Genomic DNA, 51,145 nt, shown 5'->3' with positions numbered 1-51,145 from the left:
GACGTCATCGACTACGACGAACGTCCCGCCAACGGTTTCGACCTGCGCGCCGAAGCCTGGCTGCCGGCCATGCCCAGTCTGGGCGGCAAGCTGATGTATGAGCAGTATTTCGGCAGCGATGTCGGCCTGGCCGGCATCACCAACCGTCAGAGCAATCCGAAAGCCTGGACCCTGGGCGTGAACTACACGCCGATCCCGATGCTGACCCTCGGTCTTGATCACAAGCGCGGCGGCGGCGCCGGCGATACCCGGGTCGGCCTACAGCTCAACTATGCGCTGGGCCAGTCCTGGTCCAGCCAGACCGACGCTTCCAAGGTTGCGCAGCGCCGCAGCGTCGCCGGCAGCCGTTACGACCTGGTGGAGCGCAACAACAATATCGTTTTGGAATACCGCAAACAGCAGATGGTGAAATTGGAATTGCCGAAAGAAATCGTCGGCAAGAGCAACAAGACTCTCGCGCTGGCTTACACGGTTGAGGCCAAGCACGGCATACAACGCATGGACTGGCAGCATGCCGATCTGAGCGCCGCCGGCGGCAGCGTCAACCATATGGGCAACAATCAGTTCCAGATCACCCTGCCGGCTTACCAGACAGACGGCAGCAACGTCTATCCGATCAGCGCCACCGCCACTGACACCAAGGGCAATTCCGGCTCGGCATCGAGCATCGTCCGGGTCAATGCGCCTGACGTCAGCGCCAGCAACAGCGTCGTCACGGCGACGCCGACGGCCATCCCGGCGGATGGCAAGAGTAACGCCGTGGTCAAGATCGAGCTGCGCGATGAAGACAATAACGCCATTGCCGGCATGACAGCCGACCTGCTTGCCCCCTTGACCGAAACCTTGCAAAACAGCCAGGTGCTCGCGCCAAACCTGCCGATGCAGCCGGCAACCATCTCCGCGCTGCAGGAAACCTCCGCCGGCATCTATGAAGCCGTGGTGATCGCCGGTACCCGCGTCGGCAGCATCGTGGTCGCCCCGGTCTTTCGGGAAGTCGCCCTGACGCCAGTCACTATCACTACAGGCGCCGACGCCGCCAGCGCCCACATCGCCGACGATGCGATGACCGTCACCGTGGACAACAGTATTGCCAACCAGACGGCCGCCAACCAGGTCCGCGCCATCGTCACCGATGCCGGCGGCAATCCTCTGGCGGGCTTGCCGGTGACTTTTACCCTTGGCGGTTCGGCGCAGGTCGCGGCCGGCTCCTCATTGACGCCGGTCACCGATGGCAACGGCGCCGTTGTTATCCGCTTTACCGATGCCGTGGCGGAAGCTGTGACAGTCAACGCCACGTTAGCCAATGGCAGCAGCGCTCAGGCTGCAGCCCAATTCGTGGCCGACACCGGTACCGCCCAGATCGGCAGCGGCGACCTGACGGTGGATAAAACCACGGTCGTGGCCAACAATACCGATGCAGCGACCTTCGCAGCCATCGTCAAGGACGCCAACGGCAACATCGTGCCGAACATCAGCGTCAGCTGGGCCACCGATCGCGGCAACCTGTCCGCAGCCAGCAGCCCTACCGACGCCAACGGTCGCGCCACGATCAGCCTCACCGGCACCATTGTTGGCGTTGCTCAGGTCACGACCGCTGTGAATGCCGGCGCGGCAGTGAATGCGCCCGTTGTCAATTTCATCGCTGACGGCAGCAGCGGCCGCATCGGCGGCGGCGACCTGACGGTGGATAAAACCACGGTCATTACCAACAACACCGATGCGGCCACCTACAGTGTCATCGTCAAGGATGCCAATGACAACGTCGTACCGAACATCAGTGTCAGCTGGGCCACCGACCGCGGCAACCTGTCCGCGGCCAGCAGCACCAGCGATGCGAACGGTCTGGCCACGATCCGTTTGACCGGCACCATTGTTGGCGTTGCTCAGGTGACGGCTGCTGTAAATGCGGGCGCGGCAGTGAATGCGCCCGTTGTCAATTTCATCGCTGACAGCAGCAGCGGCGGCATCGGCAGCGGCGACCTGACGGTCGATAAAACCACGGTCGTTGCCAACAATACCGATGCAGCGATCTTCACGGCTATCGTCAAGGACGCCAATGGCAACATCGTGCCGAACATCAGTGTCAGCTGGGCCACCGATCGCGGCAACTTGTCCGCAGCCAGCAGCTCTACCGACGCCAACGGCCGCGCCACGATCAGCCTCACCGGCGCCATTGCCGGTATCGCGCAAGTCACGGCCAAGGTAGGCGCGTCGGCGCCGGTCAATGCACCGGCCGTGACGTTCACGGCAGACGGCAGCAGCGGCAGCATCGGCAGCGGCGACCTGACGGTCGATAAAACCACGGTCGTGGCCAACAATACCGATGCAGCGACCTTCACAGCCGTCGTCAAGGACGCCAACGGCAACGTCGTGCCGAACATCAGCGTCAGCTGGGCCACCGATCGCGGCAATCTGTCCGCAGCCAGCAGCTCTACCGACGCCAACGGCCGCGCCACGATCAGCCTCACCGGCACCATTGTTGGCGTTGCTCAGGTGACGGCCAAGGTAGGCGCATCGGCGCCGGTCAATGCACCGGCCGTGACGTTCACGGCAGACAGCAGCAGCGGCGGTATCGGCAGCGGCGACCTGACGGTCGATAAAACCACGGTCGTTGCCAACAATACCGATGCAGCGACCTTCACGGCCATCGTCAAGGATGCCAACGGCAACCTGGTGCCCAATATCAGCGTGACCTGGTCCACCAATCTCGGCACCCTGTCGAGCGTAAGCAGCAACACTGACGCCAACGGTAGCGCCACGGTCATCCTCAGAGGCGCGGCAGTGGGTACGTCGCAAGTGACGGCTGCCGTCAATGCCAATGCAGCAAAAAATGCCCCAGCGGTGAACTTTGTGGCGGATGCAGCGACTGCCGCCATCACGGCGATTGCCTCCTCGAAAACCAAGATCACGGGAACTGGCGAGGAAATCAATACGGTGAATGCCACGGTGGCCGATGCCTTAGGCAATCCGATTGGCGGTGCTACAGTCAACTGGTCAAGCAATCTGGGTAACTTGAGCGGCGCGACGTCCGTCACAGATGCTAACGGTAAGGCCACTATCGACCTGACCGCCATCTTGACGGCGACATCCAATGCCACTGCCAACGTAACAGCCACAATCAACGGCAGTAGCCAAAGCAGTCCAACGCAAGTTCGTGCGGTGATTCAAGCCGGCACCAGGTATTACTGGACCATGCTCAGCGACCACGGCACCACGGCGGAAGCAACCGCCAATACCAACTGCAGCATCTACGGCGGTGGTGCGGTCGCCAACTTGGCAGATCTGGCTGCATTTAAGACGGCAAATGGAGATTTCGCAAGCATGTCAGTTAGCGCTGAGTATTTAAACTACTGGTATTACCTTGGCGGCACATGGGGAACGACGTCGGGTGACTTCCATTCTAGCGGTGGTACTGGTCCCGGTGATACGCAAGCGGGCGGAGGCAGTGGCGGTGCATATGTGTGCACTAGATAAGCAGCCGGCCGCAGAGGGTTTGAAACGCACTGAACTAAAAATCTGACACGAATGTGCCCGATGCTTAGGCATGTATGCGATAAATAGCAATCATTGATAGCATGACTAGCTAGCGCAAAATCCCCCTCGCCAATAACATTAGCGAGGGGGATTTTTTATGAGTTATGGATTCTAGCAATGCGATATGAAAAAAATGCCGTCTTTTTTAAACGGCATTTTTTGACGATATAGCGGTTGTTTGTTTATTTGTTCACACCACCCTAAGCCGGCACCAGCAGGGCCAGGTGCTCCGGCTCCAGGTAGCACCATTCTCCCAATTCCAGCTTCAGCGCGTCGAGCGTCAGGCCGCCGATGGCGGTGCGGCGCAAGGCGGTGCAATGGTTGCCGGCGGCGACCAGCATGCGCTTGACCTGATGGTATTTACCCTGTTCCAGCACGATCTCGATTTCATGCGTACCCAGCATGCGGCAGCTGACGGCCGCCAGGGCTTGCGGCTCATCATGCAGCTTGACGCCGGCCAGCAGGCTTTGCACCAGCTCCTCGGTCACAGGTTCATGCGTGGTGGCGACATACAGCTTGGGCACGTGGCGCTTGGGCGAGGACTGGGCGTGGATGAAGCTGCCGTCGTCCGACATCAGCAGCAGGCCGGTGGTGTCGTGGTCGAGACGGCCGACCGGCTGCACGTCGCGCCAGCTGAATTGCTCCGGCAGGATGCTCAGCACGCCGGGATGGTGGCTGGGTTTGCGCGAGCACTCGATATCGCTGGGTTTGTTGAGCACGATATAGACGTGCTCGCGGTAGGTCCATTCTTCTTCGAACAGGGTGAACACCAGGCCGTCGGTGTCGGGCGTGGATTTATAGTCGGTCACGACTGTGCCGTTGATGGCGACTTCGCCATCTTCAATTAACTCGCGGCAATATTTTCGGCTGCCGAAACCCTGCGATTGCAGGATCCGGTCTAAGGTCAGTTTAGGCATGGCGGCAATGTAGCAGAACGACGCCGGGACGGGAAGCGGGAGCGGCCTTGATTTTTTATGTTCCTTACTATAATGTAAGGAATGATGAAACGGAAAGGAGCAATATGGCTACCGCTACCATGACCTCCAAAGGTCAAATTACGATACCTGCCGCGGTGCGGCTTGCGCTCGGCCTGGATACCGGGAGCCGGGTCGAGTTTGTCGAAATCGAGAATGGCCAGTATGCATTGGTCGCCGCCACCGAAACGGTGCAATCCCTGAAAGGAATGCTGCGCAAACCTGCCGCGGCGGTCAGCATCGAACAGATGAATCAGGCTATCGCCCAGCGCGGGGCCGGTAAACGATGATAGGACTGGATACCAATGTACTGGTGCGCTATATCGCGCAAGACGATCCTAAGCAGTCGCCCAAGGCGACGGCGCTGATCGAATCGCTGTCCGATGCGGATCCGGGATTCGTCAGCCTGGTCGCGCTGGTGGAGCTGGTGTGGGTGATGCAAGGATGCTATCAGGCCAGCAAGGATGAAACCGTGTCGATACTGGAGAAGCTATTGCGAGTAAGGAGTTTCAAAGTCGAGAATGCAGAAATTGTCCTGCGGGCGCTGCATGTCTATGCACACTCGAATGCCGACTTTGCAGACTGCCTCATTGAGCGTTCGGCGGCTTATGCTAGCTGCAGGCAGACCATGACTTTTGACAGCAAGGCGGCAAAAAGCGCCGGTATGCAGCTTATCGGATGACTGGCAGAATAATGCAACCTCCGGCAACCAGATCCTGGCCGCCGGAGGTTCGTTAGTTATGCCTGTTGCTTGGCGGCGTTCAGCTTGGCATAAGCAGCCAGCAAGCGCTGATGCATTTCACAGCCTTCCAGGTTGAGGCCAGGCGCATTCAGGCCGAAGAAGCGTTGTTCACGGCTCAGCAGAGCTTTAGCCTGTTGCAGCGTCGCCGCGCCATACAGATGTTGCAACGACTCTGCATAAGCAGCGGCATCGCCCAGGCCGATCAGGCTTTCGATGCAGCGATACACCAGCTGGCGTTCAACGCTGATCTGGTTGAAATGGCGGATCCAGTCGCAGCCTTCGCGCACTGCGTCGAGATCGCCGATGGCCAGCGCCAGCAGGGTTTTCAGTTCACCGACACGCAATTCCTTCCAGAGCGAGCCGGCATCGGCGGCGAGGCCGATCAGGGCAGCCACCGGACGCTGGTCGGCCAGGCCCAGTTCATTCAATCTCTCCAGCAGGTCGGCGCATTCGTCATCGTCCAGATCGGTCAGGTACAGGATCGGTTCGCGGATATCGTTGCCGACGCCGCTGTTGTCCCATTCCAGGTCTTCCACCGGATAGATGTCGGACATGCCGGGCACCAGGATGCGGCAGGCGTATACGCCCAGGTGGCTGAAATCGGCGACATAGATATCGTGGCCGGTGGCGTGGATGGCGGCTACCGACCAGGCGTAGTCTTCGGCGGTGGTGTGGCTGAAGTTCCAGTCGCTGAATGCGAAGTCCGGCGTGGCGCGCAGGAAGCTCCAGCTGATGATGCCGCTGGAATCGACGAAATGGATTTCCAGGTTTTCCGGCTGGGCGATGTCTTCCAGGTCGAAACTCGGCTCAGGAAAGCCGTCCAGCGAGGCGTCTTTCACCAGGATGCCGAAACCGGCGGCGCGCAATTCGCGGATGCCGGCGGCGATGCACGGATAGCGGGCGAGCACTTCTTCCGGCACGTCCGGCAGGCACAGGCCTTCCTTGATGATGCGGAACTTGACGTCGCGTTCGAAGATTTCCGAGAGGGCCTGGGTGCGTGCTTCGGCAGCGGTGTTGCCGGCCGACATGCCATTGCTCAGGTACAGGTTGCCGATGATGTTGGCCGGGAACCAGACCGTGGCGCCGTCGCGCTCGCGCAGGTAGGGAAGCGCGCAGATGCCGCGTTCTTCGTTGCCTGAGTTGTAATCGACCAGGGTAGTCGCGTCGACCGTGCCTTCCGGGTTGTAGAACTTTTGCAGCTCCGGCGTCAGCAAGCCTGCCGGCCAGTTTTCATCGTCGTCGTTGATTGTGTGATTGCCCGCAACCACCTCAGCGCACAATTACTCCCTTACCTCATGGTGGCGGAAGCACTCGACGCAATGGTCGTTGACCATGCCGATCGCTTGCATGTAGGCGTAAATGATGGTGGAACCGACGAATTTGAAGCCGCGCTTGGCCAGATCCTTGGAAATCCGGTCTGACAACGGGGTTTTGGCGGGATTGCCGCCCAGTAGTGTCCACTGGTTCTGGATCGGTGCGCCATCGACGAAGGCCCACAGATAGGGATCGAGCCCGCCCAGTTCCGCCTGCAGGCGCAGATAGGCCTGGGCGTTGCTGATGGCGGCGGCCACCTTGAGGCGGTTGCGGACGATGCCGGCGTCGGCCAGCAGCGCGGCGACCTTGTCCTGGTCGTAGCGGGCGATCTTCTTGGCGTTCCAGCCGTCGAATGCGCGCCAGTAGTTCTCGCGCTTGTTGAGGATGGTTTCCCAGCTGAGGCCTGCCTGCGCCCCTTCCAGGTTCAGCATTTCGAACAGGCGCACTTCGTCGTGGCAGGGCTGGCCCCATTCTTCGTCGTGGTAGGCCAGATAGCGTGGATTGGCGGGATTGGCCCAGGCGCAGCGGGTAATCGACTTGGACTTGGTCATGGCGGGCTGGCAGGAGAAACGCCTGGCGTTCCCCGAAGTTGAATTACGCACATGCTACCGCACAAAATCATCTGTTGCGGCGAAGGCGGATGCCGGCGGTTCCTGCGCACCCCGCATACTTTTTTTGCATACCCTGCGGCTCGTCGCTGTGCCAGAATGGATTTCTCTACTTTTTCAGGAATCCGATCATGCAAGATCCGCTGGTCTATCTCAATGGCAGCATGACCCCGCTGTCCGAAGCGCGCATCCCGGTGCTGGACCGCGGCTTCATTTTCGGCGACGGCGTGTATGAGGTGGTTCCTATCTACGGCCGCAAATTATTCCGTTCTGAACATCACCTGGCGCGCCTGTTTCGCAGCCTGGCCAAGATCAGTATTCCAAATCCGCATGACAAAGCGCAGTGGATGGCGCTGATCAACAGCGTGATCGCGGCCCATCCGGCGGACGACCAGATGGTCTACATCCACGTCACCCGCGGCGTCGCCAAGCGCGGCCACGCTTTTCCCAAGGAACCGCTGACGCCGACCGTGTTCATCATGACCAATCCGCTGGTGCTGCCGAGCGCCGCCTTGCGCGCCAGCGGCGTGCCTTGCGTGGCGATGGAAGACCAGCGCTGGCTGCATTGCGAGATCAAGTCGATCTCGCTGCTGGGCAACGTATTGGCGGCGCAGAACGCGGCTGAACACGGCGTGGTGGAAGCGATCCAGTTCCGCGACGGCTGGCTGACCGAGGCTTCTTCTTCCAATGTGTGGATCGTCAAGCATGGCAAGCTGATGGCGCCGCCCAAGGACAACCTGATCCTGGAAGGCATCCGCTATCGCCTGATCGAGGAGCTGTGCGCCGCCGGCGGCATTCCTTTCGAGGCGCGCCGGATTGCGCGGGAAGAGGTGTTCGGCGCGGACGAGGTGCTGCTGTCGTCGGCCACCAAGGAAGTGTTGCCGGTGGTGTCGATTGACGGCAAGACTATTGGAAACGGCGTTCCCGGCCCCATATACAAGCAGTTATACGAGGCTTATCAGCAGGCCAAGGCCGCCGCCTGAACGCAGCAGGTTTCTTTCGGGCAGTTGGAAAAATGGTTGCAGGGTGGAGATTTCCACCCTGTTTTCATTTGCACAAGCCATTCTTGCAGAATCCCGCGCCGTTGATAAGTTAGTGTAGTGTTTCGCAGGTAATGACACTTCATAAACAGCGTTTTTTCGCGCCATGCGTCGTTGCAAATCCTCGCGATAGATCCGCTATCGCTCCGGTTTGCGCCTAGCCTGGCACGAAAATACACCATTTCTGAAGCGCCATTACCTACGAAACACTGCACTAGGAGTAAACTACCTGTCTGCAACATCACTGAAGAGCAAAGACCATGACCGACCTGACCAAGCCCATCGCTCCGGAAGAAAGCCTGATCGAATATCCCAGCGTGTTTCCCATCAAGATCATGGGACCGACGCACGATGCTTTCGTCGAGACCATCGTCGGCGTGGTGCTGCAGCACGATCCTACTTTCCATATCGACAAGCTGGAAGTGCGGCCATCCTCCAAGGGCAACTACACCGGCCTGACGGCCAACGTGTATGCCATCCACCGTGAGCAGCTGGATAATCTGTATCGCGCCCTGTCTTCCCATCCGATGGTCAAGATGGTGCTGTAAATCCAACTGGAATCAGGGCTCGGGCTCCCCGGGCCATTCGCTTTGCGCCTTGAAAGCACGGACCTCGGCTGTCAGCCAGCGATGAAAAGCCTGCACCTGCGGCTTGTCCATCGCTTCCTTGGTGCAGGCGAAATAATAGGATAAGGGGCAGCGCGCCACGACGTCGAACAGGCGCACCAGCTCGCCCGAAGCAATTTCCTGCAGCGCAATCGCGTGCCGTGTCAGCGCTATCCCCAAGCCGTCCGAAGCCGAACGCAGCAGCATCGAAGCGTCTTCGATCAGCAGCCCGCCGCTCGGCTCCACCAGGTCCACTCCCGCCGCCTCGAACCAGGGCAGCCAGGAAGATTCGGTGTCCATGCGCAGCAAACTGCACTGCTCCAGTTCCTGCGGCGTTTTCGGCAGCTTGCCGCCGCGGTAGTGCGGACTGGCCACCGGATAATAAAAATCGTCCATCAGTTTTTCCACCACCAGGCCGGGATAGTTGCCGAGGCCGTAGCGCAGGCCGACGTCGATCGGTTCCCGCTCCAGGTCATTGAGGTGGTTGCTCGATTGCAGCACGACTTCGGTATCGGGATGCAGGTCGATGAATTTCCACAGCCGCGGCGCCAGCCAGCGCGCCGCAAACGAGGGCAGGGCTGAGACCGTCAGGCGCTTTTGCTTGGCGTCGAATTTCAGCGTTTCGGCAGCAATCGCGATTTCACCCAGGGATTTGCGGATGGTGGCGGCGAAGCGCTGGCCCTGCTCAGTGATGGTGATGCGCTTGCCGTGGCGCAGGAACAACTGCACGCCCAATTCCTGCTCCAGGGCGCGGATCTGATGGCTGATCGCCCCCGGCGTCACATAGATTTCCTCGGCGGCCCGCGAAAAGCTGTCGTTGCGGGCAGCGGCTTCAAAGGCGCGCAGGGCGGAGAGATTCGGCAGTTTTCTGAGATCGGCCATGACGGACCCGGGTTTGTGTGAGAAAAACTAGCAAGGATGAGGAAAATTACTCGTTTTGTTAACACTCTTCGCTTGATTAAAATAACCCTGTAGAAACAAGGAATGGCTATATCAAGCGCTTGAAGAGGATATGGCGATCAATATACCAGCAGTTTCAAGGAGCAGCATCATGAGAAAATTATTAGCTAACGAGTCTTTGACTATCAGCGCCGGACAAGCCCTGTCGGTGATCGCGCCAGTGGCGCAAACCTTGCAAATCACGCAAGGCCGGGTGTGGGTGACGGTATCCGGCCAGGGCGACGACTACTGGTTGTCGGCCGGGCAATTCCTGCATGTCGCCGCCGACAGCCATGTCGTGATCGAAGCCCACAAGGGCAACAGCGTGGTGCAAGTACAACAGCTGGCTGGCCGCCTGCCGGCAGTCAGCGCCCGCGCCGGCTTCAGCAAGCCGCTGACGCCGCGCGGCACGCCGGCGGCCTGCTGATCCGATGGCGGCTATGCAGGATCAGATCACGTTCTACGGCAACGCCGATTCGGGACACGCTTACAAGGTCGGCCTGATGCTGGCGGTCAGCGGTCTTGCCCATACTTACCAGTCTATCGATATCGGCCAGCCGCGCCATTTGCGGCCTGAGCCGTTCCGCAGCCTCGCCAAGTTCGGCGAGGTGCCGTTGCTGGTGCACAACGGGGTGCCGTATATCCAGTCCGACGCTATTTTGATGCACCTGGCCGAGCTGAGCGGCGGCTTCGGCGCGGAATCGCCGCTGCGCATGGCGCGCGTGCGCGAATGGCTGTTCTGGGAAGCCAACCGGCTCGGCATGTGTTTGCCGCAGCTGCGCTGGGCGCGCAGCTTCGCCCCGCAGGATTACCCGGCCGGCGCCATCGGCTGGCTGCAGAGCCGTTTTGATGTCGATATCGCCAAGCTGGAGACAGAACTGGCCGACGGCCGTGCTTTCATCATCGATGATCAGCCGACCATCGCCGATTTTTCCCTGTGCGGCTACCTGTTCTGGGCGGATGCCGCCGAAGTCGTGCCGCCGCCGCGTGTTGCGGCCTGGCTGCAGCGCATCAGCCGATTGCCAAACTGGCAATCTCCCGAGGACTTATTGGCTCCCTTACTGGCCCCCTGAGGACCTGGCGGCGCGTTGGCGTGCAGCCGCTTTTGCACGCCGGCCGCCTTTTTTCGTTACACTTGCGCCTATGTCCAGTGCGCAGCAACTCCGTTCCCCCGATTACCCGCCCAGTCCTCAGATCATCCGGCGCGGCGTCGAATCCTACCCCGTCAGCTTTGAAGCGATGCGTGCGTTCACTGCCGCCCGCACCACCGATACCCCCGACCAGCTGTGGATAGTCGAGCATCCGCCGGTGTATACACTGGGTTTGGGCGCGGATCCCAGCCATGTGCTGGCGCCGCACGAAATCCCGGTGATCCAGAGCGACCGCGGCGGCGAAGTGACCTATCACGGCCCCGGCCAGGTGGTGATCTACCTGCTGCTGGACTTGCGCCGCCGCCGTCCCGCCGCCCGCGTCTTCGTGCGCGAATTCGTGCGAAGTATCGAGCAGGCGGTCATCGACACGCTGGCAGCGTATAATCTGGCCGGTGAACGCAAGCCCGGCGCGCCCGGGATATATGTCGCCGACGGCGCCTGGCAGGGTGCGAAGATCGCCGCGCTTGGCTTGAAAATAAAGGCCAGCGGCTGCACCTACCACGGTGTATCGCTCAATGTCGCCATGGACCTGACGCCATTTTCCTGGATCAATCCGTGCGGCTACGAAGGCCTGCAGACCGTCGATATGAAAACGCTGGGCGTTGATATAGCGCTCTCTGAGATGCAGTTAGCGCTTGCTGACCACTTGATAGAATCACTTAACTGTGTGACTTAACTGCGTGACTTAGTTACGTCACTTAACTGCGCGATTTAACCGAGCGCCCCCGGGACTCCACCAGACCATGACCACAGAAACCACGCCGTCGCTGCCAACCGAAGCCGCTGTTGCTACCGCCAGCTACAATCCATCCGAAAAGCAGAAGGGCGCCAGCAAGACCGCGCGCATCCCGATCAAGATCATCCCGATCGAGCGCCTGAAAAAGCCGGACTGGATCCGCGTCAAGGCGGCCTCGCCTTCCTCGCGCTTCTACGAAATCAAGGACATCCTGCGCGCCAACAGCCTGGTGACGGTGTGCGAAGAAGCCAGCTGCCCGAATATCGGCGAATGCTTCGGCAAGGGCACTGCCACTTTCATGATCATGGGCGACAAGTGCACCCGCCGCTGCCCGTTCTGCGATGTCGGCCACGGCCGTCCCGATCCGCTCGACGTCAACGAGCCGGAAAACCTGGCCAAGACCATCGCCGCGCTGAAACTGAACTACGTGGTCATCACCAGCGTCGACCGCGACGATCTGCGCGACGGCGGCGCCGGCCACTTTGCCGAATGCATCCGCTACGTGCGCGCGCTGTCGCCCAGCACCCGCATCGAAATCCTGGTGCCGGACTTCCGCGGCCGCATGGACCGCGCCCTGGAAATCCTCAACCTGGCGCCGCCGGACGTCATGAACCACAACCTGGAAACCGCGCCGCGCCTGTACAAGGAAGCGCGTCCCGGCTCCGATTACGAATACTCGCTGAACCTGCTGAAACGCTTCAAGGCGCTGCATCCGAACACCCCGACCAAGTCCGGCATCATGGTCGGCCTCGGCGAAACCGACGAAGAAGTGCTGCAAGTGATGCGCGACATGCGCGCCCACGACGTCGACATGCTGACCATCGGCCAGTACCTGATGCCAAGCGGCAATCACCTGCCGGTGCGCCGCTATGTGCATCCTGACGTGTTCAAGATGTATGAAGAAGAAGCCTACAAGATGGGCTTTGCGCACGCGGCGGTGGGCGCGATGGTGCGCAGTTCCTACCATGCCGACCAGCAGGCGCATGACGCCGGCATGGTGGTCAGCAAGTAATTCGTTTTCCCCGAGCTGCAGGGCAGGGCGGCTTGCCTTGATCCGGCAACCAACGCTGAAAAGCCATATCTCTCTTTGAGTGATATGGCTTTTTTCTTTTACAGCGAGGATCTGGCCCGGCCAGCGGCGATCAGCGATTGATCAGGTCCAGCCCAGGTGCGTCATAACGCTGGCCGACCACCAGGTCTTCATCCAGCACCGCGCGGATGGCGGCCAGTTCGTCGGCGCGCAGCACGATGTCGGCGGCTGCGGCATTTTCTTCCAGGTGTTTGATCTGCCGCGCGCCCGGAATCGGCACGATGTGTTCGCCTTGCGCCAGCAGCCATGCCAGCGCCAGCTGCGCCGGCGTGCAGCCGCGTGCGTTGGACAGCGGCGTCAGCGCTTGCAGGAGGATGCGGTTGCTCTGCAGCGCGCCCTCCTGGAAACGCGGCAGCATGCGGCGGAAGTCGTCGGCGGCAAGTTGATCATTGCTGCTGATTTTGCCGGTCAGGAAACCGCGGCCCAGCGGGCTGTACGGCACGAATCCTATGCCCAGTTCGGCGCACAGCGGCAGGATTTCCTGTTCCTGGTCGCGGCTCCACAAGGAGTATTCCGACTGCACCGCGGCGATCGGATGCACCGCATGGGCGCGGCGCAAGGTGGCGGCCGACATTTCCGACAAGCCCAGATGGCGCACCTTGCCGGCGCGCACCAGGTCGGCCATGGCGCCGACCACGTCTTCGATCGGCACTTGTGGATCGACCCGGTGCTGGTACAGCAGGTCGATGGTTTCCACGCCAAGGCGCCGCAGCGACGCTTCGGCTACCTCGCGTATATGCTGCGGCCGGCTGTCGACGCCGGCCAGGCGCGCCATACCCTGCACGTCCTTGCTTTCCGGCAGGATCTTGAAGCCGAACTTGGTGGCGATGGTGACCTTGCCGCGCACTGCCTTGAGGGCGCGCCCGACCAGTTCTTCGTTGATATAGGGACCGTAGAGTTCGGCGGTGTCGAAATGGGTGACGCCGAGATCGACTGCATGCTGCAAGGTCTTGATGGAGCTGGCGTCGTCGCTGGCGCCGTAGCCGAAACTCATGCCCATGCAGCCCAGGCCGATGGCGGAAACTTCAAGGCCGTGGCGGCCAAGTGTGCGGGTTTTCATTGATTTGTTCCTTGGTTGGTGATGACGGGATCAGTATCCTCCGAGCCATTACTGGCGATAAGCCATGTTATATTTGATGTAATACTGAAAGAAATTCATCAATGGACAAGCCCGACCTGAATGAACTGGATGCCTTCGCCAGCGTTGCCCGCCATCGCAGCTTTAGCAAGGCGGCGCCGGAATGCGGGGTTTCCGCTTCCGCCCTGAGCCATGCCATGCGTACGCTGGAAAGCCGGCTGGGAGTGCGCCTGCTCAACCGCACCACCCGCAGCGTGACGCCGACCGAGGCCGGCGAACAGCTGCTGGCGCGGCTGGCGCCGGCACTGCGTGAAATCGGCGAGGCGCTGGATCAGGTCAACCAGTTCCGCGATACGCCGCGCGGCAGCCTGCGCCTGAATGTCCCGCGCATGGCGGCGCGCTGGCTGCTGGCGCCGATCTTTGCGCGCTTCCTGGCGGCTTATCCGCAGATCCGGCTGGAAGTGGTGACCGACGACAGCCTGGTCGATATCGTCGCCCAGGGTTTCGATGCCGGCATCCGCTTCGGCGAAAGCCTGGCGCGCGATATGATCGCGCTGCCGCTGGGGCCGCCGCTGCGCCTGATCGTGGTGGCTGCGCCCATGTATGCGGCCCGGCGCGGCTTGCCGCGGCAGCCGCAGGATTTGAAGCAGCACGCCTGCATCGGCCGCCGTTTTCCCAGCGGCGCGCTGTATGCCTGGGAATTCGCCAAGGATGGCGAGACGCTGGCGGTGGCGGTCGACGGCCCCTTGCTGCTGAACGATGATGAGCTGATGCTGCGGGCGGCGCTGGACGGCATCGGCCTCAGCTATCTGTACGAAGAACAGGCCAGGGAGTGGATCGCGCAAGGCCGCCTGCTGCGGGTGCTGGACGACTGGTGTCCGCCGATGCCGGGATTTTTCCTGTACTACCCGAGCCGGCGCCAGCTGCCTACCGGACTGCGCCTGTTTATCGAAATGTTGCGTGGCAGCCTGGCAGGTTCAGAATAGGATCGGCTTGGGAAATACACATTTTTATTGTTGTGACGCAAGTTTTTAAGGGTATCCTTGAAAACGCTTGAACAAGACGCCGCTATCGATTGCCGTACCTTCAGGAGCCCGCCCATGATCCGCAGCCATCTGATTTCCCTGATTGCCGTCGCCTGCCTTGCTGCTCCGCTGGCCGCCACGGCTCAGCAGGCCTTCACCAGCAAACCCGTCAATCTGCGCGCCGGCCCGGCGCGCGATTATCCGCTGGTGGCCCAGCTGGGGCCGGGCACGCCGGTGCAGGTGGCGGGTTGCGTGAACGGCTATAGCTGGTGCGACGTCACTTTGCAGGATGGCAATCGCGGCTGGGTCTACGCCCGCAACCTGAATTATCCCTACCAGGGCAACCAGGTGCCGCTGATCACTTACGGCAGTGCGATCGGACTGCCGATTATCGCGTTTTCCATCGGCAGCTATTGGGGCCAGTATTATCGCGGTCGTCCGTGGTACGGCCAGCAGTCGCACTGGGCGCACCGGCCGCATCGTCCGCGGCCACCCGTGGTGCGACCGCCGCCGCCAAGGCCGAAGCCGCCAGGCGTCTTTCCGCAGCGGCCGCATCGGCCGGCATTCGGGAATGGCCAGCGTCCGCCGCCGGGCGGCGCCAAGCCGCCAGGTAACGGGGCACGGCCGCCAGGCGGCAGGCCTCCGGGTGGTGGCGGACGGCCGGGCCAGGACAGGCCGCAGCCGCGCTGACGATCGCGACGAGGCGTGCGGCTTAAGCCAGCCGCTTCGGCCGATTTATTTTCCGCGCCGCATTTGCGCCAGCGTCGCCAGCTGGGCAGTCGCCTGCGCCAGCTCGGCTTGCGCCAGCGCATAATCGATATCCGAATGCAGGTTTTGCAGACGCTCCTCGGCTTGTTGCCGCGCCTGCATGGCCTTGGCTTCGTCCAGGTCTTTGCCGCGGATCGCGGTATCGGCCAGGATGGTGACGGAATGCGGCTGGATTTCTGCGTAGCCGCCGGCGACATAGATGAAATCGTCTTCGCCCGACGGCCGTGTGATGTGGACTGCGCCCGGCTTCAGGCGCGTCAGCAACGGCGTGTGGCCGGGCAGGATGCCGAGCGAGCCTTCGATGCCCGGCAAGGTGACCAGTCCGGCGCTGCCAGCGTACAGCTCGCCTTCCGGACTGACGACGACGACTTGAGTTTCCGACATACGGGTTCCTGTAGCAAGACTCGATCATCGGGGCGCATCAGCGCTACCCCGGTTGCGCCTATGATACAAGATCGGCCCGGCCAGGATTCAGGAAATTCGCCGGGCCTGCCTGGCTGCCATTCAATGCAGCTGGCCGCCGCCCTCAAGCACATCCTGCTGCAAGCTCATGGCGCTCTGGAGAGCCGCGCGCAAGCCGTCGATCACGGTGTCCAGCGCCAGGCTCGGCTGGCCCGGATGACGCGCCGCCTGCGACGGGATGTACGGGATATGGAGGAAGCCGCCGCGCACTGCCGGCGCCCGCTGCGCCAGGCGATGCATCAAGCCGTAGAACACATGGTTGCAGACGAAGGTGCCGGCGGTTTGCGATACTTCGGCCGGGGCGCCGGCGGCGCGCATCGCCTTCACCATGCCCTTGATCGGCAAGGTCGAGAAATAGGCGGCCGGGCCGTCGCCGTAGATCGGCTGGTCGATCGGCTGGCGGCCGGCGTTGTCGGCAATCCGCGCATCGTCGACATTGATCGCGACCCGCTCCAGCGACAGCTGGCTGCGGCCGCCGGCCTGGCCGACGCACAGCACCAGCATCGGCTTGCATTCGGCCAGCAGTTCATCCAGCGCTTGCAGTGCCGTGCCGAACACGCATGGCAGCTGGCGCGCCACCACGCGCGCGCCCTCGCATTGCCAGCCGTCGAGTGCGCGCACTGCTTCCCAGGAGGGATTGAGCGGTTCCTGCTCGAACGGTTCGAAGCCGGTAAGCAGGATGATGGGCTGAGTCATGTTGTGCCGGCCTTAGTTGAGCGGTTCCAGCGCCAGCATGGCGAAGGTCGCCAGCCAGTGCTCGCCGGCGTACTCGCCGCTGACCACGTTCGGCAGGCCGGCTTCGATATGGCGCCGCGCCGCCGCGCTCAGGATGGCGCCTGCCGGATCGCTTTCCGGCAGACGCCGGGCGACTCGCTTCATGCACCAGGCGCGGCTCAGGTTCAGGCCGTTCAGGTGGGCGATCTTGGGATCGCTGTGGTCGCTGACGTCGGCCGGATTCATCAGGCGTTCGATATCGCCCAGCGCGGGCAGATATTGCGCGAACCAGTCGGGGAACACATCCGCTTCCAGCACGTCGCTCATCAGCAAGGCTTCCGTCAGCGCCGCCGACAGGAATTCGTCGCCGCCCGGTTCGTAGTGCGCCGGGTAATTGCTGTCGCCCATGAAGTAACGGCAGGCTGAGTTGACCACGGCGCTTTCCAGTTCCGCATCCTTGCGGTGGCGGGCGAAATCCAGGATCAGCTTGAGGGCGAACGCGCTGTTGTAATGGGTGCCGACCCGGATCGCATAGCTGAGCTTGGCGAAATAGCTGAACACGCGGCTGCGGATTTCCGCCACCAGCGGTTCCATGGCGGCGAGCCAGGTCTTGGCTTGCGGGTGCTGCCAGGTATCCAGCTCCTGCGCCAGCGCCACGATCCAGGCCCAGCCGTAGGGGCGCTCGAAAGAAACCCGTCCCGGCGCCTGGAAGTAGGCCAGTTCCTGCTGCATGTTGGCGGCCGTGAAATGCTCCTCGAACAGCGCCGCGATCTCGGCCTGCTGCGGCAGCGTCGGATAGAGCCGGGCGCAGCGCGCCAGCAGCCAGTAGCCGTGCACCGCCGAATGCCAGTCGTAGCAGCCGTAGAACACCGGATGCAGGGTGCGCGGCGAGAGCACGTCGCCGGCGTTGTTGAGGACGTGCATGATGTGGTTCGGATATTCGTGGCGCAGCGAGCGCAGGGGGAGGCGTACGAAGGCCGAAACCTGGTCAAGAGTCAGATGCATGGTTGCTCCTTAGCGGAATATGAGGAAATACATCAGCAGTATATTGGCTGCCAATAATGTCAGTGCGGTCGGGATCTGGGTCTTGATCACCAGGTATTTATCCTTCAACTCTAGCAGGGCGGCCGGCACGATATTGTAGTTGGCGCCCATCGGCGTCATCAGGGTGCCGCAATAGCCGGCCAGCATGCCGATGGTGACCAGCGGCGCCGGATCGGCATGGTGGCCGACGATCAGGAAGGGCAGCGCGATACCGGCGGTAAGCACGGGGAAAGCGGCGAATGCGTTGCCCATGATCATGGTGAACAAGGCCATGCCGACACAGTAGATCACCACTAGCATGAAGCGGCTGTCGGGATTGACGAACAGGCTGACTACTTCCTGCACCGATTTGCCGGTCTGGGCGGCGACGAACACGCCGCCCAGCATTGCCAGCATTTGCGGCAGCACCGCGGCCCAGCCGATGGCGTCGAGCAGGCGACGCGATTCGCGCACCGCATGCAGAGGTGTGCCGCCGGTCAGTTTCCAGCCAGCCAGGATGGCGCAGATACAACCCACACACAGCGCCGCCAGCGTCAGCTGTTTCTGGTCGAGCAGGTAGAAGCCGCCGACCGACACATCTTTCAGCAGCACGGTGCATAGCACGGTGACCACCGGAATCAGGATCGCCGGCAGGAAGATCCAGTTGCCGATTTTGTTGGCTGATGCCTGGCGCTGCTCCGCGCTGCGTTGCTTATAAGTGCCTATGGATAGCAGACCGCACCCGGCGATCAGCGAAATGAGGATCACCACGACGCCAATGATGCGATAGGCCATGGGTTTGCCAAGGGACGAAACCAGTAGGTCGCTGAACAGGAATACGGTGCCGAAGAGGAACCAGAACAGGGCCGTGGTCGCGCGTTTCGGGTTGCCCTTGTCGCGCAAGGTCATGCCGACCAGCAGCATCAGGATGACACCGATCAGGTAGTAGATCTCGTTGATGGTGATCAGGGCGCTCATGCTGCCACCTCATTTCCTTCAGTTTTTTTCCAGGCAGCGACGTCACGCGCGATGCTGGCGTCCAGCCGCACCAGGCGGAACATGTGGATGATCAGCGCAGCGATGGCGGTAGGGATGGCCCACAGGCCGAGATGCAGCGGTTCGACACCGAGGATGTTGTTTTCCTTGAGGAAGGCATCCATCAGCAGCACTGCGCCAAAGGCGATGAAAATGTCTTCGCCGAAGAAGACGGCAATATTGTCGCAGGCAGCGGAATGGGCGCGCAGCTTGTCGCGGATATGTAGAGGCAGTTCGCCGTGGCGTGCGGTGGCGGCGCCTTCTACCATGGGCGCCAACAGTGGCCGCACGGTTTGCGCTTGGCCGCCGATATAGGTCAGGCCCAGGGCGCCGAAACCCTGGCGCAATACAAAATACAACATCAGGATGCGTGCCGAAGTAGCGGCCGCCATGCTGGAAATCCAGTCCTGCGCGCGTTCCTTCAAACCGTAGCTTTCGAGCAGACCGATTACCGGCAGGATCAGTACGTACACCGCCAGCGAGCGGCTGTTGATAAATTTCTCGCCGAAGGTTTCCAGCAGGGTCCCCGGATCCATGCCGACTGCCAGCCCGGTCGCCAGACCGGCCACGGTCACTACCAGCAAGGGGTTGAATTTCAGGGCGAAGCCGGCCACTACTATCGGTATGCCGATCAGCGGCAGTAATTCCGTTACGGTCATTGCTATCTCCTCATGTTGATGGCGGTCGTTGCTGCGCCGCCGATGTTATTGACTACGTGATTGAAGCGTCTGTCGAAGAACTGATTATCCGAGCAAGGGAAACAAGGCGTCGCTGCTGCTCATCTGCGGCGCGCGGATGGCGATGCCCTGCTGTGTCAGTTCGGCATGGATGCGTCGCGCAAATTCCAGCGCATGCGCGCCATCGCCGTGCAGGCAGACCGTATCGGCCCGCACCGCCGGCCAGCTGCCGTCGATGGCGTGGACCTTGCCCTCGCGGATCATATGCATGGTTTGTGCCAGTGCCTGTTCTTCATCTTCGATCAAGGCGCCCGGCGTGCCGCGCTTGACCAGGCTGCCGTCGGCCATGTAGCCGCGGTCGGCGAAGACTTCCTCTACCGCTGGCAGGCCGGCGCGATGGGCGGCGGCGATCAGTTCGCTGCCGGCCAGGCCGAACAGCGCCAGCGACGGATCGACATCGCGGATCGCGGCGACGATGGTGTCGGCCAGCGCGGCGTCGCGCGCCGCCATGTTGTACAGCGCGCCATGCGGCTTGACGTGCGCCAGCTGCGCGCCATGGGCGCCGGCGATCGCCGCCAATGCACCGATCTGGTACTGCACGCCGCTATAGATTTCGTTGGCCGGCAGCTGCATTTCGGTGCGGCCGAAATTGTCGCGGTCGGGAAAGCTCGGATGGGCGCCGATGGCGACTCCCTGCGCCACGGCCCACTGCACGCATTGCTGCATCATCAGGGCGCTGCCGGCGTGCCAGCCGCAGGCGATGTTGGCCGAGCTGACCAGCGCCAGCAACGCTTCATCGTTGCCATCGTTTTGTTCGCCGAGATCGGCGTTGAGGTCGACCTGCTGTCGTTTATCTTTCCTGGGCATCATCTGCTCCTATTTGGCCGGACGCAGCCAGTGCATCGCGGTTGCTATCTGTTGGAGATACAAAGCCTCCTCGCGCAGCGCAGCGCGCGCGGCGTCGGCGTCGGTTTCGACAAACTGCAAAGTGCGGTTGAAGCGCAGCTGCGCCAGCCGGGCCAGGTCGGCGCCGATCACCACGCCGATCTTCGGATAGCCGCCGGTGGTCTGGGCGTCGGCCATCAGCACGATAGGCTGGCCGGCCGGCGGCACCTGGATCACGCCCGGCAGCACGCCATGCGACAGCAGGTCGCCGCTTTTCTTGATCTTCAGCTCCGGGCCGCTGAGGCGGAAGCCCATGCGATTGCTTTGCGGCGTCAGGGTCCAGCTGCTGTTCCAGAAAGTCTTTTGCACGGCGGCGCTGAACAAGTCGTATTCGGGGCCGGGGATGACGCGGATCTCCAGTGTTTCCGTATCGTCGGCGTCGTACCAGGATGGCGCGCGCACGCCGAATGCGGCGGCCTTGTGGACTGCGGCGGCAGGGTTATCCGGCACGCCGGCGGAGAGGCCGTCGCCTTCGGTCAAGGCGCGGCCGCCGTGGCCGCCGAAGCCGGCCTGCAGATCGGTGGCGCGCGAGCCCAGCTGGGCGGCGGAATTGATGCCGCCGGCCACTGCCAGGTAACTGCGCATGCCATGCCGCGCGGCATTGAGCTTCAGGGTCTGGCCGGCGCGCGCGCATACGCTCCACCACGGCAGCAGCGGCTGGCCGTCGAGAGTAGCGCCGAAATCGGCGCCGCCGAGGGCGATGCGCGTGTCGACGGTGAATGCCAGTTCGCAGGGACCGAGCGTGAATTCGATGGCGGCGCAGTCGCGCGGATTGCCGACCAGCAGATTGGCGATAGCCAGCGCGGTGCGGTCCAGCGCGCCCGACTGGCAGATGCCGAGATGGCGGAAGCCGTCGCGGCCCATGTCCTGGACCGAGTTGATGCGGCCGGCGCGGAGGATCTTGATCATGCCGCCACCTCGCTGGCGACGAAGCGCACGCGGTCGCCCGGCTGCAGCAGGGTGGGCGGATTGGCGCCGGGATCGAACAGCTGCAGCTCGCTGCGGCCGATCAGTTGCCAGCCCCCGGGGGAGGCAGCCGGATAGATGCCGGTCTGGCTGCCGCCGATGCCGACCGAACCGGCCGGCACCAGCAGGCGCGGTTCGCTGCGGCGCGGCGTCGCCAGCTTGGGATCGAGTCCGCCCAGATAGGGGAAGCCGGGTTGGAAGCCGATGAAGTAAACAATGTATTCCGCCGCGGTATGGCGCTTGACGATTTCCGCCGGCGACAGGCCGGTGTGGCGCGCCACCTGTTCCAGGTCGGGACCGTTGTCGCCGCCATAGGCCACGGGGATGTCGATTTTGCGTCCGGCCTTCTGGCTGATCGAATCGGCGTCCCAGGCGGCCTGGAGTTTTTCCGCCAGTTGCCGGCCGTCGCTGGCCAGCGGGTCGAACAGGATGGTCAGGTTATTCATGCCGGGAACGACATCGCGCACATGCGGCCAATGCGCCGCCTTCGCCGCGATCGCCCACAAACGTTGCTGGCATTCGAGAGTGGCGCTGGCTCCGGTATTGAGTATCAGAGCATTTTCGCCAAGAGCTTGTATGACGGGTTGGGTCATTGCGGCCGGATTCCTTGTGCACGATGTCAGCACGGCGGGACCGAGTCCAAGCCGCTCCGTCCGAGCGGCCCTGCCGTCAACTGATCAGATCAACATTAAATTGCCCAGAAAATGATTGCGAACAGCCGTCTTCCCATGATCCCGAATCCTCTGCCCCAACCAGCTTACTCTTTGTAGACCAGAGTTTAAGCAAAGGGAAATATCGTTCATCGAAAATAAAATGTCAATAAATTGTATGTAAATAGTCTATATTGTTGTTGAAATGCAGGTCGTCCGACACGCGAAATTCAATCTGGAAGCTATGCAACTGGTTGTATGATTTGGTTTTCCTGGCGTTTAGCGAGACACATATGAACGTTACCGCACCTAAAATCCTGTCTTCCGCCCATCTGGCGTCGGAAAGCAGCGTCGAATTGTCCGAGCTGGAATATGCCTTGATTATTGCGGGCAACGCGTTCAACCGCTGGATGTCGCGCTGCATGTCCGCTGCCGGGGTCAAGGATATGACGCCCGTCGAAGTCTCCTTGTTGCATCACGTGTGCCACCGCGAGCGTAAAAAAAGCCTGGCCGATATCTGCTTCGTGTTGAATATCGAGGATACACACATTGCCAGTTATGCACTGAAAAAACTGGTGAAAGCGGGTTACATCAAGAGTGAAAAAGTCGGCAAGGAAGCGTATTTTTCTGCCACCGGCGAAGGTTATGCGCTCTGCCTCAAATACCGTGAAATGCGCGAGGAGTGCCTGATCACCGTACTTTCCGATACCGGCCTGTCGAACCAGTCGCTGGGCGACGCCGCCAAGCTGCTGCGCACGGCTTCCGGCTTGTACGACACCGCTTCGCGCGGAGCGACCTCTCGCTAGACCGAAACGCGGCCACAAAAAAAGGCGCTCGAGGCGCCTTTTTGCTTATGTGGGTGTGTTACGTGGATGCGGCCAGCGCCTTGTCCAATAGCGCATGCAGTTCGGCGAACTTGGGTTCCCCTACGTAACGCTTGATGATATTGCCTTGCTTGTCGATCACGAAGGTGGTCGGCGTCAGCTTGACGTCGCCGAAGGCGTCCGCCAGCTTGCTTTGCGTATCCAGCGCGACCTGGAACGGCAGGCTGCGGGTCTGCACGAAATTGACGACATAGTTGGGCTGGTCGTAGCTCATTGCCACGGCGACATAATCCAGGCCCTTGTCCTTGTAGGCATTATAGGTCTGCACCATTTTCGGCATCTCGGCGACGCAGGTGGTGCAGCTGGTGGCCCAGAAATTCACCATCACCACCTTGCCGCGCAAGCTCTTCAGCGATACCTGTTCGCCTTTGAGATTGGTGAAGCTGACATCCGGCGCCGCATGTGTATTTGACATCGACATGTAGCCGCCGACAGCCAGCGCTGCCACGGCGGCGGCGCCCGCCAGCTTGATCCAGAGCCGCTTGCCGGCCGTGTTTTCAGTTTGAGCTTGCATGACAGAAATCCAATACGGGCAAGGCCCGGGAACAATCATTATAGCCATCCGTTGCGGGTTTTGCCGGAAAGTCTGGATTTGCCACTTGGCTAGTTGTCGAACTGCCAGGGATAGGCCTGGTAGGTAGCGGCGACAGCCGGCGGGATCGGCGCTTCGATGCCGGCGCAAATCGCGCGCAGGATATCGGCGCTGGCGATTTCCAGGGGTTTGCCGTCGTCGGCGGTTGCCAGCAGCGCCTTGATCAGCTGCGGTTTGGCGAGCGGCGCCAGCTGGTTGGCGTTGTCGAGCGCTTGGCGGACGCGCGGGAAACTGAGCTTGGCACCGTCGCAATAATCCTGGGCCGCCAGCTTGAGTTCAGGGCAGGCCTGGGCGCCGCGCTGGAATGCGGCCAGCCGCGCGGCAGCAACATCGGCGCGACCGGACGGTATCGCCACATGGGCTACCAGCGATAAGAGCAGGGCGGCGTCGGCGCTCAGGTCGGACACCCGATTGAACCTGATCGGCAGCAGCCGTCCGGCGCGCGGCGCCAGGCGTCGCGCCAGGATGGTCTGCAGCACGAATTCGGCCAGCGTGATGCGGCTGTCGGCGGCGATCAGCTGTTCGACAATCACCAGCAGGCGGTCACGCGCAGCTTGCGGCAACTGGCGCAGCGCCGGCGCTGCCAGGTCGACCAGCGGCAAACGGGCGCTGAGCGGCAGCTGGCCGATCGTTTCCACCAGGAAGCTGGTCAAGGCGGCCTGCTGCGGTGCTTCTTTCTTGAGGATCGCCAGTTGCGCATCGCGCTCCGCGCCTTCGCCCAGCAGCAATGCGTACACGACGGCGCAAGCGCCGGCCGGATCGCGTACTGCGCCATCGAGTTGCGGCGACAGCGGCGAGCGGCTGCTGCTGTTGCCGAATTCCAGTGTCGGCGTGGCCGTCGCGGTAGAGATCGAAGCAGGCAGGCCGGTTGGCGCTACGGCGCAGGCAAAGCCGGCAGCGGCAAACGGCAGGTCTGCCAGACGGGCCGTGTTTTCCGTATAAGGCTGCGGCAGTTCCGGCGCTTCCAGCGGTCCCATGCTTCTGCCGTAAATCCGTTGCAGGCGGTCCGTCAGCGGCGGATGGGTGGCGAACCAGCCATCCAGCAGGTTGGGGCGCACGCTGCCGAGGAACAGATGAGACAGCTGTTCCGCGTTCTGGTGATCGATTTGCGAGCCTATCCGTTTGCCGTCGGTGAGGCCGCCGATCTTGCGCAGGGCGCCGCCTATGCCTTCCGGGTTGCGGGTGAACTGGACCGCGCTGGCGTCGGCCAGGAATTCGCGCTGGCGCGATACCGCCGACTTGATCAGGCGGCCGAAGAAGATGCCGATGTAGCCGACCACGAACAGCGCCACGCCGGCAAACAGCATCACCAGCTGCCATGGCGGTCCCTTGTCGTCGCTGCGGCTGCCGGAGAACCTGCCGAAATTCATCAGCTGCTGGCCGAAGCCGGCAATCATCTGGATGCCGAACAAGACCCCGATCAGGTGCACGTTGAGGCGCATGTCGCCATTCAGGATATGGCTGAATTCATGGCCGACCACGCCTTGCAGTTCATCGCGCGTGAGGCGGTTGAGGGTGCCGCGCGTGACCGCGACCACGGCTTCATTCTGGTTGTAGCCGGCGGCAAAGGCGTTGATCGCATCTTCATGTTCGAGCAGATAAACCTTGGGACAGGCGATGCCGGAAGCCAGCGCCATTTCCTCCACCACGTTCAGCAAGCGCCGTTCCTGCAGGTCGCCGCTGGCGGGCGAGATCAGGCGGCCGCCGGCCATCAGCGCCACGGCATCGCCGCCGTCGCGCAAATTGAAGGTCTGGATCAGGGTGCCGCCGCCGATCAGCGCCAGCGTGATCAGGGTATTGATGGCGAAGAAGCCTTTGGGATAGCTGTGCAGCACCTCATGGTGGCTGCCGAACTTGAAATTCCACAATAATGCCATGGCCAGGTTGACGGCCAGTACGATGGCGATTACCGCCAGCGCAAACAGGAACACCAGTTTCCTGGTTTCCTGGCGCGCCTGGTGTTGCTGTTCAAAGAACGTCATGGTTCATACCGCCAGCGGCGGTTCCATCAGGGTCACGTGCGGATCTTAAAACGTTACCTTGACTGCCTTGCGTTCTTCCGGCGCTTCGGTCGCCTGCAGCAATTCCGCCTGCTTGAAGGCGAACATATTGGCCAGGATCGATCCCGGGAACTGCTCGATCGCCGTGTTGTATTCCATCACGCTGTCGTTATAAGCCTGGCGCGAGAAGCCGATCTTGTTTTCGGTGCCGGTCAGTTCTTCCGTCAGCTGCATCATGTTCTGATTGGCCTTCAGGTCGGGATAGGCTTCCGACAGGGCAAACAGCTTGCCCAGGCTGGCGCTCAGCGCGCCTTCGCTGGCCGCCATCTGCTGCACGGCGGCGGCATCGGTAGCGTTGCCGCCGACCTTGGCGTTGGCGGTGACCGCCTGGTTGCGCGCCGAAATCACCGCTTCCAGCGTTTCGCGCTCGTGTTTCATGTAGCCCTTGGCGGTTTCCACCAGGTTCGGGATCAGGTCGTAGCGGCGTTTCAGCTGCACGTCGATCTGCGCGAAGGCATTTTTGAAGCGATTGCGAAAGCTCACCAGACCGTTATAGATGCCGACAACCCAGAATACGACGACCAGCACAATTGCCAGAAAGATGATGAAACCGAACATGTTTTTCCCCAAAAAAAAGCCGCCGGACATTTGTCCAGCGGCAACGTTACTTGAGTAGCTGAGGAAATGCAAGTCGCTTGCGGCCTGCCGCCTGCTTTTAAGGCTGTGAAGGCTGTGCGGCAGGCTTGGCCGACTCCCGCGGCGCAGATGACATTTGTGTCAATTCGTCTTCGGTGATGTATTCGAACACCTTGACGACTTTTTGCACACCGCTGACGCCGGCGGCGATTTCACCGGCGCGCTTGCCTTCGCGTTCGGTGACCCGGCCCATCAGGTAGACATTGCCGCGCTCGGTGACGACCTTGATCGAATTGCCGAACACGTCCTTGGCATCGACCAGCGAAGCGATGACCTTGCTGGTGATGAACGTATCGTTGGAACGCGCGGAGAAACTCGAGGGCGCGCCGATTGCCAGCTCATTCGCTACCGCATGGACGTTTTCAATCGACTGCACTTCCTTTTCCGCAGCGGCCTTGGCGGCATCGTCGCGTACTTCACCGGTCAGCAGCACCTTGCGGTTGTAGCTGGTGATGTTGACATGGCCATCCTGGCCGACTACGGCGGGAACCCGGGTTTCGGCCTTGACCATGATGGCCTTGTCCTCGGTCTGCGCACCCAGCGTGCGGCGATCCGTCGCCGCGAAGCCGCCGGCCACGGCGCCGCCCAGCGCCAGCGCCACGCAGCCTTGCAATCCCATCACGACGGCGCCGCACAGTGCTACTGCCGCCAACGGCCGTTGCAATTTGCTCCAGCGTGGATTTTGCCTGTCAATCATTCGCATCTCCTCCAAATAAAGCGACATCGATGCCGTCGCATAAGCAGTGAATCGTCAGCAGATGCACTTCCTGGATGCGCGCGGTGCGGTCGTGCGGCACGCAGATATGCACATCTGCTTCAGTCAGTTTCTTGCCGATGGCGCCGCCGCCCTTGCCGGTCATGGCCACCACCCGCATGTCGCGCTCCAGCGCCACATCGATGGCCGCCAGGATGTTGGCCGAATTGCCGGAGGTGGAAAACGCTAACAGCACATCGCCGGCTTGCCCAAACGCTTGCACCTGCTTGGAAAAGATTTCGTTGTAGCTGTAATCGTTGCCGACCGCGGTGATGATCGAGGTATCGGTGGTCAGCGCCAATGCCGGCAGCGGCAGGCGCTCCCGTTCAAAGCGTCCCACCAGTTCCGCCGCAAAATGCTGGCAGTCGGCAGCCGAGCCGCCGTTGCCGCAGGCAAGAATCTTGTTGCCATTGGACAGCGCGGAGAACATAAGTTCAACTGCGCTGGCAATCGGCGCCGCCAGGATTTCCGCCGAGCGGGCCTTGAGTTCGGCGCTTTCATTGAAATGCGCCAGGATACGTTGGTTTATCATGATGTCGGTATTGAGAGTGGAATGCTGCCGTTGTATAGCGCGTGGCGGCCGGGTTTTGATTAGTCTGGCGCTGATTATAGCGGGGTCTAGGCGTCGAATGCCTGTCTGATCCAGTCGATGCTGTCGCCGTCCATGGCCAGCACGTCGAAGCGGCAGGCCGGCGGCTGCGGATAGCGCTGCAGGAAAACCTGGGCGGCGAGGATGAGCCGGGCTTGCTTGGCAGAGGTCACGCTGGCTGCCGCGCCGCCAAAGCGCTGGCTGCGGCGCTGCCTGACTTCGACAAACACCAGCAGCTCTTGCGCGCCCTTATGCGGCGCCGGTTCGGCCATGATCAAATCGATCTCGCCGCCTTTGCAGCGGAAATTCCTGGCGACCAGCTGGAGGCCGTGCCGCTGCAAATAGAGCAGCGCCTGGTCTTCCGCCAATTTGCCGCTGGCCTGGTTGCGCGAGATCGGCATCTTCATCAGGCGGCAGGCCTGGACTTCACTGAGCCTGCAGCGGCATGACGACGCCGTTCTGATAGATCGCGGCCGGCTCGACCCGCTCGAAACTCGGGGCGCCGGCGCCAAAACGGACGTTCAGCTTGCCGGTGACGCCGTCGATCTGGAATACGTTGTTGCGCGCGGCGACTTCACGGGCGATGCGGAAAGCGTCGATGCCCAGTGCATACAGGCGCTCCAGGTCGGCATTGCGGCGCTGGTCGGCCGCCACTTCCTGGCGCGGGTAAACCATCACCGCCGGGTGGTCCGGCTGCACCTGCCACGGAATATCCACCAGCCGCACGCCGTTCAGTTCGGCGATCTGGTGCTCGGGATGGTTGTCGTTGAGGGTCAGCGGATTCAGTTGGGAAATGCCGAAGATCGGGGTCTGGTCGCCGATGGCGTTGCGTATCTGCCTGGTCTGGTCGGCATTCAGCGCGGCAAACAGCAGGCGCGGCATATCGCCTTCCACCCGTTGCTGCAGCTGGGTCAGGGCATCGGCGTTGAAGACGCCGTTTTCCAAATTCAGCGTCACCATGTCGGCGTGCAGGCCGCTGCCCTGGATCTGCTGGGCGAAAGCGTTGGCGACGCGCTTTTGCCAGGCGGCGCTGGTGCTCAGCACCAGCACTTTGCCTGGCGCGTAGTCGGCGCCGACCCAGCTCGCCACCTGGCGCGCTTCAGCTTCAATCGACAGGCCCACCGGCAGCAGCTGCGCCGGCAATGCGCTGGAGGAGTCCGGCTGGGTCAGGGCGATCGTCGGCTTGTCCACCTGGCCGTTCTGGATGATGGCGGTCAGGCCGGTACGCGACAGCGGTCCCACCAGGATGTCGTACTTCTTGCTGGCGGCGCTGTACGCGGCGAGCATGTCGCTGGCGGTGTCGGCGGCTTCGATCACGTTCACTTCCAGGCCGCTCTTGTCGCGTTCGTAGGCATTCAGGAAGCCGCTGCGGACTGCATCGGCGGCCGCACCCAGCGGGCCTGAGCGCAATGGCAGCAGCAGGGCGATGCTGGCCAGCGGGATGACATTGGCGTCGGCATCGGCAGCCGCGACATCGACCAAGGTTGTGTTTGCCAGCGCAGGCGGGCACAATCCGTTCAACAGGATACCCGCCGCCAGCGCAAGCTTGACCCGTTTGGCCAGCTTGGCCCATTTATATAACATTCATAACTCCCCCATGACTCATCAATCTGCCAGCGCCTTCATCAACCCCGTGATTCTGGACGAGGTGGCGCAGCAAGCGTATCCCGCGTCGACATTATATGTGCTGGCTACGCCGATCGGGAATGTCTGCGATATCAGCCTGCGCGCCCTGCATGTATTGTCGATGGTCGACGCCGTGGCCTGTGAGGACACCCGGAATACCGCCCATTTGCTGGGGCGCTACGGCTTGTCCAAGACCTTGCTGGCGGCGCATGAGCACAATGAACGGGAAGTCGCGGAAAAGATCGTGGCGCGCCTGCAGGCCGGCGAACGGATCGCCCTGGTGTCCGATGCCGGCACGCCGGCGGTGTCGGATCCTGGCGCCCGCATCGTCGACGCCGTGCTGAATGCCGGTTTGCGCGCCTTGCCGCTGCCGGGGCCGTCGGCCGCCGTGACCGCGCTGTCGGTCAGCGGGCTGGTCAACGACCAGTTCCAGTTCATCGGATTTCTGCCGAGCAAGGCACGCCAGCGCGAGATCGTACTCGCAGGCCTGGCTGGCGCCAGCGCTACGCTGGTGCTGTACGAAGCCCCGCATCGCATCGTTGAAACCGTCGATGCCCTGTTGCAGGCATTCGGGCCGGAACGCCGTATCGTGCTGGCGCGCGAACTGACCAAGCTGTTCGAGAGCGTCCACCGCTGCCCCCTGGGGGAGGCGCCGGCCTGGCTGGCGGCCGACCTCAACCGGCAGAAGGGCGAATTCGTGCTGCTGGTGGACGCGGCGCCGGTGGCGCTCGATGACAGCGCCGAAGGCGAGCGGGTCTTGCAGATCCTGCTGGCGGAATTGTCGATCAAGCAAGCCGCTGCCCTGGCGGCGCAAATCACCGGGCAAAAGAAAAATGCTCTGTACGAGCGGGCTTTGGCTTTAAAAGATGCCTAGGTAAGAATAAGATGTGCCTAATGTTTTTTTGTTATGGGTGAGATCTGTCCTGTGTCCAGAGGGCAGGCATTGCGTCATATGAGCCTGGAATATAGGCACAAAAATGCCGGGGCGGGGATGTATTTTAGCAACGGCTGCAGCGCGACAAATTAGTTTCCGCATAGGGTTCAATAGTAAAATCCGCCACCTTGTGCAACGCGACAAACAGTTTTAAAAGAAGCAATCAAATTGAAGTAAGCAGGCTTGGGGTACGGCCGGACTTGCCCTTACTAATAAGATGAGAGAAAACATGAGTACAACACAAACCAGCAGCAGCCCTGGCTTCAAATCTTCCCGTCTACATATCATCACGCTGGCTGCGCTGGGAATCGTGTTCGGCGATATCGGCACCAGTCCGCTGTACGCGCTGAAAGAATGCTTCAGCACCGACCACGGCATTCCATTCACGCCTGATGCGGTGTTGGGAATCATCTCGATGCTGTTCTGGGCGATCACCATCGTGGTCTCGCTCAAATATGTACTGTTTGTGATGCGCGCCGACAACAACGGCGAGGGCGGCGTGCTGGCCCTGATGGCCTTGTCGCTGCGCACCGCCCAGAACGGTTCCAAACGCGCCAAGACCTTGATGATGCTGGGCGTTTTCGGCGCCTGCATGTTTTATGGCGACGTCGTCATCACGCCGGCGATCTCCGTGCTGTCGGCGGTAGAAGGGCTGGAAATCGCCACGCCGGGGCTGACGCGCTATGTCTTGCCGCTGTCGCTGGTGATCCTGATTGCCTTGTTCCTGATCCAGAAGCACGGCACCACGGTGGTGGGTAAATTGTTCGGTCCGGTGATGTTCGTGTGGTTTGTCTCGCTGGGTTTGCTGGGTGTTTACAACGTCATCAAGGCGCCGGAAATCCTGGTGGCGATCAATCCTTACTACGCTTATGCTTTCATGCAGCAACATGCGTTGCAGGCGTTCGTGGTGCTGGGTTCGGTGGTGCTGGTGCTGACCGGCGCCGAGGCCCTGTATGCCGACATGGGACACTTCGGCATCCGGCCGATCCGCTTTGCCTGGCTGTTTACTGTCATGCCTTGCCTGATGCTGAACTACTTCGGCCAGGGCGCCAACCTGCTGATCAATCCCGCCGCCATCCAGAATCCGTTCTACCTGATGGTGCCGGACGCCTTGCTGTTGCCGATGGTGATCCTGGCCACCGCTGCCACCGTGATCGCATCCCAAGCAGTGATCTCGGGCGCGTTCTCGCTGACCAGCCAGGCCATCCTGCTGGGCTTTGTGCCGCGCATGCGCATCTTGCACACATCGGAAGACGAGCGTGGCCAGATCTATGTGCCGGTGATCAACTGGATGCTGCTGCTGCTGGTGGTCGGCGTGGTGCTGGCCTTCAAGAAATCCGATAACCTGGCCGCGGCCTACGGCGTGGCGGTGACCACCACCATGCTGATCACCACGGTGCTGGCCGCGGTGGTCATGCGCACCGTCTGGAAATGGAATCCCTTCCTGGTGGCGCTGGTCATCAGTGCTTTTTTCATTGTCGATTTCGCCTTCTTTGCCGCCAACCTGCTGAAGATTGTCGACGGCGGCTGGTTCCCGCTGCTGCTCGGCGCCATCGCCTTCTTCCTGCTGATGACCTGGTACGCCGGCCGCATGCTGCTGCGTGAACGCAGCAAGGACGAAGGGATCCCGCTGGAGCCTTTCATCGAAGGCCTGCTGGCGCACCCGCCGCACCGGGTCGACGGCACCGCGGTATTCATGACCGGCAACAAGACTACCGTGCCGGTCGCCTTGCTGCATAACCTGAAGCACAACCGCATTTTGCACAAGCGCGTGTTCTTCCTGAAAATCAGCATCTGGGACGTGCCGTTTGTCGAAGACAGCAAGCGCCTCACCCTGAAGGAACTGGGCAGCGATGTCTACGTCCTGCGCGCCGCTTTCGGTTTCAAGGAAGCGCCTGACGTGCAAACCGTGATGGCCCTGACCACGGCGCAGTTCGGCCTGGAATTCGACGTGATGGATACGTCCTTCTTCCTGGCGCGCGATACGGTGATCCCGAGCAAGATTCCCGGCATGCAGCTGTGGCGCGAAAAGCTGTTCGCCTGGATGTATCAGAATGCCGCCAAGCCGTCCGACTTTTTCCATATCCCGATCAACCGGGTGGTCGAACTGGGCACCAAGGTGGAAATCTAAGCGCTTCGCAAAAATCCCCGCAAACCTCTACGGTTTGCGGGGATTTTCTTTTCAGGGATTGTCGGCAGAGGCGAACTGCACCTGGCAGCGCCACAATTGATGGCCTGACGCCAGGTATTTGCTTTCAAAAGGGGTGATCGGCTGCGCCGGCAAATAGGGCTCGCAAGCGACGGCCTGGCCGCTTAACTGTTGCAGCGCGCTGGCGCATTCCTCGACATAGATCTGCCAGTTGCTGCGGCATTCCAGAATGCCGCCCAGCGCAACGATGGTCGGGAACACCGGATGGCCGTGCCAACGCCGGCTGAGCTGGCCTATCTTCGGCCAGGGATTCGGATACAGCAGATAGTGGCGCGCCGGAAAAATCCGCGCCGCCAGCAGCAGCCGCCAGTAATCCACCAGGTCGGCGCGAATGCGGATGAAGTTGGGCGGCAGCGCTGCCGGGCCGGGCCATAGCGTGTTGCGGCCGACCCGGTCGGCGGACTGGTCGACGCCGATGACGAAATGATCAGGATATTGCGCCGCCAGATGCATGGTCGACAAGCCGACGCCGCAACCGGCATCGAGAACCAAGGGCGGGCTGCCGGCCGCCCGCCAGGCGGCGATGCTGTCGTCGAATGCGCTTTGATTGTAAGAACTGACGGGTTTTTGAAACGTGTGCGAGGCGTGCTTGGCGACGCTGGCCGCAAGCTGCTCGTGGATGCCGCTCTGGGCGCTATGGATAGGGCTGGAATTGGCGTACATATCGACGTACCGGATGCAATGTGAAAGGTACGGCAATATACCTCAAGCGTTCCACCCGGTTTGCCGTGGTTATAGGCAAAGCCGGGCGGGCTGGAAGGAATTGGACGGTAGCAGGGTTATTGCAAGGTAACGGGCTGGCTCATCATCGAGTCATAGTTGCCCAGGAAAGCATCGATATCCTCGATGCTCGGTTCGGTCGCGATCAGATCTTCGACCCCTTTACGAAAAAATTCAGCCAAGGCACCAGCAATAAAAATCTCGCGCTTGAACGATTTATCGACGATTTCATAGCCGCCGAAACGTAAAGCTTCGCGTTGTTCATCGGCACCAAATTCGACGACGCTGTATTGGTCACTGTTATAAATCAGGTTCATATGCGCTCCCGGTAGTTAGAACAGAAGGTAATGATCGAATAAGCAGTTTTCAAGCCAGCTAGTGAAAATATTATTTGTGAACTCCTTTTCTGAGGCATATGTTTCTGTTCTGACAGACATATTTCAGTACTAAAAGAATTTTTGCGCTCGATGCATTTACATAGTACGCCACAGGCTATTTTTGTCACGTGCTAAATACTGATCAAGGCAATGCATTTCTTCTAAGAGCGCATAAAATTTTTATATATCACCTGCCGCCAACTGATAGCGTCACATAATTTGCTGCTGGCCAGGCAATCATTCAAGCCATTCGAACATGATGTGCTGGTGAGATCCCGGTGCAATGGCGATCTTGCGCTCTTTCACCTGGTCTTTCTTGGCGACTGCGAGGTGATAGCTGCCGGCAGGCAGCTTGGCCAGGAAAAACGGTCCATTGGAAACGGTATCCAGCACAACATTGTTGCTCGCATCGCTGATTTTCACGTGGATGTCGGCAGCATATTCATCCTTGGGCGTTGCTTTGATGACGAACTCTAATTCCAGCGGATAGTTCTTTGCCTCCTGCTGTATCAGGGTCGATTCGTCCACGCCGATGCCGCCGGACATATAGGTGGCCACGCCTTTGGTGACGGCGGTGGGAGCCGCGCCGGCATTGGCGGCTAGCGTAGCGGCGAGCAATGCGCCGAGTGCGAGAAGAGTGCGCTTATTCATGATGCTTCCTCCTGAAAACGCGTTGGGCTCCGACTTTGCGTGCCCATGGAATCCAGCATAGGGCTTGAAAATTAAAGCTGACTTAAACCTTGGAATTTTTAGGGCTATTGCTGGAATTGACGTGAATGTAAGAAACAATCCCGTTCTGCATCTTAGCCGGCCGGCGGATGCAGGGGCTGCCTGCGGGCTTGTCAATGCTGGCTGCGCCACATAAATGTTGCTTGCTCAGTCCTCAAGCCTGGTTCAACGCACGGCGATATTGAATCGCCTCGGCGACGTGGCTGGCAGCAATGTTTTCCGCCCCGTCCAGATCGGCGATGGTGCGCGCCACCTTGAGCACGCGGTGATAGCCGCGCGCCGACCAGTCCAGGCGCGCCATGGCGGTGCGCAGGATGTTTTCGCCGGCGCTGTCGGGTTTGCAGTATTCATCGATTTCATTGGCAGATAAAGCATTGTTTTGCTTGCCTTGGCGAGCGAGCTGCCGAGCGCACATTTGCTCGACGCGCGATGCGATGAGCGCTGACGATTCACCTTCCGCGGCTTTCAGCAGCTCGTCATGCGGCAAGGCCGGCACCTGTATCTGCATGTCGATCCGATCCAGCAATGGGCCGGAAATCTTGTTTTGATAGCGCAGGATATTGTCAGGCGTGCAGCGGCATTGCTTGACCGGGTGTCCCAGGTAGCCGCAAGGGCAGGGATTCATGGCGGCGATCAGCTGGAATTGCGCCGGGAAGTCGGCCTGGCGGGCGGCCCGCGAAATCGTGATGCGGCCGCATTCCAGCGGCTCCCGCAATACTTCCAGCACGCGACGGTCGAACTGCGGCAATTCATCGAGGAACAGGACGCCGCGGTGGGCCAGAGAAATTTCACCGGGGCGCGGCGGGCTGCCGCCGCCCACCAGCGCCACGGCCGATGCCGTGTGATGCGGGGCCCGGTACGGCCGCACTTTCCACTTCGCGCTGGAAAAGCCGCTGGCGAGCGACTGCACCGTCGCGGATTCCAGCGCGTCGCAATCGCTCAAGGGCGGCAAAATGCCGGGGAAACGCGCCGCCAGCATCGACTTGCCGGTGCCGGGCGGCCCCATCAGCAGCACGCTGTGGCCGCCGGCTGCGGCGACCTCCAGTGCGCGCTTGGCTTGCAGCTGGCCTTTGACATCGCTGAAATCCAGATAGCTCGGCGGCCTCCGCTGCGGTTCGGCTGCGTGGCGCGATAATCTTGTTTCTGCTTGCTTGGAGGCGAAGTGGGCGCACACTTGTAGCAAATTGTCGGCGGGGAGAATGCGGGCGTCGGTGACCAGGGCCGCTTCGTCGGCATTGGCTTGCGGCAGGATGAAGGCGCGGCTTTTGGCTGTGGACGGAGTGGCGCCGGAGGCCGTCATGGCGAAGGTCATCGCCAGCGCGCCGCGGATCGGCCTCAACTGGCCGGACAGCGACAGTTCGCCGGCGAATTCGTAGTCGTCCAGTTCGTCGGCCGGAATTTGTCCGGACGCCGCCAGGATGCCGAGTGCAATCGGCAAGTCGAAACGGCCCGATTCCTTGGGCAAATCGGCTGGCGCCAGATTGACGGTGATGCGGCGGGAAGGGAATTCGAAACGGGCATTTTGCAGCGCTGCGCGGACCCGGTCCTTGGATTCCTTGACCTCGGTTTCGGGCAGGCCGACGATGGTGAAGCTGGGCAGGCCGTTGGCCAGGTGGACTTCCACCGTGACTGCCGGCGCTTGCATGCCTGCCAGCGCCCGGCTTTTCAAGACGGCCAGCGTCACTGGCGCGGCATTACGGTTGCTTCAACTGTGCTTCAAGCTCCGTCACGCGGGCTTCAAGCGCCTCGAGTTTGGCGCGGGTGCTGGCCAGCACCTGGGCTTGCACGTCAAATTCCTCGCGCGTCACCAGGTCCAGCTTGGCGAAGCCCTGGCCCAGCATGGCCTTGACGTTTTTCTCGATATCCTTGGCGGGGGAGTTTTCGATGGCCTGGTTGATCTTGGCTTGGATGTCGTCGAAAAAATTGGGTTTGTTCATGGTGGCCCTCTGGCGGTAAATAAGATAAGAAAAATGATAACCGATACGAGCAAACCCGACATCGAAATTCTGCCTGGGGGCGGCAGTTTAAGCCTTTGCTGCCCAGGCTCCGTCAGGCAAGCTGCTTGCGATATTGCACGAAGCCCGAGCGATCGGCGATACGGTCGTACAGCTGCATCGCCGTGCTGTTGGTCTCGCGGGTCAGCCAGTGCACCCGCGTGCTGCCGGCCGCCTTGGCTGCTGCGCAGACATGTTCGATCAGCAGCCGGCCGAGGCCGGTGCCGCGCTGTTCAGGGGCGACATACAAATCTTGCAGATAGCAGGAATCCTCTACCGTCCAGCAAGAGCGATGGAATATCCAGTGCACCACCCCGACCGCCTTGCCATCCACGGTGGCGAGGGCGCCGAATATCGGCTCCTTCGGGTCCAGCAGGCGCTGCCAGGTGACCAGGCGCACGGCAGCGGGAACCTCCGCCTGATAAAAGCCGAGATAGCCCAGCCATTGCGGCTCCCAGGCAGCGAAGTCTTGCTCGCCGAGCGGCTGGATAACAATATTTGAAAGGGATGCGGATGCTGAAGCCAAGATAATCTCCTGTCGAAATGGATTAACTCGCTAACGGTAGGTAGCGGAGCCGGTTACAAAACAGCGTTCATCGTAGCGTCAGAAGTTGGTATCATCAAAGATCCAAGATTAATTATATTTATAGGTCCAATCCAGTTAAATTCTGCGATTTGGCGCAGCTAATGATAGTCTTTCATAAAAGACAATTATCGAGGAGAGACATGGTTAAAGCGAAATTATTGCTTCTGTGCGCGGCGTTCTGCTTTTCCGCAGCCGCCCAGGCGAACGAACCGCAAGCGACGGAGCATGACGCGGTTTTCAAGGACTTCCGCTTTGCTTCCGGGGAGACCTTGCCGGAACTGCGCATCCATTACCGTACCTACGGCGAGCCGCGGCGCGGCGCCGACGGCAAAGTCGATAATGCCGTGCTGATCCTGCACGGCACCGGCGGCTCCGGCGCCCAGTTCATCCGGCCGGAATTTTCCGGCGAGCTGTTCGGCTCGGGCCAGCTGCTCGACGCCTCGCGCTATTTCCTGGTCCTGCCGGACGGCATCGGCCACGGCAATTCCAGCAAACCGAGCGATGGCTTGCGCGGCAAGTTTCCGCACTACGGTTACCGCGACATGGTCGAGGCCCAGTACCGGCTGCTGACGGAAACCCTGGGAGTGAATCATTTGCGCCTGGTGATGGGCACTTCGATGGGCGGCATGCAGACCTGGATGTGGGGCGAGCAGCATCCGGCTTTCATGGATGCCCTGATGCCGCTGGCCAGCGTGCCGACCCAGATTTCAGGCCGCAACCGGGTCTGGCGCCGCATCATCATCGACGCCATCCGCAACGATCCGGCGTGGCAAGGCGGCAATTACAGCAGCCAGCCGCCGAGCTTGCGCACCGCCGAGCAGATGCTGTTTTTCATGTCCAGCAATCCCTTGCTGCGGCAGCAGCAGATGCCGGACCTGGCGCAAGCCGACCAGGCCTTGGATAGCGCGGTAGCGACGGCCATGAAAAGCGCCGACGCCAACGATACCCTGTATTTCATGGACGCTTCGCGCGACTACGATCCCGGTCCGCTGCTGGAAAAAATCCGGGCGCCGCTGATCGCGGTCAACTCCGCTGACGACCTGATCAATCCGCCGGAAATCGGCATTCTCGAGCGCGACGTCAAACGCGTGCCGGGCGCGCGCATGGTGATGGTCAAGCTGAGCGGCGCGACGCGCGGCCATGGCACCCACACGGTGGCGGCAGTCTGGAAGCCCTGGCTGCGCGAACTGCTGGCATCGCCCCAGCGCAACTGATGGCGAAGCCTGTGGCGCCGGCGCTGTCGATGAATCTGGACCCGGCCGGGATTGCGCTCGATGGCGGCAAAGGCCTGGCCAAGCAGCTGTGCCTGGCCTTGCGCCAGCGCATCCTGGCGACCCCTGACACTTACCGCATCAAGCTGCCGACTTCGCGCAACCTGGCGCTGGCGTTGAAGGTATCGCGCAACACCGTGGTGCGCGCGTATGAACAGCTGTACGCCGAAGGCTATATCAGCAGCCGGGTCGGCGACGGCACTTATGCCGACGGCCTGGCGGCTGCGGTTGCGGCTGGTCCGGCAGCGCCGGCCGCCGCTGCGCCGGCGATGCAGTTGTCATCCATGCAGCAGCGCCTGAGCGGCTACGAGGCACGGCGGCGCCGTTTTGACGGCCCGGCGCGCGCCTTCCGGCTTGGCATTCCCGCTTACGACCTGTTCCCCAGCGCCATCTGGGCGCGCCTGCAAGGCAATTTCTGGCGCCGCGCGCCGCTGGCGCAGATGGGCTATGGCGAGGCTGCCGGCGATGTGCGTTTGCGCGAATTGATCGCGGCCTACCTGCGCCAGGCGCGCGGCCTGGTCTGCGAGCCGTCGCAAATCATGATCACCGCCGGCGCCCAGCATGGCATTGCCCTCTGCGCGCAGCTGTTGCTGGACGCCGGCGATAAGGTGGTGGTGGAAAATCCGTGCTACCCGGCAGCCGCTGCCGCCTTGGCCTTATCCGGCGCGCAGCTGGTGGGAATCGGGCTGGACCAGGATGGCATGGACACCAGCCAGCTGGCGCTGCACGGCGACTGCCGCCTGGCGTATGTGACGCCGTCGCACCAGTATCCGGTCGGCGTCACGCTGTCGCTGGCGCGGCGGCTGGAACTGCTGGCCTGGGCCGAACGCCACGACAGCTGGATCATCGAAGACGACTACGACGGCGAATATCGCTATGACGGCACGCCGCTGGCGCCGCTGGCGGCGCTGGATCACAACGCCCGCGTGCTGTATGTCGGCACTTTTTCGAAAATTGCCTTTCCCGGGCTGCGCCTCGGCTATCTGGTATTGCCGCCCAAACTGGTGCCGGCGCTCGGCGCGCTGCGCGCCATGGGTGATCGTCACCCGCCGGCGGCGGATCAGGCAGTGATGGCCGAGTTCATCGCCGCCGGCCATTTCCAGCGGCACATCCGCCGCATGCGGCGCGCCAGCCGTTCCCGCCGCGATGCCTTGCTGGCGGCCTGGGCGCCGCTGTTCGGCGCGCAACTGCCCTTGCCCAAGGTTGCCGCCGGCCTGCACTTGAGCCTGCCGTTGGCCAGTTCGCAGCAGGAAACCGAGCTGGTGGCGAAAGCTCTCGCCGCAGGAGTTGAAATCAATCCGCTGAGCCGATTTTGCATCCCGGGCCTGGCGGTGAATCCGCAGCACCGTGCCGGCCTGGCGCTGGGTTTTGCTGGCGTGGATGAGGCCGCGATCCGCAATGCATTGTTATTGCTGCAACAAGCCTGGCGTTGATTTGTAGCTGACTACAAGATGTCATGTAGTCAGATCGGATAATCGCTGCACCAGAATAATGCGCCGGCAGGTACATGCTTTATTTTGGTGCGCTGCACTGCACAATATTTCTCCACAAGAACGTCCCCAAATTAACAGTCACTAAAAAAGCGCAAATAAATCACCCCATAAGTGGTATTAAGCGGGCAAAAGAAGCGGCTGGAACAGTTGGCATGGGTTCTGCTATGGAAAGTACGAAGAGTACTGATTTAGCGGTTTTCATTCAACATACCAACAGGGACTTCCATGAAAAAGCTGATTTTAGCCGCAGCAATAGCAGCAAGCTTCACCGCGGGTTTTGCGCATGCAGAAGACGCCAAGCCTGACAATGAAATCAGTTACAACATCGGCCTCGTGAACGACTACCGCTTCCGCGGCATTTCGCAAACGCGTTTCGATCCCGCCGTGCAGGGCGGCGCCGACTACACCAATAATCCAACCGGCCTGTATGCCGGCACCTGGCTCTCCAACATCAAGTGGATCAAGGATGCGGTCGACAGCGCCAATACCGGCACCGGCGGCAAGGGACCGGTGGAGTGGGATATCTACGGCGGCAAGCGCGGCGACCTGCCGGGCGGCTTTACCTATGATGTCGGCGGCCTGTACTACTACTACCCGACCAACAACTACAGCCAGATCGGCCGCAACGCCAACACGTTTGAGCTGTACGGCCAGATCGGCTACGGACCGGCCTATTTCAAATATTCGCATGCGATGACCAACCTGTTCGGCACCATCGACAGCAAGAACAGCGCTTACTACGATGCCGGCGCCAACATCGATGTCGGTGCGGGCGTCACGCTTGGCCTGCACCTTGGCCATCAGACCGTGGAACACACCAGCTTCGCCAGCTATACCGACTGGAAAATCGGCGCCACCAAGACCTTTGACCAGCTCGCCGGCATCACTTTGGGACTGGCCTATGTCGGCACCGACGCCAAGGATGGCGCTTATGTCAGCCCGAGCGGCAAGAACCTGGGGCGCAACGGCGTGGTGTTTTCTCTGGCGAAGACCTTCTAAAAAACGACGTCAAAAAAGCAGCAGCGGCAAGCGCTTCGCGCCCGCCGTCTCACAAAACCAACGAGGCCGATATGAAACTGATTACAGCGATCATCAAACCATTTAAGCTCGACGAGGTGCGTGAAGCACTGTCGGCGATAGGCGTGCAAGGCATTACCGTGACCGAGGTAAAAGGTTTCGGCCGCCAGAAGGGCCACACGGAGCTGTATCGCGGCGCTGAATATGTCGTCGACTTCCTGCCGAAGACAAAAATCGAAGCGGCAGTGGACGACAGCATTCTGGAACAAGCGGTAGAAGCGATCGAGACCGCGGCCCGTACCGGCAAGATCGGCGACGGCAAGATTTTTGTATTTGATCTGCAGGAAGTTATTCGTATTCGTACCGGTGAAACCGGCAAAGACGCAATCTAAGGGGATAAAAATATGAACAGAATATTGGCAACGATTTTAGCGTCGTGCGCGCTGATCGCGGCGACTTCGATGCTGCCGGCTGCGGCGGCTGACGAGGCGTCCGCTCCGGCAGCCAGCGCGCCAGCAGCGGCCGTGGCATCCGCCAGCGCGGATGCTTCCACACCTGCGCCCGCACCGGCAGCAGCGGCTGCTCCGGCCCCGGCCGCCGCCGCTGCGGCAGCGCCTGCCGCGGCAGCTCCCGCGGCGCCGGTGCCGAACAAGGGCGACACCGCCTGGCTGCTGGTCTGCACCGCATTCGTGATCCTGATGACCTTGCCTGGCCTGGGCCTGTTCTACGGCGGCCTGGTGCGCAGCAAGAACATGCTGTCGGTGCTGATGCAGTGCTTCACGGTGTTCTCGCTGATCATCGTGCTGTGGATACTGTACGGTTACAGCCTCGCGTTCACGGAAGGCAATTCCTTCTTCGGCGGCTTCAGCCGGCTGTTCTTGCACGGCATGACGCCTGATTCCGTGGCGGCTACCTTCAGCAAGGGCGTAGTGGTGCCTGAATTCGCCTACGTGGTGTTCCAGGGCGCGTTTGCAGCGATTACCTGCGCCCTGATCATCGGCGCCTTTGCCGAACGCGCCAAATTCTCGGCGATCCTGGTGTTCACCGTATTGTGGTTCACCTTCGCTTACCTGCCGATGGCGCACATGGTCTGGTTCTGGCCTGGTCCGGATGGCTTTGTCGATGCGGCTTCCGCAGAGAAGCTGACCGCCACCGGCGGCTGGTTGTTCCAGAAGGGTGCGCTTGATTTTGCCGGCGGCACCGTGGTGCATATCAACGCCGCTATCGCCGGTCTGGTTGGTTCGTACGTGATTGGCAAGCGCGTCGGTTTCGGCAAGGAAGCCTTCAAGCCGCATAGCCTGACCCTGACCATGGTCGGTGCATCGCTGCTGTGGTTCGGCTGGTTCGGCTTCAACGCCGGTTCGGCCCTGGAAGCCAACGGCAGCGCGGCCCTGGCCTTCATCAATACCCTGCTGGCGACTGCTGCCGCGGTGCTGAGCTGGAGTGCCGGCGAATGGATCGGCAAGGGCAAGCCTTCCATGCTGGGCGGCGCATCCGGCGCGGTAGCCGGCCTGGTGGCGATTACGCCTGCGGCCGGCTTCGTCGGCCCGATGGGCGCATTGATCATGGGCTTGCTGGCTGGCTTCGTTTGCCTGTGGGGCGTGACTGGCCTGAAACGTTTGCTGGGTGCTGACGATGCGCTGGACGTCTTCGGCGTGCATGGCGTCGGCGGCATCATGGGCGCGCTGCTCACGGGCGTGTTCGCGGCGCCTAGCCTCGGCGGCACAGGCATCTATGACTACGTCACCAATGCGGTCCTGCCAGACTATTCGATCCCTGGCCAGCTGTGGATCCAGTTCGAAGGCGTGCTGACCACGCTGGTCTGGTCCGGCGTGGTATCGCTGATCGCATTCAAGCTGGTCGATATCGTCATGGGTTTGCGCGTGACCGAAGAAGAGGAGCGCGAAGGCCTGGATATCTCCAGCCATGGCGAATCCGCGTACCATGATTAAGATGTGCGATTAAGACCTTCGATCAAGCCATGCCTGATCTCGCCGGATAGCAGGAAGCAGCGCTGTCCGGCGGCTTGATCGGCGTCTTGCGCAATCCCGGGCCGATAGCCATCGCCTGGGATTTTTTGTTTCCCGTTCAAGAGCAGCAGATTCAGGAGATTTTCATGGACCCTACCATCACCCCGCAACGCCCGGGCGACTGTACGGTGGAAGACGTCAGGGCCGACCAGTTCGATGGTGTAGTGGGTCCGCTCACCGATATTCTGATCGCTTGCGTGGCGCAAGGCGCCAGCATCGGCTTCATCGACACGCCGGCTGCCGAAGACGCCTTTTCCTTCTGGTATGGCGTCAGCGGCTCGCTGGTGAGCGGCGGCCGCCGCCTGCTGGTGGCGCGCGTTGTCGGCGAGGTGGTCGGCACTGTGCAGGTCGTGCTGGCGACGCCTGCCAACGGTCATCATCGCGCCGAGATTTCCAAGTTGCTGGTGCATCCGGAGGCGAGACGCAAGGGCGTGGCGCGCCTGTTGATGAGACAAGCTGAAGCAATCGCCCGTGCCGACGGCCGCTCCTTGCTGATCCTCGACACCCGCACCGGCGATGCCGCCGAATCCCTGTACAGCTCCATGGGATATGAACTGGTTGGCGTCATTCCAGACTATGCGCGCTCGACCGTGGGCAAGCTGACGGACACCAGTTTCATGTACAAGCAAATCTAGGCTTGCACAATGCCGATTCGCTCTTCATGGTGAAAACGGCCTCTTTAGTTACGGCCAATTCTCGCAAAGTAATGACAGAATAGATGCTTTGCCATGACTTCGGCTGGAGTTGCCCGCTATCGTAAAAATACTGCTTTGTTGAATAAAGCCAGCTGCATATAAAATGACTTAGGGATTGAGTGTTGCATATAAGGCAATTTTGTCTGGCGCGAATATTGCACAAAGGCAGGGTGTTTCATTGCGCTTTTTGTCAATCGGAGGGCTTTAAAAATCCGCTAGCGGCCCGATGTAAAGTGAGCTAATCGGCCTCACAGGGCAGCCATCGCGCCATTTGCGCAACATTGCGGCGGGTGACCGGCGAAATAATGCATTTCCCGTTAGAATCGTCGGCTTGTCCCGGAAGTCTTGAAACACGCTTCCTTGGCTGGCAGCAACGCATTTGCACACGCTACATCGTTTCCAAAAGAAAGTTTTATATGGTTCCGCACCTCGTCACGGCCCTGAATGGCCCGTTGCTCGATCTAGAAAAGAAAATCCTCGCAGCTACCCCGGCTATCGAGCGCTGGTTCCGGATGGAATGGCAGGAGCACACGCCGCCGTTCTATTGCTCGGTTGACCTGCGCAATTCCGGTTACAAGCTGGCCCCGGTGGATACCAATCTGTTTCCGGGCGGCTTCAGCAATCTGTCGCCGGAAATGTTGCCGCTGGCGATACAGGCAGCGATGGCGGCCATCGAAAAATATTGTCCGGACGCCAAGAACCTGTTGCTGCTGCCGGAGCTGAACACGCGCAATACCTTCTATCTGCAAAACGTGGCGCGATTGATGCAGGTGTTCCGCCAGACCGGTCTGCATGTGCGGCTCGGTTCGCTGGCGGAAGATGTCAAGGAGCCGCAAACCATCGAATTGCCGGACGGCAGCACCATCACGCTGGAGCCGCTGGAGCGTTCCGCTAACGGCCGCCGCCTGGGGCTGAAGAACTTCGATCCCTGCACCATCTTGCTGAACAACGACCTGTCGTCCGGTACGCCTGCGATTCTGGAAAACCTCAACGAGCAAAATGTTTTGCCGCCGTTGCATGCCGGCTGGACCGTGCGCCGCAAAAGCAACCATTTCACGGCCTACGACGAAGTGGTGAAGAAATTCGCCAAGCTGATCGATGTCGATCCGTGGATGCTGAACCCGTTTTTCGCCAAGGTCGACCAGGTCGATTTCCAGGCCACCGACGGCGACGACAAGCTGGCGGCCAGCGTCAGTTCGCTGCTGGCGAAGATCCGCAAGAAATACAAGGAATACGGCATCACCGAAAAGCCGTTCGTGATCGTCAAGGCCGATGCGGGCACCGACGACATGGGCGTGATGAGCGTGACCGATGTCAGCCAGATCAAGGAGTTGAGCCGCAAGCAGCGCGAGAAACTGTCGCTTGGCAAAACCGGCGGCGAGATCCATGACCTGATCATCCAGGAAGGTGTGCATACGTTTGAGCACATCAACGACGCGGTAGCGGAGCCGGTGGTATACATGATCGACCGTTATGTGGTCGGCGGCTTTTACCGCGTACACGCGGAGCGCGGCATCAATGAAAACCTGAATGCGCCGGGCGCCCATTTCGTGCCGCTGGCGTTTGCCCAGCAGCATGCCTTGCCGGACATGCTGGCCAAGCCGGGCACGACCGCCCCGAACCGCTTCTACATGTATGGCGTGGTGGCGCGCCTCGGTTTGCTGGCGGCTTCGCTGGAAATGGAAAAGACCGATCCGAACCCTGAAGAATATTAATCGTCAGCTTGTCCTGACCTCAGCAACTATAGGGCCAAAAATATGAAAATCGCTTTCCTCGCCGATCCGCTCAGCACCTTCAAGACGTATAAGGATTCGACTTACGCCATGATGGTGGAAGCGGTCAAACGCGGCCATACGATCTATGCCTTCGAGCAAAAAGACATGGCGCTGGAAAGCGGGATCGTGACTGCCAATGTGGTCAAGGTGACCTTGACAGGCGACGCCAAGGACTGGTTCCGCGCCAGTGCGCCGGCCGCCATGTTCCTGTCGGAGTTCGATGCGATCCTGCTGCGCAAGGATCCGCCTTTCGACATGGAATACATTTACACCACCTATCTGCTGGAACTGGCGGAAACCCAGGGCGCGCGCGTTTTCAACAAGCCACAGGCAATCCGCGACCATAATGAAAAACTGGCCATCGCGCAGTTCTCGAAATACACCTCGCCGACCCTGGTGACGCGCGATGCGGCGCGCTTGCGCGCCTTCCATGAAGAACATCATGATGTAATCCTGAAGCCGCTCGACGGCATGGGCGGCACCGGGATTTTCCGGGTACGGCAGGACGGCCTGAACCTGGGCTCCATCATTGAAACCCTGACCGATAACGGCCAGCGCACCATCATGATCCAGCGTTTCATCCCTGAAATTGCCGCCGGCGACAAGCGGGTGCTGGTGATTGGCGGTAAAGTGGTGCCGTTTTCGCTGGCGCGGATTCCGCAAGGCAGCGAAGTGCGCGGCAACCTGGCGGCCGGCGGCATCGGCGTAGCCCAGCCGCTGACTGCGCGCGACCGCGAAATCGGCGAAGCACTTGGGCCGGTGCTGGCACAGCGCGGCTTGTTACTGGTAGGATTAGATGTGATCGGCGACTATTTGACCGAGGTCAACGTCACCAGTCCGACTTGCTTCCAAGAAATCAAGCAGCAAGCCGGTTTTGATGTTGCCGAGATGTTCATTGATGCGCTGGAAGCAGCCCTGGCCTGAGTCAGCCAGATTAATTTTTCGTCAGCGCCGGCAGCTTTGCCGGTGCGCTGTAAGTGTTGTAGTAAAACCGTTGTAAACCGGGATAGTCCGCGCTGCGGATTCGAGTGAAACTATGATTGGCATTCTTCTTTTAACCCATGCTCCGCTGGGCCAGGCATTCATCGCAGCTGCCTCTCACGTGTTTCGTCATACACCCGAACGGCTGGAAGCGATTGACGTGATCGCCGACCAGAATCCGATGGAAGTGCAAAAACTCGCCAAGCAGGCTGCGGCCCGTCTCGACGACGGCTCCGGCGTGTTGGTGATCACCGACGTCATGGGCGGCACGCCTTCCAATTGCACGTTGCCGTTTTGCAGCGGCAACCAGACCCAGGTGATTGCTGGCATCAGCTTGCCGATGCTGCTGCGCGCCCTGACATACCGCAACGATACGCTCGACGTGGTGACCGAAATGGCGCTGGCCGGCGGCCAGGGCGGCGCGGTAAGGGTAGATAACCGGGTTCGCGTATCGCATTGATAACATGGCAACAGATGGCAGGAACGAATTTACGCGGGCTTAGGCTTAGAGTTGATAGCTAAGATAGTTAACATTATTAAAAGACAAGATGATTCAACAAGAAATCGAAATTATCAACAAGCTTGGCTTGCACGCACGTGCCTCAGCCAAATTTACTCAACTGGCCAGCAAGTTCAAATGTGAAGTCTGGATGACCCGCAACAAACGCCGCGTCAACGCCAAATCCATCATGGGCGTGATGATGCTGGCGGCCGGCAAGGGCAGCACGATCTTGCTGGAAGCCGACGGTGAGGATGAAAAAGCCTGTTTTGATGCCTTAAACCAGTTAATTCAGGATAAGTTTGGCGAAGGCGAGTAAAACCCGCCTGTCAGCTAACCCGGTTCCGCATTTATCTCTATCTATCTTTATACAGCGGTGACCAGATGGCATCCTTTACCTTACACGGCATTCCGGTTTCGCGCGGCATCGCGATCGGCCGCGCGCACCTGCTGGCGCCAGCTGCCATGGACGTCAAGCACTACCTGATCGGCGAAACCGAGGTCGAAGCCGAAGTCCGGCGGCTGCAGAACGCGGTCGCCACCGTGCGTACCGAACTGCAAACCATCCGCAACGATTTGCCGAAAGAGTCGCCGCCCGAGCTGGGTGCTTTTGTCGACGTCCACCTGCTGATCCTGTCAGATCCGATGCTGGCCGAGATGTCGCTCGATATTGTCCGCAACCGCCAGTACAACGCCGAATGGGCGCTGGTGACCCAGATCGACGAGCTGTCGACCCAGTTCGATGAAATCGAAGACCCCTATCTGCGCGAGCGCAAGATGGACGTGCTGCAGGTCGGCGAGCGTCTGCTGAAAGTGTTGACCGGCACCTCCACCCGCCTGCCCGAAGTCGACAGCGACGGCGCTTCCTTCGCCAACATCGTGGTGGTGGCTTACGATATTTCCCCGGCCGACATGCTGCAGTTCCGCGACCGCGCCTTCGCCGGTTTCGTCACCGATCTCGGCGGCCAGAATTCGCATACCGCGATCGTCGCCCGCAGCCTGGATATTCCGGCTGCGGTCGGCATGAACAATGCTTCGCGCCTGATCAAGCAGGACGACTGGATCATCATCGACGGCGACGCCGGCGTGGTGATCGTCGATCCGGCCACCGTGATACTCAAGCAGTATCGCGAGCGCCAGGCGCAGCTGCTGCGTTCGCGCAGAAAGCTCGGCAAGATCAAGAAAACCCGCGCCATCACGCTGGACGGCACTGAAATCACCTTGCTGGCCAATATCGAGCTGCCGAGCGACTGCGCGGCGGCGATGGAATCCGGCGCCAACGGCGTTGGTCTGTTCCGCTCGGAATTCCTGTTCATGGGCCGCATCGGCACCCAGCACGCCTTGCCGACAGAGGACGAGCAGTTCGAATCCTATCGGCAGGCGGTGGTGGCGATGAAAGGCCGGCCGGTGACTATCCGCACGCTCGACGTTGGCGCCGACAAGCCGCTCAACAACGACGAGCAGACCGCGCTTAACCCGGCGCTGGGCTTGCGCGCCATCCGCTATTGCCTGGCAGAGCCGCAATTGTTCCTGACGCAGCTGCGGGCGATCTTGCGCGCTTCCGCCTTCGGCCAGGTCAAGCTGCTGATCCCGATGCTGGCGCACGCGTTTGAAATCGACCAGACCCTGGCCATGATCGAGCAAGCCAAGCAGCAGCTGCGCGATGAAGGCGTCAAGTTTGACGAAGCCATCAAGATCGGCGCCATGATCGAGATCCCGGCGGCGGCGCTGGCCTTGCCGATGTTCATCAAGCGCATGGATTTTTTGTCAATCGGGACCAATGACCTGATCCAGTACACCCTCGCCATCGACCGCGTCGACCATGAGGTCGCGCACCTGTACAACCCCTTGCATCCGGCCGTCCTGTTCCTGCTGTCGACCGTGATCGCGCTCGGCCGCAAGGCTGGCATTCCCGTCTCGGTATGCGGCGAAATGGCGGGCGACGTCAAATTCACCCGCTTGCTGCTGGGCATGGGTTTGCTTGAATTTTCCATGCATCCGGCGCAATTGCTGGCGGTGAAGCAGGAGGTGCTGAACAGCGACCTCGACGGCTTGACGCTGCAAACCAAGAAAATCCTGCGCAATACCGAGCCTAGCGCGATCGCCACCGCGGTGAGCCAGATGCGGATCATGGCTTGATGGAGTGACAATGCCATCATAGTTTGACGCCAAGCCCCGACTTGGTTATTCTTGTCCTATCGCGCCGATTTGAATGGTTTCACCACCTCAGCTTGCGGGCGCGCGGCATCACCTGGTTTTCGGACCGGTAGATGCCAAATAAATACGGCTAAAGCGAGCTTGAAGTACAAGCCCAGAATTTAGCCCGACTAGCGAAAGCTCTCGGGCTTTTTTTATTTCTACACAACACAAGCAAATTGACCATGTCCCAAGGAATAGTTGCTCCGCAATCCATGCATTTCGCCACGCCGCTGCAATTGCAAAGCGGCGCGCTGCTGGCGGATTACACGCTGGTGTACGAAACCTATGGCGCCCTGAATGCCGACAAATCGAATGCCGTGCTGGTCTGCCATGCGCTGAACGCCTCGCACCACGTGGCCGGCGTGTATCAGGACGACGAAAAGAACGTCGGCTGGTGGGACAACATGGTGGGACCCGGCAAGGCGCTCGATACCAATAAATTCTTCGTCATCGGCGTCAACAACCTCGGTTCCTGCTTCGGCTCCACCGGTCCGATGCATATCAACGCCGCTACAGGCAAACCCTACGGCGCCGGCTTCCCGGTAGTGACAGTGGAAGACTGGGTGCAAGCCCAGGCGCGCCTGGCGGATGTGCTGGGGATCGTGCAGTTTGCCGCGGTGATGGGCGGCTCGCTGGGCGGCATGCAGGCGCTGGCCTGGAGTTTGCTGTACCCAACCCGCCTGCGCCACTGTGTGGTGATCGCCTCGACGCCGAAGCTGTCGGCGCAAAACATCGCCTTCAACGATGTGGCGCGGCAGGCGATCCTGACCGATCCCGGCTTCCACGGCGGCGACTATTACGCGCACGGCGTGGTGCCCAAGAACGGCTTGCGGGTGGCGCGCATGGTCGGCCACATCACCTATCTGTCGGACGACGACATGGCCGAGAAGTTCGGCCGCGACCTGCGCTCCGGCGCCTACCAGTTCGGCTTCGGCATCGATTTTGAAATCGAATCCTACCTGCGCTACCAGGGCGACAAATTCTCTGAATATTTTGACGCCAACACCTATCTGCTGATCACCAAGGCGCTCGATTATTTCGACCCGGCCAAGGAATTCGGCGGCGACCTGACCCAGGCGCTGAGCCGCACCCAGGCGCAGTTCCTGCTGGTGTCGTTCATGACCGACTGGCGTTTTTCGCCGGAACGCAGCCGCGAAATCGTCCAGGCGCTGGTCAACAACAAGCGCCGCGTCAGCTACGCCGAGATCGACGCGCCGCACGGCCACGATGCCTTTTTGCTGGAGGATCCGCGCTACATGAGCGTGGTGGGCGAATATTACAACCGCATCTGGCAAGAGCTGAGCCAGGCGCCGGCCAGCGTATCGGCAGCAGCGACAGAAGCAGTAGGAGCCGTACATGAACTTTGATCAATTAAGCAGCTTGCGTCCCGACCTGGCGTTTATTGCACATTGGGTGCGTGGCCAGTCGCAGGTGCTCGACCTCGGTTGCGGCGACGGCGTCATGCTCGATTATCTGCAGTCCGACAAGCAGTGCGCCGGCTACGGCGTCGAAATCGACGATGCCAAGATTCCAGCCTGCGTGGCGCGCGGCGTCTCGGTGATCCAGCAAGACATGGAAGCCGGGCTCAATCTGTTTGCCGACAATGCCTTCGACACCGTGCTCTGCCTGTCGGCCTTGCAAATGATGAAAAATGTGGAAGGCGTATTGCGCGATATCGCCCGCGTCGGCCGCGAAGCGATCGTCTCCTTTCCCAATTTCGCCTACTGGCCGCACCGGGTGGCGCTGCTGCGCGGCCGCATGCCGGTCTCGAAATCGCTGCCGTACGAGTGGTATGACACCCCCAACCTGCGCTGCGCCACCATCAAGGATTTTGAAGAACTGGCGAACCAAGTCGGCCTGGAAGTGCTCGAATGCGTAGCGCTGCACGATGGTCAGCCGATCTCGGTGCTGCCCAACTGGCGTGGTAGTCTTGCGGTATTCCGCTTTCGCAAGAAATAAACCCGTAAAAATAAAGGGATATTCCTGCCGCCCAAGGTTTGAACCTGGGGCGGCGTGATTGTCCACAACTCCCGCCGCCGCGGGCGCATCTATGACTTCAGCTTCAAATCCCTGGCATCACTACCTCAACCGGCGCATGCTGATCTGCGCTTTCCTCGGCTTCAGTTCCGGTCTGCCGCTGTTCATCCTGCTCAGCTTGCTGCAAGCCTGGCTGAGTAAATCCGGCCTGAACGTAAAGTCGCTGGGGTTGTTTGCGCTGGTGATGTTTCCCTACACCTGGAAGTTTGTCTGGTCGCCGCTGATGGATCGCTTCCACTTCGGCAAACTCGGCCGCAGGCGCAGCTGGATGCTGCTGACCCAGGCGACCCTGTTCGTCGCCATCGGCGCCATGGGCATGCTGGATCCGCACTCGCAGGTGACGGCAATCGCCTGCATGGCGGCATTGGTGGCGTTCCTGTCG

54 protein-coding genes (1 of these 54 only partly in view) are annotated in these 51,145 nt (G+C 60.9%); 28 read left to right on the top strand and 26 right to left on the bottom strand.

Features of this window, described 5'->3' with window-relative positions:
• The coding region (locus AC07V8_RS17025) for an Ig-like domain-containing protein (RefSeq protein ID WP_494680947.1) at window positions 1-3,474 on the top strand (3,474 nt) is incomplete at its 5' end.
• A 260-nt stretch (window positions 3,475-3,734) separates the two neighbouring features.
• On the opposite strand, the gene AC07V8_RS17020 is transcribed toward AC07V8_RS17025, so the two are convergent.
• The gene (locus AC07V8_RS17020) at window positions 3,735-4,451 is read right to left on the bottom strand and encodes a pseudouridine synthase (RefSeq protein WP_494680948.1); all 717 of its coding nucleotides are present in this window, start codon (window positions 4,449-4,451) and stop codon (window positions 3,735-3,737) included.
• A gap of 104 nt (window positions 4,452-4,555) precedes the next feature.
• Here AC07V8_RS17020 and AC07V8_RS17015 point away from each other — a divergent pair, with 104 nt between their 5' ends.
• Both AC07V8_RS17015 and AC07V8_RS17010 read left to right on the top strand, forming a co-directional pair.
• On the top strand, window positions 4,556-4,798 hold the full coding sequence (locus tag AC07V8_RS17015) for an AbrB/MazE/SpoVT family DNA-binding domain-containing protein (RefSeq protein ID WP_494680949.1): 243 nt from the start codon (window positions 4,556-4,558) through the stop codon (window positions 4,796-4,798).
• The gene (locus AC07V8_RS17010) at window positions 4,795-5,190 is read left to right on the top strand and encodes a type II toxin-antitoxin system VapC family toxin (protein ID WP_494680950.1); all 396 of its coding nucleotides are present in this window, start codon (window positions 4,795-4,797) and stop codon (window positions 5,188-5,190) included. Before AC07V8_RS17015 ends, AC07V8_RS17010 begins: the two co-directional genes overlap by 4 nt.
• Before the next feature lie 56 nt (window positions 5,191-5,246).
• Here the strand turns inward: AC07V8_RS17010 and AC07V8_RS17005 are convergent, their stop codons facing one another.
• Window positions 5,247-6,518, bottom strand: a complete 1,272-nt coding sequence (locus tag AC07V8_RS17005; RefSeq protein ID WP_494680951.1) for a YcaO-like family protein — start codon at window positions 6,516-6,518, stop codon at window positions 5,247-5,249.
• A 12-nt stretch (window positions 6,519-6,530) separates the two neighbouring features.
• A complete protein-coding gene (locus AC07V8_RS17000) occupies window positions 6,531-7,115 on the bottom strand; it encodes a DNA-3-methyladenine glycosylase I (RefSeq protein WP_494680952.1) in 585 nt (194 codons plus the stop codon).
• Between the two features lie 188 nt (window positions 7,116-7,303).
• Between AC07V8_RS17000 and AC07V8_RS16995 the strand changes: the two genes are divergently transcribed.
• On the top strand, window positions 7,304-8,155 hold the full coding sequence (locus AC07V8_RS16995; protein ID WP_494680953.1) for a D-amino acid aminotransferase: 852 nt from the start codon (window positions 7,304-7,306) through the stop codon (window positions 8,153-8,155).
• A gap of 317 nt (window positions 8,156-8,472) precedes the next feature.
• Window positions 8,473-8,760, top strand: a complete 288-nt coding sequence (locus AC07V8_RS16990) for a DUF493 family protein (protein WP_494680954.1) — start codon at window positions 8,473-8,475, stop codon at window positions 8,758-8,760.
• Window positions 8,761-8,772: 12 nt separating this feature from the next.
• Here AC07V8_RS16990 and gcvA read toward each other — a convergent pair whose 3' ends face one another.
• Window positions 8,773-9,699, bottom strand: a complete 927-nt coding sequence (gcvA, locus tag AC07V8_RS16985) for a transcriptional regulator GcvA (protein WP_494680955.1) — start codon at window positions 9,697-9,699, stop codon at window positions 8,773-8,775.
• Window positions 9,700-9,868: 169 nt separating this feature from the next.
• Between gcvA and AC07V8_RS16980 the strand changes: the two genes are divergently transcribed.
• The 4 genes from AC07V8_RS16980 to lipA all read left to right on the top strand — a co-directional run bounded on the left by AC07V8_RS16980 (window position 9,869) and on the right by lipA (window position 12,655).
• A complete protein-coding gene (locus tag AC07V8_RS16980) occupies window positions 9,869-10,183 on the top strand; it encodes a DUF2917 domain-containing protein (RefSeq protein WP_494680956.1) in 315 nt (104 codons plus the stop codon).
• Between the two features lie 4 nt (window positions 10,184-10,187).
• Window positions 10,188-10,829, top strand: a complete 642-nt coding sequence (locus tag AC07V8_RS16975; RefSeq protein ID WP_494680957.1) for a glutathione S-transferase family protein — start codon at window positions 10,188-10,190, stop codon at window positions 10,827-10,829.
• A gap of 70 nt (window positions 10,830-10,899) precedes the next feature.
• Window positions 10,900-11,583, top strand: coding sequence for a lipoyl(octanoyl) transferase LipB (gene lipB, locus AC07V8_RS16970; protein ID WP_494680958.1), 684 nt, complete (start codon window positions 10,900-10,902; stop codon window positions 11,581-11,583).
• 67 nt (window positions 11,584-11,650) lie between these two features.
• Window positions 11,651-12,655 (top strand): lipoyl synthase, encoded by a 1,005-nt coding sequence (gene lipA, locus AC07V8_RS16965; RefSeq protein ID WP_494680959.1) that lies wholly within the window; start codon window positions 11,651-11,653, stop codon window positions 12,653-12,655.
• A 130-nt stretch (window positions 12,656-12,785) separates the two neighbouring features.
• Here lipA and AC07V8_RS16960 read toward each other — a convergent pair whose 3' ends face one another.
• Entirely contained in the window at window positions 12,786-13,793 is a 1,008-nt protein-coding gene (locus tag AC07V8_RS16960; protein ID WP_494680960.1) for an aldo/keto reductase, read from the bottom strand.
• Window positions 13,794-13,894: 101 nt separating this feature from the next.
• Between AC07V8_RS16960 and AC07V8_RS16955 the strand changes: the two genes are divergently transcribed.
• Together AC07V8_RS16955 and AC07V8_RS16950 are read left to right on the top strand one after the other, a co-directional pair.
• Window positions 13,895-14,797: a LysR family transcriptional regulator gene (locus tag AC07V8_RS16955; protein WP_494680961.1), complete on the top strand. Its 903-nt coding sequence runs from the start codon at window positions 13,895-13,897 to the stop codon at window positions 14,795-14,797.
• 114 nt (window positions 14,798-14,911) lie between these two features.
• Entirely contained in the window at window positions 14,912-15,526 is a 615-nt protein-coding gene (locus tag AC07V8_RS16950; RefSeq protein WP_494680962.1) for an SH3 domain-containing protein, read from the top strand.
• 45 nt (window positions 15,527-15,571) lie between these two features.
• Here AC07V8_RS16950 and AC07V8_RS16945 read toward each other — a convergent pair whose 3' ends face one another.
• The 8 genes from AC07V8_RS16945 to pxpB all read right to left on the bottom strand — a co-directional run bounded on the left by AC07V8_RS16945 (window position 15,572) and on the right by pxpB (window position 22,019).
• The gene (locus AC07V8_RS16945) at window positions 15,572-15,988 is read right to left on the bottom strand and encodes a F0F1 ATP synthase subunit epsilon (RefSeq protein WP_494680963.1); all 417 of its coding nucleotides are present in this window, start codon (window positions 15,986-15,988) and stop codon (window positions 15,572-15,574) included.
• A gap of 120 nt (window positions 15,989-16,108) precedes the next feature.
• On the bottom strand, window positions 16,109-16,762 hold the full coding sequence (gene pcp, locus AC07V8_RS16940) for a pyroglutamyl-peptidase I (protein ID WP_494680964.1): 654 nt from the start codon (window positions 16,760-16,762) through the stop codon (window positions 16,109-16,111).
• Window positions 16,763-16,774: 12 nt separating this feature from the next.
• Window positions 16,775-17,785: a DUF2891 domain-containing protein gene (locus AC07V8_RS16935; RefSeq protein WP_494680965.1), complete on the bottom strand. Its 1,011-nt coding sequence runs from the start codon at window positions 17,783-17,785 to the stop codon at window positions 16,775-16,777.
• Between the two features lie 9 nt (window positions 17,786-17,794).
• Entirely contained in the window at window positions 17,795-18,781 is a 987-nt protein-coding gene (locus AC07V8_RS16930) for a DUF979 domain-containing protein (protein ID WP_494680966.1), read from the bottom strand.
• Window positions 18,778-19,497: a DUF969 domain-containing protein gene (locus AC07V8_RS16925; RefSeq protein WP_494680967.1), complete on the bottom strand. Its 720-nt coding sequence runs from the start codon at window positions 19,495-19,497 to the stop codon at window positions 18,778-18,780. Before AC07V8_RS16925 ends, AC07V8_RS16930 begins: the two co-directional genes overlap by 4 nt.
• Window positions 19,498-19,581: 84 nt before the next feature.
• On the bottom strand, window positions 19,582-20,382 hold the full coding sequence (gene pxpA, locus AC07V8_RS16920) for a 5-oxoprolinase subunit PxpA (protein ID WP_494680968.1): 801 nt from the start codon (window positions 20,380-20,382) through the stop codon (window positions 19,582-19,584).
• A gap of 9 nt (window positions 20,383-20,391) precedes the next feature.
• Window positions 20,392-21,369, bottom strand: coding sequence for a 5-oxoprolinase subunit C family protein (locus tag AC07V8_RS16915; protein ID WP_494680969.1), 978 nt, complete (start codon window positions 21,367-21,369; stop codon window positions 20,392-20,394).
• Entirely contained in the window at window positions 21,366-22,019 is a 654-nt protein-coding gene (pxpB, locus tag AC07V8_RS16910; protein ID WP_211442470.1) for a 5-oxoprolinase subunit PxpB, read from the bottom strand. Before pxpB ends, AC07V8_RS16915 begins: the two co-directional genes overlap by 4 nt.
• 350 nt (window positions 22,020-22,369) lie before the next feature.
• On the opposite strand from pxpB, the gene AC07V8_RS16905 reads away from it, so the two are divergent.
• A complete protein-coding gene (locus tag AC07V8_RS16905; RefSeq protein WP_494680970.1) occupies window positions 22,370-22,882 on the top strand; it encodes a winged helix DNA-binding protein in 513 nt (170 codons plus the stop codon).
• A 58-nt stretch (window positions 22,883-22,940) separates the two neighbouring features.
• Here the strand turns inward: AC07V8_RS16905 and AC07V8_RS16900 are convergent, their stop codons facing one another.
• The 7 genes from AC07V8_RS16900 to AC07V8_RS16870 form a co-directional block, all read right to left on the bottom strand.
• Entirely contained in the window at window positions 22,941-23,474 is a 534-nt protein-coding gene (locus AC07V8_RS16900) for a peroxiredoxin family protein (RefSeq protein WP_211442468.1), read from the bottom strand.
• 89 nt (window positions 23,475-23,563) lie between these two features.
• Complete coding sequence (locus AC07V8_RS16895) at window positions 23,564-25,534, bottom strand: M48 family metallopeptidase (protein ID WP_494680971.1); 1,971 nt, start codon at window positions 25,532-25,534, stop codon at window positions 23,564-23,566.
• Between the two features lie 45 nt (window positions 25,535-25,579).
• On the bottom strand, window positions 25,580-26,170 hold the full coding sequence (locus tag AC07V8_RS16890; protein ID WP_494680972.1) for a LemA family protein: 591 nt from the start codon (window positions 26,168-26,170) through the stop codon (window positions 25,580-25,582).
• A 97-nt stretch (window positions 26,171-26,267) separates the two neighbouring features.
• The gene (locus AC07V8_RS16885; RefSeq protein ID WP_494680973.1) at window positions 26,268-26,945 is read right to left on the bottom strand and encodes a BON domain-containing protein; all 678 of its coding nucleotides are present in this window, start codon (window positions 26,943-26,945) and stop codon (window positions 26,268-26,270) included.
• Window positions 26,938-27,534, bottom strand: a complete 597-nt coding sequence (locus AC07V8_RS16880; protein WP_494680974.1) for a phosphoheptose isomerase — start codon at window positions 27,532-27,534, stop codon at window positions 26,938-26,940. Before AC07V8_RS16880 ends, AC07V8_RS16885 begins: the two co-directional genes overlap by 8 nt.
• Before the next feature lie 86 nt (window positions 27,535-27,620).
• Window positions 27,621-27,998 carry a YraN family protein gene (locus AC07V8_RS16875; RefSeq protein WP_494680975.1) on the bottom strand — a complete coding sequence of 126 codons (378 nt, stop codon included), beginning with the start codon at window positions 27,996-27,998 and terminating at the stop codon, window positions 27,621-27,623.
• A gap of 19 nt (window positions 27,999-28,017) precedes the next feature.
• Window positions 28,018-29,175: a penicillin-binding protein activator gene (locus AC07V8_RS16870; protein ID WP_494680976.1), complete on the bottom strand. Its 1,158-nt coding sequence runs from the start codon at window positions 29,173-29,175 to the stop codon at window positions 28,018-28,020.
• Window positions 29,176-29,188: 13 nt separating this feature from the next.
• Between AC07V8_RS16870 and rsmI the strand changes: the two genes are divergently transcribed.
• Together rsmI and AC07V8_RS16860 are read left to right on the top strand one after the other, a co-directional pair.
• A complete protein-coding gene (gene rsmI / locus AC07V8_RS16865) occupies window positions 29,189-30,091 on the top strand; it encodes a 16S rRNA (cytidine(1402)-2'-O)-methyltransferase (protein ID WP_494680977.1) in 903 nt (300 codons plus the stop codon).
• A 277-nt stretch (window positions 30,092-30,368) separates the two neighbouring features.
• On the top strand, window positions 30,369-32,282 hold the full coding sequence (locus AC07V8_RS16860; RefSeq protein WP_494680978.1) for a potassium transporter Kup: 1,914 nt from the start codon (window positions 30,369-30,371) through the stop codon (window positions 32,280-32,282).
• Between the two features lie 51 nt (window positions 32,283-32,333).
• Here AC07V8_RS16860 and trmB read toward each other — a convergent pair whose 3' ends face one another.
• The 6 genes from trmB to AC07V8_RS16830 all read right to left on the bottom strand — a co-directional run bounded on the left by trmB (window position 32,334) and on the right by AC07V8_RS16830 (window position 36,706).
• On the bottom strand, window positions 32,334-33,023 hold the full coding sequence (trmB, locus tag AC07V8_RS16855) for a tRNA (guanine(46)-N(7))-methyltransferase TrmB (RefSeq protein WP_494680979.1): 690 nt from the start codon (window positions 33,021-33,023) through the stop codon (window positions 32,334-32,336).
• Window positions 33,024-33,139: 116 nt separating this feature from the next.
• Entirely contained in the window at window positions 33,140-33,397 is a 258-nt protein-coding gene (locus AC07V8_RS16850; protein WP_014008142.1) for a BTH_I0359 family protein, read from the bottom strand.
• A 297-nt stretch (window positions 33,398-33,694) separates the two neighbouring features.
• The gene (locus tag AC07V8_RS16845) at window positions 33,695-34,108 is read right to left on the bottom strand and encodes a carboxypeptidase regulatory-like domain-containing protein (protein ID WP_494680980.1); all 414 of its coding nucleotides are present in this window, start codon (window positions 34,106-34,108) and stop codon (window positions 33,695-33,697) included.
• A 232-nt stretch (window positions 34,109-34,340) separates the two neighbouring features.
• Entirely contained in the window at window positions 34,341-35,870 is a 1,530-nt protein-coding gene (locus AC07V8_RS16840; protein WP_494680981.1) for a YifB family Mg chelatase-like AAA ATPase, read from the bottom strand.
• Window positions 35,871-35,880: 10 nt separating this feature from the next.
• Window positions 35,881-36,123, bottom strand: a complete 243-nt coding sequence (locus tag AC07V8_RS16835) for an accessory factor UbiK family protein (RefSeq protein ID WP_098494444.1) — start codon at window positions 36,121-36,123, stop codon at window positions 35,881-35,883.
• Between the two features lie 112 nt (window positions 36,124-36,235).
• Window positions 36,236-36,706, bottom strand: a complete 471-nt coding sequence (locus AC07V8_RS16830; protein WP_494680982.1) for a GNAT family N-acetyltransferase — start codon at window positions 36,704-36,706, stop codon at window positions 36,236-36,238.
• Between the two features lie 200 nt (window positions 36,707-36,906).
• Here AC07V8_RS16830 and AC07V8_RS16825 point away from each other — a divergent pair, with 200 nt between their 5' ends.
• The 14 genes from AC07V8_RS16825 to AC07V8_RS16760 form a co-directional block, all read left to right on the top strand.
• Window positions 36,907-37,980 carry an alpha/beta fold hydrolase gene (locus tag AC07V8_RS16825; protein ID WP_494680983.1) on the top strand — a complete coding sequence of 358 codons (1,074 nt, stop codon included), beginning with the start codon at window positions 36,907-36,909 and terminating at the stop codon, window positions 37,978-37,980.
• Complete coding sequence (gene pdxR / locus AC07V8_RS16820) at window positions 37,980-39,470, top strand: MocR-like pyridoxine biosynthesis transcription factor PdxR (protein ID WP_494680984.1); 1,491 nt, start codon at window positions 37,980-37,982, stop codon at window positions 39,468-39,470. The genes AC07V8_RS16825 and pdxR overlap by 1 nt, the downstream gene beginning before the upstream one ends.
• A 285-nt stretch (window positions 39,471-39,755) precedes the next feature.
• Window positions 39,756-40,529, top strand: coding sequence for a TorF family putative porin (locus AC07V8_RS16815; RefSeq protein WP_098494441.1), 774 nt, complete (start codon window positions 39,756-39,758; stop codon window positions 40,527-40,529).
• 71 nt (window positions 40,530-40,600) lie between these two features.
• Window positions 40,601-40,939 carry a P-II family nitrogen regulator gene (locus AC07V8_RS16810; RefSeq protein WP_038493850.1) on the top strand — a complete coding sequence of 113 codons (339 nt, stop codon included), beginning with the start codon at window positions 40,601-40,603 and terminating at the stop codon, window positions 40,937-40,939.
• Window positions 40,940-40,951: 12 nt separating this feature from the next.
• Entirely contained in the window at window positions 40,952-42,499 is a 1,548-nt protein-coding gene (locus AC07V8_RS16805; protein ID WP_494721476.1) for an ammonium transporter, read from the top strand.
• A gap of 164 nt (window positions 42,500-42,663) precedes the next feature.
• Window positions 42,664-43,212: a GNAT family N-acetyltransferase gene (locus AC07V8_RS16800; protein ID WP_494679582.1), complete on the top strand. Its 549-nt coding sequence runs from the start codon at window positions 42,664-42,666 to the stop codon at window positions 43,210-43,212.
• 476 nt (window positions 43,213-43,688) lie between these two features.
• Window positions 43,689-44,987: a glutamate--cysteine ligase gene (gene gshA / locus AC07V8_RS16795; RefSeq protein WP_098494437.1), complete on the top strand. Its 1,299-nt coding sequence runs from the start codon at window positions 43,689-43,691 to the stop codon at window positions 44,985-44,987.
• Window positions 44,988-45,029: 42 nt separating this feature from the next.
• Window positions 45,030-45,971, top strand: a complete 942-nt coding sequence (gshB, locus tag AC07V8_RS16790; RefSeq protein WP_494679583.1) for a glutathione synthase — start codon at window positions 45,030-45,032, stop codon at window positions 45,969-45,971.
• A gap of 112 nt (window positions 45,972-46,083) precedes the next feature.
• Window positions 46,084-46,488: a PTS sugar transporter subunit IIA gene (locus AC07V8_RS16785; RefSeq protein WP_098494435.1), complete on the top strand. Its 405-nt coding sequence runs from the start codon at window positions 46,084-46,086 to the stop codon at window positions 46,486-46,488.
• Window positions 46,489-46,576: 88 nt separating this feature from the next.
• Window positions 46,577-46,846 (top strand): HPr family phosphocarrier protein, encoded by a 270-nt coding sequence (locus tag AC07V8_RS16780; protein ID WP_061945059.1) that lies wholly within the window; start codon window positions 46,577-46,579, stop codon window positions 46,844-46,846.
• Between the two features lie 65 nt (window positions 46,847-46,911).
• Window positions 46,912-48,666, top strand: a complete 1,755-nt coding sequence (ptsP, locus tag AC07V8_RS16775) for a phosphoenolpyruvate--protein phosphotransferase (RefSeq protein WP_494679584.1) — start codon at window positions 46,912-46,914, stop codon at window positions 48,664-48,666.
• A gap of 242 nt (window positions 48,667-48,908) precedes the next feature.
• The gene (metX, locus tag AC07V8_RS16770) at window positions 48,909-50,093 is read left to right on the top strand and encodes a homoserine O-succinyltransferase MetX (protein ID WP_494679585.1); all 1,185 of its coding nucleotides are present in this window, start codon (window positions 48,909-48,911) and stop codon (window positions 50,091-50,093) included.
• Window positions 50,083-50,685, top strand: a complete 603-nt coding sequence (gene metW / locus AC07V8_RS16765; protein WP_211442423.1) for a methionine biosynthesis protein MetW — start codon at window positions 50,083-50,085, stop codon at window positions 50,683-50,685. The genes metX and metW overlap by 11 nt, the downstream gene beginning before the upstream one ends.
• Before the next feature lie 91 nt (window positions 50,686-50,776).
• Window positions 50,777-51,145, top strand: the beginning of a protein-coding gene (locus AC07V8_RS16760) for an AmpG family muropeptide MFS transporter (protein WP_494679586.1). It continues 903 nt past the right edge of the window; 369 of the gene's 1,272 nt are visible here — the first part of the coding sequence; it begins with the start codon at window positions 50,777-50,779; its stop codon lies beyond the right edge, outside the window.

This window comes from Collimonas sp. GW821-FHT02H07 (assembly GCF_059421505.1).
The sequence above is the reverse complement of the archived record's forward strand: the minus strand, read 5'-3'. Positions and strand labels throughout refer to the sequence as shown.

Coding starts and splice junctions, on each gene's coding strand:
- AC07V8_RS16955 (WP_494680961.1), top strand. CDS start 13,895: ATGGACAAGCCCGACCTGAATGAACTGGATGCCTTCGCCAGCGTTGCC.
- AC07V8_RS16875 (WP_494680975.1), bottom strand. CDS start 27,998: ATGAAGATGCCGATCTCGCGCAACCAGGCCAGCGGCAAATTGGCGGAA.
- pcp (WP_494680964.1), bottom strand. CDS start 16,762: ATGACTCAGCCCATCATCCTGCTTACCGGCTTCGAACCGTTCGAGCAG.
- AC07V8_RS16825 (WP_494680983.1), top strand. CDS start 36,907: ATGGTTAAAGCGAAATTATTGCTTCTGTGCGCGGCGTTCTGCTTTTCC.
- AC07V8_RS16930 (WP_494680966.1), bottom strand. CDS start 18,781: ATGAGCGCCCTGATCACCATCAACGAGATCTACTACCTGATCGGTGTC.
- gshB (WP_494679583.1), top strand. CDS start 45,030: ATGAAAATCGCTTTCCTCGCCGATCCGCTCAGCACCTTCAAGACGTAT.
- AC07V8_RS16905 (WP_494680970.1), top strand. CDS start 22,370: ATGAACGTTACCGCACCTAAAATCCTGTCTTCCGCCCATCTGGCGTCG.
- AC07V8_RS16815 (WP_098494441.1), top strand. CDS start 39,756: ATGAAAAAGCTGATTTTAGCCGCAGCAATAGCAGCAAGCTTCACCGCG.
- AC07V8_RS16935 (WP_494680965.1), bottom strand. CDS start 17,785: ATGCATCTGACTCTTGACCAGGTTTCGGCCTTCGTACGCCTCCCCCTG.
- AC07V8_RS16835 (WP_098494444.1), bottom strand. CDS start 36,123: ATGAACAAACCCAATTTTTTCGACGACATCCAAGCCAAGATCAACCAG.
- pxpA (WP_494680968.1), bottom strand. CDS start 20,382: ATGCCCAGGAAAGATAAACGACAGCAGGTCGACCTCAACGCCGATCTC.
- AC07V8_RS17000 (WP_494680952.1), bottom strand. CDS start 7,115: ATGACCAAGTCCAAGTCGATTACCCGCTGCGCCTGGGCCAATCCCGCC.
- AC07V8_RS16805 (WP_494721476.1), top strand. CDS start 40,952: ATGAACAGAATATTGGCAACGATTTTAGCGTCGTGCGCGCTGATCGCG.
- AC07V8_RS16915 (WP_494680969.1), bottom strand. CDS start 21,369: ATGATCAAGATCCTCCGCGCCGGCCGCATCAACTCGGTCCAGGACATG.
- metW (WP_211442423.1), top strand. CDS start 50,083: ATGAACTTTGATCAATTAAGCAGCTTGCGTCCCGACCTGGCGTTTATT.
- AC07V8_RS16870 (WP_494680976.1), bottom strand. CDS start 29,175: ATGTTATATAAATGGGCCAAGCTGGCCAAACGGGTCAAGCTTGCGCTG.
- AC07V8_RS16895 (WP_494680971.1), bottom strand. CDS start 25,534: ATGACGTTCTTTGAACAGCAACACCAGGCGCGCCAGGAAACCAGGAAA.
- AC07V8_RS16995 (WP_494680953.1), top strand. CDS start 7,304: ATGCAAGATCCGCTGGTCTATCTCAATGGCAGCATGACCCCGCTGTCC.
- AC07V8_RS17020 (WP_494680948.1), bottom strand. CDS start 4,451: ATGCCTAAACTGACCTTAGACCGGATCCTGCAATCGCAGGGTTTCGGC.
- AC07V8_RS16880 (WP_494680974.1), bottom strand. CDS start 27,534: ATGATAAACCAACGTATCCTGGCGCATTTCAATGAAAGCGCCGAACTC.
- AC07V8_RS16960 (WP_494680960.1), bottom strand. CDS start 13,793: ATGAAAACCCGCACACTTGGCCGCCACGGCCTTGAAGTTTCCGCCATC.
- lipA (WP_494680959.1), top strand. CDS start 11,651: ATGACCACAGAAACCACGCCGTCGCTGCCAACCGAAGCCGCTGTTGCT.
- AC07V8_RS16800 (WP_494679582.1), top strand. CDS start 42,664: ATGGACCCTACCATCACCCCGCAACGCCCGGGCGACTGTACGGTGGAA.
- metX (WP_494679585.1), top strand. CDS start 48,909: ATGTCCCAAGGAATAGTTGCTCCGCAATCCATGCATTTCGCCACGCCG.
- trmB (WP_494680979.1), bottom strand. CDS start 33,023: ATGTACGCCAATTCCAGCCCTATCCATAGCGCCCAGAGCGGCATCCAC.
- AC07V8_RS16945 (WP_494680963.1), bottom strand. CDS start 15,988: ATGTCGGAAACTCAAGTCGTCGTCGTCAGTCCGGAAGGCGAGCTGTAC.
- AC07V8_RS16900 (WP_211442468.1), bottom strand. CDS start 23,474: ATGCAAGCTCAAACTGAAAACACGGCCGGCAAGCGGCTCTGGATCAAG.
- gcvA (WP_494680955.1), bottom strand. CDS start 9,699: ATGGCCGATCTCAGAAAACTGCCGAATCTCTCCGCCCTGCGCGCCTTT.
- AC07V8_RS16810 (WP_038493850.1), top strand. CDS start 40,601: ATGAAACTGATTACAGCGATCATCAAACCATTTAAGCTCGACGAGGTG.
- AC07V8_RS16990 (WP_494680954.1), top strand. CDS start 8,473: ATGACCGACCTGACCAAGCCCATCGCTCCGGAAGAAAGCCTGATCGAA.
- lipB (WP_494680958.1), top strand. CDS start 10,900: ATGTCCAGTGCGCAGCAACTCCGTTCCCCCGATTACCCGCCCAGTCCT.
- AC07V8_RS16980 (WP_494680956.1), top strand. CDS start 9,869: ATGAGAAAATTATTAGCTAACGAGTCTTTGACTATCAGCGCCGGACAA.
- AC07V8_RS16885 (WP_494680973.1), bottom strand. CDS start 26,945: ATGATTGACAGGCAAAATCCACGCTGGAGCAAATTGCAACGGCCGTTG.
- AC07V8_RS16860 (WP_494680978.1), top strand. CDS start 30,369: ATGAGAGAAAACATGAGTACAACACAAACCAGCAGCAGCCCTGGCTTC.
- AC07V8_RS16890 (WP_494680972.1), bottom strand. CDS start 26,170: ATGTTCGGTTTCATCATCTTTCTGGCAATTGTGCTGGTCGTCGTATTC.
- rsmI (WP_494680977.1), top strand. CDS start 29,189: ATGACTCATCAATCTGCCAGCGCCTTCATCAACCCCGTGATTCTGGAC.
- gshA (WP_098494437.1), top strand. CDS start 43,689: ATGGTTCCGCACCTCGTCACGGCCCTGAATGGCCCGTTGCTCGATCTA.
- pdxR (WP_494680984.1), top strand. CDS start 37,980: ATGGCGAAGCCTGTGGCGCCGGCGCTGTCGATGAATCTGGACCCGGCC.
- AC07V8_RS16975 (WP_494680957.1), top strand. CDS start 10,188: ATGGCGGCTATGCAGGATCAGATCACGTTCTACGGCAACGCCGATTCG.
- AC07V8_RS17010 (WP_494680950.1), top strand. CDS start 4,795: ATGATAGGACTGGATACCAATGTACTGGTGCGCTATATCGCGCAAGAC.
- ptsP (WP_494679584.1), top strand. CDS start 46,912: ATGGCATCCTTTACCTTACACGGCATTCCGGTTTCGCGCGGCATCGCG.
- AC07V8_RS16785 (WP_098494435.1), top strand. CDS start 46,084: ATGATTGGCATTCTTCTTTTAACCCATGCTCCGCTGGGCCAGGCATTC.
- AC07V8_RS16780 (WP_061945059.1), top strand. CDS start 46,577: ATGATTCAACAAGAAATCGAAATTATCAACAAGCTTGGCTTGCACGCA.
- pxpB (WP_211442470.1), bottom strand. CDS start 22,019: ATGACCCAACCCGTCATACAAGCTCTTGGCGAAAATGCTCTGATACTC.
- AC07V8_RS16850 (WP_014008142.1), bottom strand. CDS start 33,397: ATGAACCTGATTTATAACAGTGACCAATACAGCGTCGTCGAATTTGGT.
- AC07V8_RS16845 (WP_494680980.1), bottom strand. CDS start 34,108: ATGAATAAGCGCACTCTTCTCGCACTCGGCGCATTGCTCGCCGCTACG.
- AC07V8_RS16925 (WP_494680967.1), bottom strand. CDS start 19,497: ATGACCGTAACGGAATTACTGCCGCTGATCGGCATACCGATAGTAGTG.
- AC07V8_RS17015 (WP_494680949.1), top strand. CDS start 4,556: ATGGCTACCGCTACCATGACCTCCAAAGGTCAAATTACGATACCTGCC.
- AC07V8_RS16950 (WP_494680962.1), top strand. CDS start 14,912: ATGATCCGCAGCCATCTGATTTCCCTGATTGCCGTCGCCTGCCTTGCT.